Annotated in this window: 41 protein-coding genes and 1 tRNA gene (2 of these 42 running past the window's edge); 29 read left to right on the top strand and 13 right to left on the bottom strand. The window is 73.8% G+C overall.

The annotated features are described in order from the left end of the window. The 3 genes from Cch01nite_RS02085 to Cch01nite_RS02075 all read right to left on the bottom strand — a co-directional run. Nucleotides 1-1,901: the 5' portion of a right-handed parallel beta-helix repeat-containing protein gene (locus tag Cch01nite_RS02085; protein ID WP_203747874.1), read on the bottom strand. 238 nt of this gene lie to the left of the window's left edge; only the first 1,901 of its 2,139 coding nucleotides appear in the window; the start codon lies at nucleotides 1,899-1,901; the stop codon falls past the left edge of the window. 199 nt (nucleotides 1,902-2,100) lie between these two features. After that, complete coding sequence (locus Cch01nite_RS02080; RefSeq protein ID WP_239069781.1) at nucleotides 2,101-3,129, bottom strand: DUF6492 family protein; 1,029 nt, start codon at nucleotides 3,127-3,129, stop codon at nucleotides 2,101-2,103. A 78-nt stretch (nucleotides 3,130-3,207) separates the two neighbouring features. Then, nucleotides 3,208-4,821: a right-handed parallel beta-helix repeat-containing protein gene (locus tag Cch01nite_RS02075; RefSeq protein ID WP_203747868.1), complete on the bottom strand. Its 1,614-nt coding sequence runs from the start codon at nucleotides 4,819-4,821 to the stop codon at nucleotides 3,208-3,210. 384 nt (nucleotides 4,822-5,205) lie between these two features. On the opposite strand from Cch01nite_RS02075, the gene Cch01nite_RS02070 reads away from it, so the two are divergent. Both Cch01nite_RS02070 and Cch01nite_RS02065 read left to right on the top strand, forming a co-directional pair. Then, nucleotides 5,206-6,630 (top strand): sugar transferase, encoded by a 1,425-nt coding sequence (locus Cch01nite_RS02070; RefSeq protein WP_239069729.1) that lies wholly within the window; start codon nucleotides 5,206-5,208, stop codon nucleotides 6,628-6,630. Nucleotides 6,631-6,672: 42 nt separating this feature from the next. After that, nucleotides 6,673-8,772: an acyltransferase family protein gene (locus Cch01nite_RS02065; RefSeq protein ID WP_203747862.1), complete on the top strand. Its 2,100-nt coding sequence runs from the start codon at nucleotides 6,673-6,675 to the stop codon at nucleotides 8,770-8,772. 50 nt (nucleotides 8,773-8,822) lie between these two features. Here the strand turns inward: Cch01nite_RS02065 and Cch01nite_RS02060 are convergent, their stop codons facing one another. The 4 genes from Cch01nite_RS02060 to Cch01nite_RS02045 all read right to left on the bottom strand — a co-directional run bounded on the left by Cch01nite_RS02060 (nucleotide 8,823) and on the right by Cch01nite_RS02045 (nucleotide 13,562). Beyond that, on the bottom strand, nucleotides 8,823-10,340 hold the full coding sequence (locus Cch01nite_RS02060) for a lipopolysaccharide biosynthesis protein (RefSeq protein ID WP_203747859.1): 1,518 nt from the start codon (nucleotides 10,338-10,340) through the stop codon (nucleotides 8,823-8,825). Between the two features lie 4 nt (nucleotides 10,341-10,344). Then, on the bottom strand, nucleotides 10,345-11,418 hold the full coding sequence (locus tag Cch01nite_RS02055; protein WP_203747856.1) for a polysaccharide pyruvyl transferase family protein: 1,074 nt from the start codon (nucleotides 11,416-11,418) through the stop codon (nucleotides 10,345-10,347). 108 nt (nucleotides 11,419-11,526) lie between these two features. Next, nucleotides 11,527-12,657 (bottom strand): glycosyltransferase family 4 protein, encoded by a 1,131-nt coding sequence (locus Cch01nite_RS02050; protein ID WP_203747853.1) that lies wholly within the window; start codon nucleotides 12,655-12,657, stop codon nucleotides 11,527-11,529. Beyond that, nucleotides 12,654-13,562 (bottom strand): glycosyltransferase, encoded by a 909-nt coding sequence (locus Cch01nite_RS02045; RefSeq protein ID WP_203747850.1) that lies wholly within the window; start codon nucleotides 13,560-13,562, stop codon nucleotides 12,654-12,656. The genes Cch01nite_RS02050 and Cch01nite_RS02045 overlap by 4 nt, the downstream gene beginning before the upstream one ends. Nucleotides 13,563-13,732: 170 nt before the next feature. Here Cch01nite_RS02045 and Cch01nite_RS02040 point away from each other — a divergent pair, with 170 nt between their 5' ends. From Cch01nite_RS02040 to Cch01nite_RS02020, 5 genes are all read left to right on the top strand, one after another. Then, entirely contained in the window at nucleotides 13,733-14,761 is a 1,029-nt protein-coding gene (locus Cch01nite_RS02040; protein ID WP_203747847.1) for a glycosyltransferase family protein, read from the top strand. Between the two features lie 237 nt (nucleotides 14,762-14,998). Beyond that, on the top strand, nucleotides 14,999-16,192 hold the full coding sequence (locus Cch01nite_RS02035; RefSeq protein ID WP_239069728.1) for a DUF1972 domain-containing protein: 1,194 nt from the start codon (nucleotides 14,999-15,001) through the stop codon (nucleotides 16,190-16,192). Next, the gene (locus Cch01nite_RS02030) at nucleotides 16,189-16,965 is read left to right on the top strand and encodes a CDP-alcohol phosphatidyltransferase family protein (protein ID WP_203747844.1); all 777 of its coding nucleotides are present in this window, start codon (nucleotides 16,189-16,191) and stop codon (nucleotides 16,963-16,965) included. The genes Cch01nite_RS02035 and Cch01nite_RS02030 overlap by 4 nt, the downstream gene beginning before the upstream one ends. Then, nucleotides 16,962-17,915, top strand: coding sequence for a glycosyltransferase (locus tag Cch01nite_RS02025; protein WP_203747842.1), 954 nt, complete (start codon nucleotides 16,962-16,964; stop codon nucleotides 17,913-17,915). The genes Cch01nite_RS02030 and Cch01nite_RS02025 overlap by 4 nt, the downstream gene beginning before the upstream one ends. A 138-nt stretch (nucleotides 17,916-18,053) precedes the next feature. Next, on the top strand, nucleotides 18,054-18,494 hold the full coding sequence (locus Cch01nite_RS02020) for an FAD synthase family protein (protein WP_203747839.1): 441 nt from the start codon (nucleotides 18,054-18,056) through the stop codon (nucleotides 18,492-18,494). A 100-nt stretch (nucleotides 18,495-18,594) separates the two neighbouring features. On the opposite strand, the gene Cch01nite_RS02015 is transcribed toward Cch01nite_RS02020, so the two are convergent. After that, nucleotides 18,595-20,379: a tyrosine-protein kinase domain-containing protein gene (locus tag Cch01nite_RS02015; protein ID WP_203747835.1), complete on the bottom strand. Its 1,785-nt coding sequence runs from the start codon at nucleotides 20,377-20,379 to the stop codon at nucleotides 18,595-18,597. Nucleotides 20,380-20,619: 240 nt separating this feature from the next. On the opposite strand from Cch01nite_RS02015, the gene Cch01nite_RS02010 reads away from it, so the two are divergent. Beyond that, nucleotides 20,620-21,315: a hypothetical protein gene (locus Cch01nite_RS02010; protein ID WP_203747832.1), complete on the top strand. Its 696-nt coding sequence runs from the start codon at nucleotides 20,620-20,622 to the stop codon at nucleotides 21,313-21,315. A gap of 141 nt (nucleotides 21,316-21,456) precedes the next feature. Then, nucleotides 21,457-26,829: a PKD domain-containing protein gene (locus Cch01nite_RS02005; RefSeq protein WP_203747829.1), complete on the top strand. Its 5,373-nt coding sequence runs from the start codon at nucleotides 21,457-21,459 to the stop codon at nucleotides 26,827-26,829. A 299-nt stretch (nucleotides 26,830-27,128) separates the two neighbouring features. Here the strand turns inward: Cch01nite_RS02005 and Cch01nite_RS02000 are convergent, their stop codons facing one another. Beyond that, on the bottom strand, nucleotides 27,129-28,451 hold the full coding sequence (locus Cch01nite_RS02000; protein WP_203747826.1) for an O-antigen ligase family protein: 1,323 nt from the start codon (nucleotides 28,449-28,451) through the stop codon (nucleotides 27,129-27,131). A 181-nt stretch (nucleotides 28,452-28,632) separates the two neighbouring features. Between Cch01nite_RS02000 and Cch01nite_RS01995 the strand changes: the two genes are divergently transcribed. The 9 genes from Cch01nite_RS01995 (at nucleotide 28,633) to eno (ending at nucleotide 42,874) form a co-directional block, all read left to right on the top strand. After that, complete coding sequence (locus Cch01nite_RS01995; protein ID WP_203747824.1) at nucleotides 28,633-29,733, top strand: acyltransferase family protein; 1,101 nt, start codon at nucleotides 28,633-28,635, stop codon at nucleotides 29,731-29,733. Then, nucleotides 29,730-30,995 (top strand): acyltransferase family protein, encoded by a 1,266-nt coding sequence (locus Cch01nite_RS01990; RefSeq protein ID WP_203747821.1) that lies wholly within the window; start codon nucleotides 29,730-29,732, stop codon nucleotides 30,993-30,995. The genes Cch01nite_RS01995 and Cch01nite_RS01990 overlap by 4 nt, the downstream gene beginning before the upstream one ends. Nucleotides 30,996-31,079: 84 nt before the next feature. Then, nucleotides 31,080-34,775: a transcription-repair coupling factor gene (gene mfd / locus Cch01nite_RS01985; protein WP_203747819.1), complete on the top strand. Its 3,696-nt coding sequence runs from the start codon at nucleotides 31,080-31,082 to the stop codon at nucleotides 34,773-34,775. Between the two features lie 47 nt (nucleotides 34,776-34,822). After that, entirely contained in the window at nucleotides 34,823-35,485 is a 663-nt protein-coding gene (locus Cch01nite_RS01980) for a hypothetical protein (protein ID WP_203747817.1), read from the top strand. Nucleotides 35,486-35,495: 10 nt separating this feature from the next. Continuing rightward, nucleotides 35,496-36,161: a nucleoside triphosphate pyrophosphohydrolase gene (locus Cch01nite_RS01975; protein WP_203747815.1), complete on the top strand. Its 666-nt coding sequence runs from the start codon at nucleotides 35,496-35,498 to the stop codon at nucleotides 36,159-36,161. A 144-nt stretch (nucleotides 36,162-36,305) separates the two neighbouring features. After that, a complete protein-coding gene (locus Cch01nite_RS01970) occupies nucleotides 36,306-37,868 on the top strand; it encodes a Re/Si-specific NAD(P)(+) transhydrogenase subunit alpha (protein ID WP_203747813.1) in 1,563 nt (520 codons plus the stop codon). Further along, nucleotides 37,868-39,256, top strand: coding sequence for a Re/Si-specific NAD(P)(+) transhydrogenase subunit beta (gene pntB / locus Cch01nite_RS01965; RefSeq protein WP_203747810.1), 1,389 nt, complete (start codon nucleotides 37,868-37,870; stop codon nucleotides 39,254-39,256). Before Cch01nite_RS01970 ends, pntB begins: the two co-directional genes overlap by 1 nt. A gap of 176 nt (nucleotides 39,257-39,432) precedes the next feature. Continuing rightward, complete coding sequence (locus tag Cch01nite_RS01960) at nucleotides 39,433-41,430, top strand: endo-1,4-beta-xylanase (RefSeq protein WP_203747807.1); 1,998 nt, start codon at nucleotides 39,433-39,435, stop codon at nucleotides 41,428-41,430. Nucleotides 41,431-41,590: 160 nt separating this feature from the next. After that, nucleotides 41,591-42,874, top strand: coding sequence for a phosphopyruvate hydratase (gene eno, locus Cch01nite_RS01955; RefSeq protein ID WP_203747804.1), 1,284 nt, complete (start codon nucleotides 41,591-41,593; stop codon nucleotides 42,872-42,874). A gap of 116 nt (nucleotides 42,875-42,990) precedes the next feature. On the opposite strand, the gene Cch01nite_RS01950 is transcribed toward eno, so the two are convergent. Further along, nucleotides 42,991-44,799, bottom strand: a complete 1,809-nt coding sequence (locus Cch01nite_RS01950; protein WP_203747801.1) for a GAF domain-containing SpoIIE family protein phosphatase — start codon at nucleotides 44,797-44,799, stop codon at nucleotides 42,991-42,993. A gap of 209 nt (nucleotides 44,800-45,008) precedes the next feature. Between Cch01nite_RS01950 and Cch01nite_RS01945 the strand changes: the two genes are divergently transcribed. The 5 genes from Cch01nite_RS01945 (at nucleotide 45,009) to Cch01nite_RS01925 (ending at nucleotide 48,849) form a co-directional block, all read left to right on the top strand. Then, nucleotides 45,009-45,170 (top strand): hypothetical protein, encoded by a 162-nt coding sequence (locus Cch01nite_RS01945; protein ID WP_203747799.1) that lies wholly within the window; start codon nucleotides 45,009-45,011, stop codon nucleotides 45,168-45,170. Continuing rightward, nucleotides 45,170-46,339 carry a YeiH family protein gene (locus Cch01nite_RS01940; protein WP_203747796.1) on the top strand — a complete coding sequence of 390 codons (1,170 nt, stop codon included), beginning with the start codon at nucleotides 45,170-45,172 and terminating at the stop codon, nucleotides 46,337-46,339. Before Cch01nite_RS01945 ends, Cch01nite_RS01940 begins: the two co-directional genes overlap by 1 nt. 420 nt (nucleotides 46,340-46,759) lie before the next feature. Beyond that, nucleotides 46,760-47,233 (top strand): FtsB family cell division protein, encoded by a 474-nt coding sequence (locus Cch01nite_RS01935; RefSeq protein ID WP_239069727.1) that lies wholly within the window; start codon nucleotides 46,760-46,762, stop codon nucleotides 47,231-47,233. Between the two features lie 138 nt (nucleotides 47,234-47,371). Next, nucleotides 47,372-47,875, top strand: a complete 504-nt coding sequence (locus tag Cch01nite_RS01930; RefSeq protein ID WP_203747794.1) for a DUF501 domain-containing protein — start codon at nucleotides 47,372-47,374, stop codon at nucleotides 47,873-47,875. A 20-nt stretch (nucleotides 47,876-47,895) separates the two neighbouring features. Continuing rightward, nucleotides 47,896-48,849: a Ppx/GppA phosphatase family protein gene (locus Cch01nite_RS01925; RefSeq protein ID WP_275407156.1), complete on the top strand. Its 954-nt coding sequence runs from the start codon at nucleotides 47,896-47,898 to the stop codon at nucleotides 48,847-48,849. A 658-nt stretch (nucleotides 48,850-49,507) separates the two neighbouring features. On the opposite strand, the gene Cch01nite_RS01920 is transcribed toward Cch01nite_RS01925, so the two are convergent. Next, nucleotides 49,508-50,428 (bottom strand): DUF222 domain-containing protein, encoded by a 921-nt coding sequence (locus Cch01nite_RS01920; RefSeq protein ID WP_203747790.1) that lies wholly within the window; start codon nucleotides 50,426-50,428, stop codon nucleotides 49,508-49,510. A 188-nt stretch (nucleotides 50,429-50,616) separates the two neighbouring features. Here Cch01nite_RS01920 and Cch01nite_RS01915 point away from each other — a divergent pair, with 188 nt between their 5' ends. The 5 genes from Cch01nite_RS01915 to Cch01nite_RS01895 all read left to right on the top strand — a co-directional run bounded on the left by Cch01nite_RS01915 (nucleotide 50,617) and on the right by Cch01nite_RS01895 (nucleotide 55,733). After that, nucleotides 50,617-50,946 (top strand): PadR family transcriptional regulator, encoded by a 330-nt coding sequence (locus Cch01nite_RS01915; protein WP_203747788.1) that lies wholly within the window; start codon nucleotides 50,617-50,619, stop codon nucleotides 50,944-50,946. Then, nucleotides 50,943-52,124 carry an HAAS signaling domain-containing protein gene (locus Cch01nite_RS01910; protein ID WP_203747786.1) on the top strand — a complete coding sequence of 394 codons (1,182 nt, stop codon included), beginning with the start codon at nucleotides 50,943-50,945 and terminating at the stop codon, nucleotides 52,122-52,124. Before Cch01nite_RS01915 ends, Cch01nite_RS01910 begins: the two co-directional genes overlap by 4 nt. Nucleotides 52,125-52,373: 249 nt before the next feature. Next, entirely contained in the window at nucleotides 52,374-53,891 is a 1,518-nt protein-coding gene (locus Cch01nite_RS01905; protein ID WP_203747784.1) for a GH1 family beta-glucosidase, read from the top strand. A gap of 168 nt (nucleotides 53,892-54,059) precedes the next feature. Then, entirely contained in the window at nucleotides 54,060-55,553 is a 1,494-nt protein-coding gene (locus tag Cch01nite_RS01900; RefSeq protein ID WP_203747782.1) for an NAD(P)/FAD-dependent oxidoreductase, read from the top strand. Between the two features lie 106 nt (nucleotides 55,554-55,659). After that, nucleotides 55,660-55,733: transfer RNA gene (locus Cch01nite_RS01895), tRNA-Leu, on the top strand. Nucleotides 55,734-55,798: 65 nt separating this feature from the next. On the opposite strand, the gene Cch01nite_RS01890 is transcribed toward Cch01nite_RS01895, so the two are convergent. Further along, on the bottom strand, nucleotides 55,799-56,659 hold the full coding sequence (locus Cch01nite_RS01890) for a siderophore-interacting protein (RefSeq protein WP_203747780.1): 861 nt from the start codon (nucleotides 56,657-56,659) through the stop codon (nucleotides 55,799-55,801). A gap of 43 nt (nucleotides 56,660-56,702) precedes the next feature. After that, complete coding sequence (locus Cch01nite_RS01885) at nucleotides 56,703-57,176, bottom strand: MarR family winged helix-turn-helix transcriptional regulator (protein ID WP_239069726.1); 474 nt, start codon at nucleotides 57,174-57,176, stop codon at nucleotides 56,703-56,705. 85 nt (nucleotides 57,177-57,261) lie between these two features. Here Cch01nite_RS01885 and Cch01nite_RS01880 point away from each other — a divergent pair, with 85 nt between their 5' ends. Next, a protein-coding gene (locus Cch01nite_RS01880; protein WP_203747774.1) for an MFS transporter crosses the window boundary here: on the top strand, nucleotides 57,262-57,671 show its 5' end (the start). Its footprint extends 829 nt past the window's final position; only the first 410 of its 1,239 coding nucleotides appear in the window; it begins with the start codon at nucleotides 57,262-57,264; its stop codon lies beyond the right edge, outside the window.

Below are 57,671 nucleotides of genomic sequence, written 5' to 3'. Positions count from 1 at the left end.
GGGCCCAGACCGGGGGAGTACATCAGCGCGGCGTTGTAGGCGCCGTTGATGGTGTTCCCGACGACCTGGATGTTGCTGCCCTTCTGGATCTGGATGTTGTCGTCGTGCGTCCCGTCCTTCTGGTCGGGGGCGGTGTCGTAGTGCAGGTTGTCGTGCAGCCAGGACGACTCGACGCGCACATTGTCGCCGGTGATGCGCACCGAGTCGATGACGTCGTGGATGTTCGTCCGGCGCACCGTGAGGTTGAACCCGCGCACACCGTCGATCCAGTACGACGGCGCCGCGGCGAACACCTCGGAGTTCTCGATGGTCAGCGAGCCTGTCGGGGAGTCCTGGATCACGAGGCTGCGTCCCTGCGTGACGGCGTACCCGCGGATCACGGAGTTGCGGATCGTCACGTTGGCCGCGGACACCTGGACGAACCCGTGGACGTCGAGCGAGTCGACGACGGTGCCCGGCTCGGTGATGCGCAGGTCGCCCTCGTGCACGGTGAGCTTCGTGCCCGCGGGCACGCCCGTGTTCGTCGCGCCCGGCTTGGCGCTGGTGGTCGGCGTCGCGGTCGGAGTCGGGGTCGCCGTCGGCTTCGGCGTGGTGGTCGGCTTGGGCGTGGTGGTCGGCTTCGGGGTCGCCGTGGCGGTGGGGGTCGGCGTCGCTGTCGGGGTCGGCGCCGCGGTCTTCGTGGGCGTCGGGGTCGCCGACCCGGACCCGGTGGCTGCGGGGGCGACGACCCAGCCGAGGACCTCGGGCGCGATGCGGGTGCTGGCACCGGCGTTCACGAGGGTGACGGTCTTGCCGCCGGTGCCGCCGAGCGAGACGACGGCGTCGCCGTACGCCGCGGCGCCGGGCGACGCGGTGAGCAGCGACGTCGCGCGGCAGCCGGTGGACGCGGACGTGCCCGGGCACAGGGCGACGACGCTGGGGCGCCAGGCCCCGGTCGCGCGGACGCGCAGGTGCACCGCGGTGGCGCCGCTGGGCGGCGAGAGCGTGAGCGTGGTCGTGCCGGTCGGTCCGAGGACCTTGGCGGGCACGGCGACGGCGGTGGCGGACTCCTGCAGGCGTCCGCCCGTGGGGTTCGTCGACGCGCGCACGTAGAAGCCGTCGACGTCGACGTCGAGCGTCGCGGTGCCGCCGAGGTTGAACAGCTGGACCTGGTTGCCGGCGCTGCCGCCGAGGGGGACGACGACGGACGACTGGCGCGCCCGCTGCGCGTGCGGGTTGAGCGCGGTGGTGCCGGAGCAGCTCGGCGACGCCCCGGCGGCGCAGGCGGCGACGTTGGTGGACGTCGCTCCGGCGGCGGAGGTGAGGCGGAGCTCGACGGCGGTCGCACCGGCGGGCACGGACGGGAGCGTGACGACGGTCGTGCCGCGGTCGGTGAGCGTGGTGGCGGTCGCGACGCGGCGGGGCTCGGTCGGGACGTACAGCGAGTTCGCCGGCGACGAGGCCTTGCTCGTGTCGACGGTGTACCCGCGCAGGTCCGCGTAGACCTTCGCGGCCGCGGTGGAGACGAGGGTGACCCGGGGGTCGGCGGTGGTGACCGGGACGGACACGGTCAGGGTGCCGAGCTCGTCGGTGGACGTCTTCAGGGTGGTGCCGGTGCAGGAGCGGGCGGTCCCGGCGCACACGGACACCTCGGTAGGGGTGCCGCCGGCCGACGCGGTCACCTGCAGCGTCGCGGCGGTCGCCCCGACGGGCACGTCCGACAGCGTGACGGTGGTGGCGGCGCCGGCTGCCAGCGTCGTGCCCTTGAGGACGCGCACGGGGTCGGCCGGCCGGAAGGCGGTGACGGGGGCGGAGCTGGCGTTGGTGGCGACGAGCCCGGTGAGGACGACGGCGAGGCCGCTCGTGAGCGCGACGAGCGCGGACAGGTGACGTGGGCGGCGTACGGAGTGTCGTCCTCGCACGGGGCCTCCAGGGGAGAGGTAGCAGGTGTCACATCGGCTCCGGAGGGCGGTGGAGATGAGCCGAGGCGTGCCGCCACCCTAGGAGATTTCACCCGTACGGCCGAACATCGGATGATTCGGACCGTCCGTTATCACTTCGTGACACGCTCTGACCTGCAGGTGTGCGAGTTGAACGGTTGTCCCGGATGCTGAGACAGATTCAGCGGCCGAGCCGGCTCGCGAGCGACGTCCGGGTGCGGCGCACGAGGGTCAGCGCGCGTGGCGGGAGGTCGCGCACCTGCTGCCGTCGGCGCTGCCGGTCGTGGTCCTCGCGCAGCCGTCGCAGCAGGTCCGCGCCCTCGGCCCGGTCCGCGACGAGCCCCCGCTCGGCCCAGAACGCCCCGAGCACGTCCCGCGCCTCCGCGTCGAGCGCCGGGACGGCGTCCCGGTGCACGCCGAAGACCGGGGAGCCCGCCGCCGACGCGATGACCGCCCGCACACCGTCCGCGGTCGCGGCCCGCGGCCACACCACGGGGTTGACGTCGTCGGTCAGCTCGTAGAGCCGGTCGAGCGTGCCGTCGCGCCGCAGGAGCCACCCGGCGTACAGGAAGAACTCGGTGAGCTCCTGCGACACGAACTCGCGGGCGAACGACCGGCCGGACCGCGCCTCGACGTCCGCGACCATCTCCCGGACCACCGCGGTGTCCAGCGTGAACGGCGTGACGGTCGCCGCGAACCGGTCGACGTGCGCAGCGGGGTCGAGCCCCAGGTAGGTGAGGACGCGCTCGAGCGAGCCGCGCAGCGGGTGCTCGCGGTAGCTGTAGCCCCGCACGCGGATGCGGCCGTCGGGCGCCTCGAAGAACGACGCGGGCGGCGGTGCGACGAGGTGGTTCTTCGCGTCGAGCGTGACGTAGCGGGAAGTCTCCACGAGGCGGGCGACGGCCAGCTTGAGGACCTGCTGGCTCCGCCAGCCCGAGACCGTCGGGAGCGCGCACACGTCGTCGGGGCGCAGGATCCGCACCTGCGGCGCCCACGGACCGTAGGCGTCGAGCAGCGTCTGCGGGGTGCGCAGGCCGCGGCGGGTGTTGTCGAGGACGACGACCTCGCGCGCGGCGTCGGTGGGAAGGTGCACCGCGAACGACCGGGCCTGGAGGTGGAGCAGCGCGAGCTCCGCCTCGAACACGGGGGTCACGAACGTCAGCGGCTCCACAGGTGCCCTCTCGGCCGGTCGGGGGATGCGGCGGAGCATAGCGGGCACGCGACGAGGGCAGGGACGACGACGGGCCCGTCCCCGCACGAGGCGAGGACGGGCCCGGTCGAGGGCGGGTCAGCCCTTCTTGACGACGACGGCCTTGCCGTCGGTGTGCACGTTGTTCGTGTACGTGGTGACCGCCGTGGTGGTGGCGGGGGAGATCACGGCGCAGGTCTTGCGGCTGTCCGTGCCGAACGTGTTGTTCGTGAACTTCAGGCCCTGGATCGCGCCCTTGCCCGACTCGGCGATGTTGATCGTGCAGGCGCCGCCGCCGAAGTAGTTCTTGTCCATCGTGACGTTCGAGACGATGCCCGAGCCCTGCGTGAACATCATGGCCGCGTTGTAGGCGCCCTCGATGCGGTTGCCGACGATCGAGATGTTGTTGCCCTTGACGATCTGGATGTTGTCGTCGTGGGTGCCGTCGGAGTGCGACGGGTCGTTGTCGTAGTGCAGCGTGTCGTGCAGCCACGACGACTCGAGCGTCACGTTGTCGCCGTAGATGTGCATCGTGTCGATGACCGAGTGGATGTTGAGCCGCTTCGCGGTGATGTTGCTGCCGCGCAGGCCGTCGACGTACCAGTTGGGCGTCGCGTTGTAGAGCTCGGAGTCCTCGATGGTGAGCGAGCCGGTCGACTCGGACGTGACGAGGCCCTGGGCGGTGGTCGTCGAGACGCCGCGGACCACCGAGTTGCGGATGGTGACGTCCTTCGCCTTGACCTTGACGAACCCGCGGATGTCGAGGCCGTCGATGACGGTGCCCGGCTGCGTGATCGTGAGGTTGCCGTTGTAGACGGTCAGCTTGGTGCCGGCCGGGACGCCGGTGTTGGTGGCGTCGGGCGTGACGGTGCCGGGGGCCGGGATCTGGCGGTCGACCTCGCGCGGGGCGGTGGTGGGACCGGCCCACACGTCGGCGTAGCGGCCGACCGTCTCGCCGGACAGCTTGGGCGAGTACGTGGTGAACGCGATGCCGCCGGCGGTCTGCAGCGCCGCGGTGGTGTCGGTCGTGGCGACGGTCCAGTCGGCGGGCTGGGCGGTGCCGACGGGCCAGACCTTGGCGCGCAGGTCGGTGGTGCCGGTGCCGGTCGCCTGGAAGCGGACCTGGAGGTCGTTGCCGGGGGTCATCGACAGCGGGGTGGCGGACTGGGCGATGATCTTCGCGCCGGTGGCGTCGACCCGCACGATCGAGACGACGGTCTTGCCGTCGCCGGAGACCTTGAGCTTCACGCGGTAGCCGGACGTGTCGTCGATGGCGCGGCCGACGACGTACAGGTCGAACGTGCCGTTGGCCGGCTTCGACGCGATGCCGACGCGGGCCTGCACCTCGGTGTCGGTGCTCGGCGCCGCGGCGAGGCGCGCCGTGTAGTTGCCGCCCGCGGCGGGCATCGTCATGGTGCCGTAGCCGTTCGCGACGTTGAACGCGGCGGCGTTGCCGGCGGCGGTCCACGCGCCGCCCGTCGCGGTGGTGCCCCAGCCGCCGGCCGCCGTGCGGCCGAACGAGTCGACCACGTACGGCTGCAGGCCGGCGTCCGCGCTCGGCGACATCGCCGTCGCGGAGTCCGCGGCGCTCCAGGCGGAGGCCGACGTGGTGCCGATGGCGACGAGGCCGAGCGCGAGGGCGCCGGTGCCGGCTGCGGTGAGCATGCGACGGGCGGGGGAGCGGTGGCCGGGGTGACGGCGCGCTGAAGACACGGATGTTCCTCCTGGTTGGGGGGTGCTGGTCCGCGGCCGACCCATGAGCCCCCTCGGGGCCGGCGTGCCGGGCATTTGTTCGCCCGTGCTGCGATGTGTCCAGTATACGCATGCGTGTATACACGCATGCGTGGGTACAAAGTCCCCGGTTTCCGGCCGTTCCTCCCTCTGGGGGAGAACCAGGGTGAAATCGGGCAAGTAGGGACGGAACCGGACGAACAGCGCGCTAGCCTCCGAAGAACCGCCACAAACTTCACGTCCGCGTCGCTTGGGGGACACATGACGCTCACGGCAGACCGGGGAGGACTCGACCCGACGTTCGAGCGCGAACGTCGAGCCCGCTCCCGCGAGCCCCGCAGGTCCTGGGCCTCGCCGCAGCCGTTCGTGTCTCGGCCGACCCCCTACAACGGGCCCGGTCAGCGCGCCCACCGGTGGTCCGCCCGCTCGCGCCGGTACCGCGCGCTCATCACCGTCACGGACGCGCTCGCCGCCGGCCTCGTCGCCGCGGCGCTGCTGCTCCCGCGCCTGGGCGTCGACCCGGTCGCGTTCCGCTGGTCGCTGCTCGCCGCCGTCGCGTTCCCGCTGTGCGTCGCCGTGGCGCGCGGGTACGAGACCAAGCGCCTCGGGGTCGGCGTCGAGGAGTTCCAGTCGGTCGTCGCCGGCGGTGCCGCCGTGGCCGGCCTCGTCGTGATCCTCGCCTTCAGCTTCAACGCCGACCCGCCGCGCGTCACCGTGTTCATCGGCGTCCCGCTCGCCACCGCGCTCGCCTGCGGGCTGCGCTACGTCGTGCGCAAGCGCCTGCACCACCGCCGCGAGCACGGGCTCGACATGCAGCGCACGCTCGTCACCGGATCGGTGGCGAGCGCCTCACGTGCGTCGTACGACCTCTCGGCCGCCGCCTACGAGGGCTACGAGGTCGTCGGGCTGTGCCTGCCGTCCGCGGAGGACGAGGCACCGCTCACCGACCTGCCCGTCCTCGGCGGGATCGCCGACACCGCGCAGGTCGTCGCCGACTTCGCCGTCGACGTCGTCATCGTCACGGGCAGCGTCCTGAGCGGCGACGGGCTGCGCCGCCTCGGGTGGGCGCTCGACCGGGCCGGCGCCGAGATGGTCGTGATGCCGGACCTCGTGGAGGTCGCGAGCCCGCGCCTCACGCTGCGCCCCACCGGCTCGCTCCCGCTCCTCGAGGTCGAGATCGCGCCGCCGCGCCGCCGCATGGTCGCCAAGGCGGCCATGGACTACGCGATCGCGCCGCTCGTGGTCCTCGCCTTCCTCCCGGTGGTCGCGGTGCTCGCGCTCGCCGTGCGGCTGACGACACCCGGCCCCGCGTTCTACCGGAACACCCGCGTGGGCGTCGACGGCCGTACCTTCACCATGTGGAAGCTCCGGACGATGTACGTCGACGCGGACCAGCGCCGGGCGGCCCTCGCCGCGAGCAGCGACGGCAACGGGGTCCTGTTCAAGATGCGCGACGACCCCCGCGTCACCCCGCTCGGCAGGCTCCTGCGCCGGTACTCGCTCGACGAGCTGCCGCAGCTGTGGAACGTGCTGCGCGGCGACATGTCCCTGGTCGGCCCCCGGCCGCCGCTGACCAGCGAGGTCGACGTCTACGAGGACCGCGTCCACCGGCGCCTGCGCGTCAAGCCCGGCCTCACCGGCCTGTGGCAGGTCAGCGGCCGCTCCGACCTCGACTGGACGGAGTCGGTGCGCCTCGACCTGCGGTACGCCGACAACTGGTCGGTCGGGATGGACCTCATGATCCTGTGGAAGACGGCCCGCGCGATCGTCCGACCGAGCGGCGCGTACTGAGCCGTGACCGTCGAGGCGCCGTCGACACCCGCTACCCAGCCCGTGCCTGACCCGCCGGGCTCGTCGGGCGCGTCGGGAGCGTCGTCGTCGGCGCTGCGCACCCGCGCGGCCCGCGGAGCCGTCAAGCCCGAGATCCAGGCGCTGCGCGCCGTGGCCGTGCTGCTCGTCCTGGCCTACCACGTCGCCCCGAAGGGGCTGCCCGGCGGGTACGTGGGCGTCGACGTGTTCTTCGTGATCTCCGGGTTCCTCATCACCGCGCACATCGTCAAGCCGCTGCGGCGCGGCACGTTCACCGTCGGGGGCTTCTACGCCCGGCGCGCGGTGCGCCTGCTGCCCGCGTCGCTGCTGGTCCTCGCTGTGACGCTCGCGGGCACCTGGCTGTTCGTGCCGCGCAGCCTGTGGCCGCAGTTCGGGCGGCAGATCGCGGCGAGCGCGCTGTACGTCGAGAACTGGCTGCTCGCCGGGAACGCGACCGACTACTCCGCGCCCGCCGCCGACGTCAGCCCCGTGCAGCACTTCTGGTCGCTGTCCGCCGAGGAGCAGTTCTACCTCGCGTGGCCCGCGCTCCTCGTCGTCGGCAGCCTCGTCGCCGCCCGCTGGCACCGGTGGCGCCGGGCGTACCTCGCGGTGCTCGTCCCGCTCGCCCTCGCGTCCCTCACGTGGTCGGTCGTCGCGACCGCCGGCGAGCCCGCGTCGGCCTACTTCATCACCACGACCCGCGCCTGGGAGTTCGCCGCCGGTGGCATCCTGTGGCTCGTCGTCCACCGGGCCGCGACGCTGCCCGACCCGGCGCGGGCCGCCGCGAGCTGGGCAGGCGCCGGGCTCATCGCGCTCAGCGCGTTCGCGTTCTCGTCCCGGACGCCGTTCCCCGGGTGGGCCGCCGCCGTCCCCGTGCTCGGGGCCGTGCTGGTCCTCGCCGCGGGGCTGCCGCGGGCGCGCTGGTCACCGTCCGGGCTCATGGGCTGGGCGCCCGTGCAGGCCGTGGGTGACATGTCGTACTCGCTGTACCTGTGGCACTGGCCGCTGATCGTCCTGCTCCCGTACGTCGTGGGCGCGCAGCTCGGGCTCCAGGGGCGGGTCGTCGCCGTGCTCGTCGCCGTGCCGCTCGCGTACCTGACCCGGCGGTTCGTCGAGATCCCGGTGCTCGACGCGTACCGGCCCACGAGCGGCGCGTTCTGGCGGCGGAAATCGACCGTCGGCCTCGCCGTCGCGGCCGGCATGGTGCTCGTCGCGGTGCCGGCCTTCGCGATGAACACCACCGTCCGCCACGAGCAGGTCGCCGCGTGGGACGCCCTGGACTCGGTCGTCGCGAGCCCGCCGGAGTGCTTCGGCGCCGCAGCCGTCGACGACACCGCGTGCACCGACGGCCCCGCCGACGCCGTGTTCCCCGCACCGCTCATCGGCGACCAGGACGACTTCGGCCGCATCCATGCCGGCTGCCAGGTCGGCGGCGACACCGTGACCGCGACGCCGTGCACGTTCGGCGCCCCGGACGGCACCGTGAAGATCGCGCTCGTCGGCGACTCGCACGCCGCCCAGTGGCAGCCCGCGCTCGCGGCCGTCGCCGAGCAGCGCGGCTGGCAGCTCACCACCTACCTGCGCTCCGGGTGCCCCGTCACCGCCGCGCCGCCGCAGGACCGCAGCGCCGCGTGCCGGGCGTGGGAGAAGGACGTCATCGACACCGTCGCGGACGCGGACTTCGACTACGTCTTCACGTCCGCGCTCTCCGCGACCCGCTACGGCGGCGGCGACGGCGGTGTCGCCGGGTTCGTCGACGCCTGGACGCGGATGGCCGGGTCCGGGGCGCGCGTCGTGGCCCTGCGTGACAACCCCGACCCGACCCAGGCGGGCGTCGAGAGCACCCCGGCGTGCGTCGAGGACAGGTCGGCGGCGGCGTGCGGGACCCCGCAGGACGTGAGCCTGCTGCCCGACCCGCAGGTCACCGCCGTCGAGCGGACCCCGGGTGCGGCGCTCGTCGACCTCACCGGGTACTTCTGCCAGGACGGCACGTGCCCGGCGGTCATCGGCGACGTGCTCGTCTACCACCAGGACCAGCACGTGACGATGACGTACATGAAGACGCTCGCGCCCATGCTGTCCGCCGCGATCGACGAGGCCGTCGGGCCGGTCTCGGCGTCCTGACCCCGCACCCCTCACGACCGGGGCCCCGCGTGCGCGCGGCACCGGGCGGGTCAGGCGGCGGTCGGCACCGTCTTCGCGCCGCGGCCCGACCGTGCGAGCGCCACGACCTCGACGACCTCGCGGACGTCGCGCCGGATCACCGGCACGGCGAGCCACACCAGGCCGAAGAACGCGAGCGACGCCCCGACCGCCGTCAGGAGGGCCGTCCACCGGCCGTCGACGAGCGTCGACGCGTACCAGCCGACGCCCGCGCACGCCCCGAACGCGGCGATCGTGCGCAACGCGCCCGTCAGGAGCGCCCCGAGCGGCACCGGGGTGTGCCGGGAGAGCCACCACAGGGACAGCGGCCACGCGAGCATCGGTGCCACCGCGTACCCGGCGGCGACGCCGACGACGCCCCACGTGCTGCCCACGACCACGCAGGTGATCCGGATCGCGGCCGAGACGAGGGTGTAGCGCAGCAGCACGCCCGTCAGGCCGGTCGCGAGGTACACCCAGTAGCCGACGTAGGCGAGCGTCTGGAACATCCCCGCGGCGGCGAGGAACCGGATCAGCGGGATCACACCGGTCCACTGCGGGCCGAGCAGGATCTGGGTGAGCGGCTCCGCGGCGGCGATCACGAGGCTGAGCCCGGCGACGAGCGTGTACGCGAGCGCGAGCTGTCCGCGCCGCACGAACTCGCCGAACCGGACGGTGTCTCCGCGCAGGCGGCTCAGCACCGGCAGCGCCACGGTCGTGCTCGGCGCCCGCAGCTGCGTGAGGGGCTGCATGAGCAGCGAGAACGCCCGGTTGTACAGGCCGAGGCTGACCGAGCCGAACCGCACACCGATCGTCAGGGAGTCGACGTTGTTGCTGGCGTACCCGACGAGCTGGGTGCCGAGCAGGTTCCAGCCGAACTTCAGCAGGCCCCGCATCGGGACGTCCCGGCGCGGCAGTCCCGGCAGCCAGCGCCCCAGGACGACGGCACCCGCCAGCAGGACGGCGGCCGTGGTGAGCTGCTGCACCACCAGCGCCTCGTACCCGACGCCGTTCAGGGCGAGCAGGACGGCGGCGGCGAGCGCGACGGCCGGTCCGGCGATGTCGATCGCGGCGAGCTTCGCGAACTGCATGTGCCGCGTGAGGCCCGCCCGGTACTGCGTCGCGAGGCCGTTGAGCAGGAACGTGAACGACAGCACCCGGGCGATGCCCACGAGGTCCGGCTCGTCGTACAGGTCGGCGAGCAGGGGGGCCGCGAGGAACGTCGCGAGCGTGAGGACCGCGCCGATGGCCGTGTTGAGCCAGAACAGGTTGTCGCGCTGGTGCCGGCTGAGGGTCGTCGCCTGGATCGCCGCCGACGACAGGCCGAAGTCGCGGAACAGGTCCCCGATGCCAACGACCGTGAGCACCATCGCGAGCAGGCCGTAGTCGTGCGGCGACAGCAGGTGCGCGAGCACCACCACGCCGCCGATCTGGATCGTCATCCGCACGGCCTGCCCGCCGAGCGTCACCACCGCGCCGCGGGCGGTCCGGCGACCGAGGCCCGGGATCGGGGCGATGGCGTCGGGCGCCTCGGGTGCGGGGTCGGTCATCGCGTCATCCGAGCTTGCGCAGCGCGGCCTCGGCCGGCCCGAGGGCGGCCTCGGCACGCTCGCGGACCGCGCCGACGCCGTCGAGCAGCGCGTCGTCGGCAGCGAGCCGCAGCACCTCGTCGACGGGCGCGGCGGACGTGCGCAGGTCGATCGTCGCGCGCCACCCGAGGTCGTCGAGCAGCGGCTCGAACTTGCGCGAGTACGCGAGCGGGATCGCGGGCGTCCCGACCGACAGGGCGTTCAGGCACGCGTGCATGCGTGACCCGATGACGAGCCGGGCGGACGCGACGGCCTCGCGGACGTCGGCCAGGTCCGTCGGCACGAGCACGTCGACCCCGGCGTGCCGGCGGGCGATCTCGGTCACCACGGGCACGTCGTCGTCGGTCTTCGAGGAGGACAGGACGTGGGCGAGCAGCGTGACGTGCCGCCCCTCGGCGAGCAGACCCTCGATCAGCTGCTCGACCGTGGAGCGGTACCCGCCGGCGTCGACGTGCGGCCCGGGGTTCCACAGCAGGCCGGACACGTTGAGCAGCACGTCCCGGGTGCGCTCGACGACGGGCACGGGCAGGGCGAACACGACGTCGGTGGTGAGGACGTCCGCCTCCCGGCCGAGCGCGCGGGCACCCTCGGCGCTCACGTGGTCGCGGGCCATCACGGTCGTGGCGCGGCGCAGCGTGTGCTTCGCGAGCGCGCGTCCGCGGCGGCTGCCGAACGGGCCGATCGTCTGCGGCCCCAGCACCACGGGGACGCCGGCGCGGACGGCGAGGTCGGACAGCGCCGTCATCGCCGTGAGGCGCTGCAGCCCGTAGATGTCCGCGAAGCTGTCGCCCGAGCGCGTGTCCACCACGAGGTCGTACCCCGCGAGCCACGTCTTGAGGCCGTGCCGCCCCGTGACGTGCTCGCGCAGCAGGGGACGCCACCCGCCGATCGGCACCGGCGCGGCACCGCGGCCGAAGTTCTGCAGGTCCACCTCGGCGTCCGGGAAGGCGCGCCGCACGAGCGCCGCGCTGCCGTGCGCGAGCGCACGGACACCGAGGTTGGGGGACCGGTCGTCGGCCCACAGGACGAGTGCGCGCACCGAATCCCCTCTCCGGGTGCAGGCCGGGGCGGCCCGCGCCCTCGACCCGGACGAATCTACCCAAACAGCGCGAGACCCCCCGACGGCATCCGGGTGAACTTCGTCCCGTCAGCCCGTGACCTCGTCGAGCACCCGCAGCAACCGCTGCGCGTACCGGGCGGTCGAGAACCGGTCGTGCGCGTCGTCCTCGCCCGCGCGGGCCAGCGACGCCCGCAGCCCGTCGTCGCGCAGGAGCGTCGCGACGGCCTCGGCCAGGGCCCGCGGGTCGTCCGGGGGCACCAGCAGGCCCGTGTCGCCGTCCCGCACCACCTCGGCGAGCCCCTGCGTCCGCGACGCGACGACGGGCCGGCGCGCGAGCAGCGCCTCGACGGCGGTGTTGCCGAACGGCTCGACCCGGGACGGCACGAGCACCACGTCGCTCGCGGCGAGCAGGTCCCACGTCGGGTGGACGTAGCCGAGCAGGTCGACCCGGCCGGCGAGGTCGGGCCGACCGGCGCGCTCGCGGAGCTCGTCGACGAACCACTCGTACCCCTCGAACGGGGTCCCGGCGACGGACAGGTGCACGTCGAGACCCTCGGCGGCCAGCAGCGCGACGGCCTCCACCGCGACGTCGGTGCCCTTGCGCGGCGACAGCCGCCCGACGACGGCGAGCCGCCACGGGGTCCCGGCGACGTGCGACGCGTCGGCCGGCGGGGCCGGCGGCGCGGGCACGCCGTTGTGGACCACCTCGATGCGCGCCGCGAGCCGGGGCAGGGCGCCGACGAGCACGGCCGCGGCCGCGGCGCTGTTGGCGACGACCCGGCGGGCGAGCAGCAGGGGAGCAGCCAGGCCGGCGGCGACGAGCCGACCGCCGTCCTCCGCCTCGTGGACGTGCGCGAGGACCGGCACCCCGGCGAGCCGGCCGGCGAGCGCCCACACGGGGATGGTCACCGTGTTCACGTACAGGACGTCCGGCCGCACCCGGCGCAGCCAGCGTGTCGCCCGCACGGTCGCCGTCGCGGACCGCCACAGCAGCCCCGGCAGCCGCAGGGGGTGGAGCAGCGACTTGCGCAGCACCGGGAACGAGGCGACCAGCACGTGGGCGCCGCGCGCCCGGGCGAGCGGGAGCAGCGGGCCGTCGGAGGGCAGGACCAGGTCGACGGTGCCGCCGCGCTCGACGATCGCGGTGATCGACTCGAGCAGCTGGCGGTCCGAGCCGTACAGGTCCGGCGACGGGTGTGCGACGGCGACGTGCGTCATGCGGTGGCCCCCTGGTCCTCGCGGAGACGGTCGCGGCGGTCCCGGCGGGCGTACCACAGGCCCTCCGCGGTGCCGCGGGCGGCGGCCCAGACGGGCCCGGGGGAGCGCAGCAGCTGCCGCCGGCCCCCGCGCAGCACCACCTGACGGGCGTACCCCACGGACCGCAGCGCCCACGACCGCACCGCCGGCCGGTCGAGGTTGCGGGCCGCGAACACGAGCCGGCCGCGGCAGTTGTGCCGGTAGTAGAGGTCGGACTTGCGGCGCGTGCCCGCCTGCTCCTGCGTGCCCCCGACGTCGTGCACCGCCGTCAGCCCGTGCTCGACGACGAGGCGGCCGCCGGCCGCGCGCACCCGGACGGACAGGTCGATGTCCTCCCAGTACATGAAGTACGCGTCGCTGAACCCGCCCACGCGTCCCCAGAGCTCGTCGTGCAGCGCGAGGCACGCGCCCGTCAGCCACTGCGGCGTCGGACCCACGAGGTCGAGGCGGGTGCGGGTGCGGCCGGTGGCGGTGTCGAGCGCCCCGCCCGCGAACCACACGGAGCCGTCGGGCCGCAGGATGCGGGGGCCGACCAGCGCGAGCGGGTCCCGGCGCGCCGCGTCGAGCAGCCCGCGGGCCGTCGCGGGGTCGAGCTCGAGGTCCGGGTTCACGACGAGGAACGCGTCGCACCCCAGCTCCCGGGCGCGCGCGACGCCACGGTTCACCCCCGCGCCGAAGCCGTCGTTGGCGGCCGTCACGAGCTCCCAGCCGTGCGAGTCCGCCACGCGCCGGGCGGCGTCGCGCTCCTCGTCCGTCGAGAAGTTGTCCACCACGACCACGCACGCGTCGAGCCCGTGCGCGGTCGCCGCGAGGAACCTCTCGAGGAGGGCGTGCGACCGGTGGTTGACGACGACGAGCGCGTCCACCGTCCACCTCCCCCTCGTCGGGGGCGCCGCCCGCGCCCGCAGACGTGCAGGTCGCAGGCGCCCCCCTTGTCGTCCTGGTCGGGAACTGTAACCGCCGATCGCCCGACCGGGGGAGCGGTGGGCCGGGTGATGATCGGTACGATCCGGACGTCCCCACCCCAGGAGGTGCCGTGGTCGACCCCGCCCCGACCCGCCCGCACGGGCGACCGCGCGTGCTGCAGTCGTTCGCCGAGCCCGGCCCGACCACCAACCCGCACCTCGTGCTGCTGATGCGCGCGCTGCGCCGCAGCACCGTGGTCGAGACCTTCTCGTGGCGCCGCGCGCTGCTGTCCCGGTACGACGTGCTGCACGTGCACTGGCCCGAGGTCGTCGTCACCAAGACGACGCGGCTGCGCACCCTCGCCGCGGTCGTGGCGTTCGCGGCGACGCTCGTGCGCTGCCGGCTGCGTCGCACGGCCGTCGTCCGCACCGCCCACAACGTGGCGCCGCACGAGCACCTGCCCTGGGCCACGAGCGCCGTCCTGCGGCTGTGCGACCGGACGACGACGTGGTGGATCCGCCTCAACCCGACCACGCCGCTGCCCCCGGGTGCGCGGGCGACGACCGTCCCGCTCGGCGACTACGGCGACTGGTACGCGGCCCACCCCGAGCCGTCGCCCGTCCCCGGACGGCTCGTGCACGTCGGGATCGTGCGGCCCTACAAGGGCGTCCTCGAGCTCGTCGGCGCGTTCCGCGAGATCGACGACGACGCGGTGTCCCTGCGCATCGCGGGTCGTCCGGGGTCCCCCGCGACGGCTGCGGAGGTCGCCGAGGCCGCCGCGGGAGACCCGCGCGTGCAGGTCGCGCTGCGGCACCTCGACGACGCCGAGCTGGTCGCCGAGGTCGGCGCCGGGCAGCTCGTCGTGCTGCCCTACCGGAACATGCACAACTCGGGGGCCCTGCTGCTCGCGCTCACGCTGCGCCGGCCGGTCCTCGTGCCCGCCAACCCCGTCACCGACGCGCTCGCCGACGAGGTCGGGGCGTGGTGGGTCCAGCGGTACGACGGACCGGTCACGGGAGCGGTGCTGGCGTCCGCGCTGGCCGCGGTCGCGGACGGGCCGCCCGCGCCGCCCGACCTGTCCGGTCGGGACTGGGACGTGCTCGCGGAGCGCCACCTCGACGTCTACGCCGACGCCGTCCGGGCGGCCCACGGACGGTGAGGTCAGAGGTGCCTTGACCGGCACCTTGACCGGCACCTTGACCGGCACCTTGACCGGCACTGCGACCGGTCCGCGGCGGCCGCCGTGCCTCCTCCGTCCGGGTGCCCGACGCGCGTCCCAGCAGGTCCGAGGGGGTGAAGCGCGGGCGAAAAACGTCCCGATAGGTACCGTTCGTCCGATTGCTTGGGGCACACTCGACCCGTTCACCCCAGATGCTCGGGCCCGAGGAGTCACGCCTTGTCGCACGCGGTTCCCCTGCACGTCGCGCTGGTCGGGACCCGAGGGGTCCCCGCCCGGTACGGCGGCTTCGAGACCGCGGCCGAGGAGGTCGGGCGGCGGCTCGTCGAGCGCGGCCTGCGGGTCACCGTGTACTGCCGCACGGCCCGCGGCGAGCCGCGCGAGGACCGGTTCCTCGGCATGGAGCTCGTCCACCTGCCGGCGATGCGTCGCCGCTCGCTCGAGACCCTGTCGCACACCGGCCTGTCCGTCGGCCACCTGGTCGGTCACCGGGTCGACGCGGCGATCATGTTCAACGCCGCGAACTCGCCCTGGCTGCCGGGCCTGCGCGCCGCCCGCATCCCCGTCGCCACCCACGTGGACGGCCTCGAGTGGAAGCGCGCCAAGTGGGGGCCGTCGGGCCAGCGGTACTACCGCACGGCCGAGGCGCTCGCGGTGCGCTGGTCGGACGCGCTCATCGCCGACGCCGCCGGCATCCAGGACTACTACCGCGCCGAGTTCGGGGTGCCGACCGAGCTCATCAGCTACGGCGCCCCGCGGCTCGTGGACCTGCCGCCCACGCGGCTGACCGAGCTCGGCCTCGAGCCGCAGGGCTACCACCTCGTCGTCGCGCGCTTCGAGCCCGAGAACCACGTCGACCTCGTCGTCGAGGGGTACGTCGCGAGCGGCGCCCGCCTGCCCCTCGTCGTCGTCGGGTCGGCGCCGTACGCCGACGAGTACACGGCCCGCGTGCACGCCCTCGCCGACGACCGCGTCCGGCTGCTCGGTGGCGTGTGGGACCCCGAGCTGCTCGACACGCTGTACGCGCACGCCCGCACCTACCTGCACGGCCACTCCGTCGGCGGCACCAACCCGTCCCTCCTGCGCGCCATCGGCGCAGGCACGGCGACGGTCGCGTACGACGTCGGGTTCAACCGGGAGGTGCTCCGCGACGACGGCCGGTACTTCGGGTCGCCGGCGGACGTCGCCACCCAGGTCGAGGCGGCCGAGGCCGACCCCGACGACTGCCTGCGTCGTGGGAAGGCGCTCGCGGTGCGGGCGCTCGACTACGACTGGGACGTCGTCGCCGACCGGTACGAGGACCTGGCCCGCCGGCTGGCGTCCCGAGACCTGCGCCGCACCCGCGGCGGAGGCCGTCGCAGCGGTCGCGGGACCGCCGCCGTGAGCAGCCGGGTCCCGGCGGAGGTCGCATGAACCCCACCTACGGTCAGGCGCTCGCGCAGCTGCGCGGCGCGCAGAAGGCGGTCGCCCGGTCCGCCCCGGCGTACTCGCGGTTCGTGAACCGCCGCTGGGGCCGGTACCTCGCGGCCGGTGCGGCGTCGCGCGGGCTCTCGCCCGACGCGGTCACCGGCATCTCCGCGCTGTGCACCGCAGCCGGCATCGCCGTGCTCACCCTCGTGCCGATCTCGGTCGGGTCCGGGGTCGCCGTCGCGTTCCTGCTCGCCCTCGGCTACGCGTTCGACTCCGCCGACGGCCAGGTCGCCCGCCTGCAGGGGCGCAGCTCGACGGCCGGCGAGTGGCTGGACCACGTGGTCGACGCCGCGAAGTCGGTGCTCCTGCCGCTCGGGCTCGGGGTGGCGCTGTGGCGGTCCGACGAGGTCGACGACCGCTGGGTCGTGCTGCCGCTCGTCTCGACGGTGGTCACCAGCGTCCTGTTCTTCGCGATGATCCTCACCGAGCAGCTCCGGCGCGTGCACGGCGTGCGGTCGAAGGCCGACACCGACCCCGGGTCGCGGTCCTGGGTGCGGGCGCTGCTCGTCGTCCCGATGGACTACGGCGTCCTGTGCTGGTCGTTCGTGCTCCTCGGCGTGCTGCCCGTGTTCCTCGGCGTGTACGCCGTCATCACGGCGGCGTCCGGGCTGTTCCTGCTGCTCGCGGCCGCGAAGTGGTACCGCGAGCTCGCGGCGCTCGACGCCGTCCGCGCGGCCGGGACCGGGTCGTCGTCCCCCGAGCAGGTCCCGGCATGACGCGCGTCCCGCAGACCGCGGCACCGGCCGCCGCCACCCGCACGCTGCACGTCGTCGTCGCGATGCTCACGTACCGCCGGCCCGACGACCTCGCGGCCGCGGTGCCCGCGCTGCTCGCGCAGGCCGGGTCCGTGCCCGACGACGTGCGGCTGCTCGTCGTCGACAACGACCCCGACGCGTCGGCGCGCCACCTCGTCGAGGCGAGCGGCGCCGACTACCTGCACGAGCCCAGGCCGGGGATCGCGGCCGCGCGCAACGCCGCGATCACCGCGACCGCCGACGCCGACGTCCTCGTGTTCATCGACGACGACGAGCGCCCGGTCGACCGGTGGCTCGAGCTCCTGCTCGCGACGTACCGGGAGACGGGCGCACCGTGCGTCGTCGGACCCGTCGTCTCCGAGTTCGCCGCGCAGCCCGACGCGTGGGTGCGTGCGGGGCGGTTCTTCGACCGGCGGCGCCTGCCGACCGGCACACCCGTGACCGTCGCGGCGACGAACAACCTGCTGCTCGACGTCGCGACGCTGCGGGCGACCGGGGTGCTGTTCGACGAGGCGTTCGGCCTCAGCGGCGGCTCGGACACGCTGTTCAGCCGCACCCTCGTGGCCCGCGGCGTCCGCATGGTGTGGTGCGACGAGGCCGTGGTGGTGGACGTGGTCCCCGCCGACCGGTCCACCCGGACATGGGTGCTGCACCGCGCCCGCCGCAGCGGCAACTCCGCGAGCCGGTGCGCCGTGGCGCTCGCCGGGAGCTCGGCGGGTCGCACCCGGGCGCGGGTCCGCGCGGTGCTCGAAGGATCGGTCCGGGTCGGCGCCGGCGCGGCCCGGACGGCGGTCGGTGCGGTCCTGCGCTCGCCCGAGCACGACGCCCGCGGGCGCCGGACGCTCGCGCGGGGCACCGGGATGGTGTCGGGCGCGGTCGGCCACGTCGTCTACGACTACGCCCGGAGCTAGAGGGGTTGCTGTGAGTTCACCCGGACGACGCCTTTCGGCCATGTCGCATTTGTCTGTAACGTCCCCCTCAATCGACTTCGTCGGTGAGCCCTCGATGGCGCGGGTGTTCGTCACCATCTCGCAGAGGAAGGCTCGCGCATGATCACCGGCTACGCGCCCGGCGCCTACGACCTGTTCCACGTCGGGCACCTCAACCTCCTGCGGCACGCCGCCGCGCGGTGCGACCACCTGATCGCCGGTGTCGTCGACGACGACACCCTCGAGGTCACCAAGGGCATCCGCCCGGTCGTCCCGATCGCGGAGCGCCTCGAGATCGTCAGGTCCATCAAGCTCGTCGACGACGCGGTCGTCGAGGACGTCCCCAGCAAGCTGGAGATGTGGGAGCGGCTGCGCTTCGACGTCATCTTCAAGGGCGACGACTGGCGGGGGACCGACAAGGGCCGCCGCCTCGAGGCGATGTTCGCCGAGGTCGGGGTCGAGGTCGTCTACTTCCCGTACACGATGCACACGTCGAGCACCGCGCTGCGCCGCGCGCTGTCGCGGCTCGACGGGGCGGTCTACGCGAGCGCGGGCCAGTAGCCGGCGGCACGTGACGTCACGAGGGGCGGGACCGGTCGACGGTCCCGCCCCTCGTCGTCTGCGACCTGCCCGGCCGGACGCACCTGCCCGGCCGGCGTCGTCAGGCGATCTCCACCTCGGTGTGCTGGTGGGGCAGCGGTGCCTCGTCCGGTGCGGCGCCGGTGGCCGGCGTCCCGTTGACGCGGACGCGCGCCGCCCCCGCAGGCACGGGCTCGTCACGGCCGTCGGCCGGCGCGTCGCCGTCCGACGTGCGACCGCCGTCGGCGTGCGAGTGACGTCCCGTGGGCTCGTCCGGCCCCACCGGGAGCTCGATCGCGGGCGTGCCCGCCCCGTCCGACGAGGACGGCGCGTGGGCCGGTGCCGCGGCCGGTGCCGCAGGTGATGTCGCAGGTGATGTCGCAGCGGGTGCCGCAGGCGCGGCGACCTGCGCCGGCGCGACGTCCACGGCCGAGGCCGCGACCAGCGGCACCTCGGCCGTCTCGGTGGCGACGTCGGTGGGTCCGTTCCGGTCGGCCCGACGCGGGATGCGCGGCCGGCGCCGCGGCTCCATGTACCCGTAGGACGTGGCGCGCCGCTTCCGGGGCCCCCCGTTGAGCACGAGCCCCAGGCAGGGGGCGCCCAGCGTGTCGAGGGTCGTCAGGGCCTCCTGCAGGTGGTGGCGGTCCACCTTGCGGGCCCGCGCGACGACGATCGCGCCGTTGGTGCGACGGGCCAGCACCGCGGCGTCGCTCACGGCGAGGAGCGGCGAGGTGTCGACGATGACCATGTCGTACGTCGCCTTGGCCTCCTCGAGGAAGGCGGCGATCGCGGCCGAGTCGATGAGCTGCGTGGGGTTGGGCGGGACCCGGCCGGCCGTCACGACGTCGAGCCCCTCGATGCCCCACGGCTGGCGGACGTCGGCGAGCGTGGCCTTGCGCGCGAGGATCGTCGTGAGCCCCACCTCGCCCTCGAGCCCGCAGATGCGGGCGACGGCGGGGCGCCGCAGGTCGGCGTCGACGAGCAGCACACGCCGGCCGGTGTCGGCGAGCGCGAGCGCGAGGCTGACCGACGTCGTCGACTTGCCCTCGCGCGGCACCGTCGAGGTGACCACGAACGCGCGCACCGGGTCGGTCGAGTCGAGGAAGTCGAGGTTGGCCCGCACCCTCCTGTACGCCTCGGCGAGCGCGCCGCGGGGGTGCTCGATGATCGTGCGGGGGCCTTCGGTCGAGATCGACCGGTCGTGCGGGATGAGGCCGAGCAGCGGCCGCGCGGGCTCGCGCGGGAGGTCCGCGGTGCCGCGCACCTTGGTGTCGAGCCGGGCCCACGCCAGGGCGATGGCGAAGCCGATCGCGAGGCCGAGGGCGCCGCCGGTCGCGACGAGCAGCTTGGTGTTGGGGGAGAACGGCACACCTGCGGGGGTGGCCTCGCCGACCATGGTGATCTTCACGCTCGCGACGCCGTCCGCCGACGTCGGGGACAGCGACTCCACGGTCTCGGACAGCTGGTTCGCGACCGCGTTCGCGACGTCGGACGCCCGCTGGGCGGACCGGCTCGACGCGGAGATCTCGATGAGCATGGTGTCGAGGGGCGCCTCGGCGTGCACGACGGACGCGAGCTGCTTGGCCGAGACCGGCAGGTCGAGCTCGTCGATCACCGGCTCCAGCACCGCCGGGACGGTCGTGAGCTGCACGTACGACTCGACGAGGTTGCGCGTGTACGTGGACCCCTGCACGAGGTCGGCCACCGTGTCGCCGCGCGCGAGGGACACGAACACCTTCGCGGTCGAGCGGTACATCGGCGTGCTCGCCTGCGCCTGCTGGTACCCGATGCCGGCGCCCAGGACCGCCAGCACCACGATGACGTACCAGCGCTTGCGCAACGCGGCGAGGTACTCGCCGATCTCCATCCGACACTCCTTCGGTCTCGCCACGGGCGGTGCGGGCGCGGGTGGCATCCGCAGCTCCGGGACGACCTCCCCTCGGCCCTTCGGTCGTCGAACGCTACGGGGGGAATGCAGCAATTCTGGCACCAGTGCCGGAATTCACCCGATTGTCGCGAGGGTGAACAACGGTTCTGCACGGCTCGTCCACACCTACACTGACGCGGGCGCCGACCCGGGCGCCCCGGTGCGGACGGCGGTTGGTGCATGAGCGACGAGACGGTTCCCACCCCCGGCCGACCGGCCTGGGTCCTGTGGACCGGCGCCGGCGTGCTCGTCGTCGCGGTCGTGCTCGCGGTGGTGCTGCTCGTGCGCGGCTCGGGCGACGACGCCGCAGGTGCCGCGTCACCGAGCGCGTCCTCCTCGGCCGCGTCCGCGTCGCCGACGGCATCCACGGCCCCGTCGGCGTCCGCCGAGCCCGAGCCGTCCGCCACCGCCGAGCCGGGCGACGGGCAGGCGCAGCCCGGCGTGCCGGGGGCGACGCCCGGTCCCGACGGCCGCCCCACCGCAGCGCCGGTCGCGCTCGACGCGCCCGCGCAGCCGGCCGACGGCGTCACCACGCAGCTCGTCTCGATCGAGCCCGTCACCGGTGAGGCGACGCTGCCCGGCGAGGTCGGTGGCCCGTCGCTGCGGTTCACCGTGTCGGTCGTCAACCGGTCGGGTCCCGCGCTCGACCTGTCGGCTGCCGTCGTGAACGCCTACACGGGGGACGCCCTGGCGCCCGCGACCCCGCTGCTCAAGCCCGGCGGCCGGCCGTTCCCCGGTCAGGTGGCCGCGGGCGGCTCCGTCACGGGGGTCTTCGTGTTCAACGTCCCGGAGGCGGAGCGTGGGCACGTGCGCCTCGAGGTCGATCTCGGCCCTGACCTCACCGTCGTCCTGTTTGAGGGGTCCGTCCCCCAGTAGGGGGATTCACCCGATCTGGACGACAGTTCACCCGGGTGCTTATGACCCCATATGTCCGAACTCACCTAAAGTCGCTCCCGATCGTCTACGGCCCGCCGACCCCGGCGCGGGACCGCTGACGCGTTCGGAGGGAACTCGATCATGGTGGGACCGTCGAAGCTGTCTCGACTGGTAGGGCTGCTCGGCGCCGGTGCGCTCGCGATCACGGGCCTCCTGGTCGCCAGCCCCGCGCAGGCCGACACGGCACCGCCGAACCCGGCGGACCCGGTCACGGTGAGCGCCGACGCGCTGCCGACGGCGCAGATCAACGGCGTCGTGTGGAACCAGCAGGTCGTGGGCGACACCGTGTACGTCGGCGGTGAGTTCACGCGGGCCAGGCCACCGGGCGCGGCGGCGGGGACGAGCGAGGTCGTCCGGAACAACATGATGGCCTACAGCCTCAGCACGGGTGCGCTCAACACCTCGTTCGCGCCGAACTTCAACGCCGAGGTCCGGGACCTCGCGCTGACGCCGGACGGGACCAAGCTCGTCGCCGTCGGCGCGTTCACGACGGTCAACGGCGAGAACCGCTACCGCGTCGCCGCGTTCGACACCGCGACGGGTGCGCTCGTCAGTGCGTTCCGGCCGACCGTGAACTCGACGATCAGCGCCGTGGCGGTCACGAACTCGACCGTGTTCATCGGCGGCAACTTCACCTCGACGAACGGCCAGGCGCGCACCAAGGTCGCCGCGCTGCGGCTCGACAACGGCGCGACCCTGCCGATGTCCGCGGACCTCGTCGACGGGTCGGTGCAGGCGATCACGGTGGCGCCCGACGGCGCCTCGATCGTCATCGGCGGCTCGTTCACCTCGGTCGACGGCTCGTCCAACCCGGGCTACGGCCTCGCGCGGCTGGACTCGGCGACGGGCGACATGCTGCCCCTGCCGGTGAACACGCAGATCCGCAACGGCGGCGACGAGTCGGCGATCCTCAGCCTCGAGACCGACGGCGACACGTTCTACGGCACCGGCTACCACTTCGGTGGCGGCGGCAACGTCGAGGGCACGTTCGCGTCCGACTGGGCGACGGGAAGCCTCGTCTGGGTCGAGGACTGCCACGGCGACACGTACTCGTCGTACCCGATGGGCGACGTCATCTACTCCGCGAGCCACAAGCACTACTGCGGCAACTCGGGCGGGTTCCCGCAGACGAGCCCGTGGACGGTGTACCGCGGCACGGCGCTGACGAAGGCCGCGACGCGGGTCAACACGGCGGACATCTACGGCTACCCGGACCACGCCGGCCAGCCCTCCCCGACGATCCTCAACTGGTACCCGACGATCAACACCGGCACCTACACCGGCAAGTCGCAGGGCCCGTGGACCGTCACGTCGTCCGGCAAGTACGTGCTGTACGGCGGTGAGTTCACGCAGGTCAACAACACCGGCCAGCAGGGTCTGGTCCGCTTCACGACGATCGACCAGGCGCCCCTCAAGCAGGGACCGCGCCTCCAGGGCACCAACTGGCCCCTGACCGTCTCGTCGGTCGCGTCCGGTGAGGTCCGGATCGCGTGGAACACCAACTTCGACCGCGACAACGAGACGCTCACGTACTCGCTGTACCGCGCCAACACGACCTCGCCGCCGATCTTCACGCAGACGGTGTCGACGACGTTCTGGAACGTCCAGACGATGAGGTTCAAGGACACGGGCCTGACTCCCGGCAGTTCGCAGAGGTACCGGGTCTACGCGACCGACCCGAACGGGAACACCGTCGGCTCGGCCTGGGTCACCGTCACGGTCAGCGACGCGGTCCTGTCGCCGTACGCCGCGAAGGTCCTCGACGACAACGCGACGAACTACTGGCGCCTCGACGAGCCGAGCGGCTCCACGTCCGTCATGGACTGGGCCGGCAACAGCGACATGGTGTCGCAGGCCGGCGTGACGCGCGGCGTGGCCGGTGCGCTCGGCAGCACCGACGCGGACCTGGCGTCCTCGTTCAACGGCACCCAGACGGGTCTCGCGGCGACGCAGACCGCGATCACCGGTCCGCAGAGCTTCGCCCTCGAGGGCTGGTTCAAGACCACGACGACCGCCGGCGGCAAGATCTTCGGCTTCGGCAGCGCCAACACCGGCAACAGCGGCAGCTACGACCGGCACGTCTACATGGACACGGGCGGGCGCGTGCTGTTCGGCGTGTACCCGGGGTCGTCGAAGACGCTCTCCACGACCGCGAGGTACAACGACGGTGCGTGGCACTACGTCGTCGCCTCGCTCGGCGCGGACGGCATGAAGCTGTTCCTCGACGGCAAGCGGATCGCCCAGCGCTCCGACGTCACGTCGGCGCAGGCGTACTCCGGCTACTGGCGGATCGGCGGCGACAACTCGTGGAGCGGCGCGCCGTACTTCAACGGCTCGATCGACGACGTCGCGGTCTACAGCGCCCCGCTCACGACGACGCAGGTCGACGCGCACTGGGTCGCCGCGGGTCGCACCTCGACGGCTCCGCCGGCCCCGGCCGACACGTACGGCGCCGCCGTGTACAACGCCCAGCCCGACCTGTACTGGCGGCTCACGGAGCTGTCGGGCAGCACGGCGAACGACGCGAGCGTCCTCAACAACCCGGGCACGCTCACCGGAGGGTTCACCCGCCTGCAGGCCGGTGCGCTCGTCGGCCAGAGCTCGAACTTCGCGGTGCGGTTCAACGGCAGCAACGCCCTGCTCGCGAGCTCCGCGCAGTTCAACGACCCCGCGGTGTACTCCGAGGAGCTGTGGTTCAAGACGAACACCACGAACGGCGGCAAGCTCATCGGCTTCGGTGACGCGGCGACCGGTCTGAGCAGCAGCTACGACCGGCACGTGTACATGGAGACGGACGGTCGCCTCACGTTCGGCGTCTGGACGGGCCAGGCCAACACGATCACGACGACGGCCGCGTACAACAACAACGCGTGGCACCACCTCGTCGCGACGCAGGGTCCCGACGGCATGAAGCTCTACGTCGACGGGGTGCTGCGCGGCACCAACCCGCAGACCGACCAGCAGGCGTACGCCGGTTACTGGCGGGTCGGCGGCGACAACACGTGGGGTCCGCAGCCGTGGTTCGCGGGCACGATCGACGAGGTCTCGGTGTACTCGACCGTCCTCTCGCCGACCCAGGTCGCGCAGCACTTCGCGCTCGGCTCGGGCACGACGGCCCCGAACGTCCCGCCGACGGCGGCGTTCACGGCGACCCCGACGGACCTCTCGGTCCAGGTCGACGGCACCGGCTCGAACGACCCCGACGGGACGCTCGCGTCCTACGCGTGGAACTGGGGCGACTCGACGGCCGACGGCTCGGGCTCGACCGCGTCGCACACGTACGCCGCCGACGGCACCTACACGGTGACGCTCACGGTGACCGACAACCGTGGCGGCACCGCCTCCACGACGCGCACGGTGACGGTCGCCGCACCGCCGCCGAACCAGCCGCCGGTGGCCGCGTTCACCACCGCGGTGAACGTGCTCGCCGTGCAGGTCGACGGCACCGGGTCCGCGGACGGCGACGGGAACATCACGTCGTACGCCTGGAGCTGGGGCGACTCGACGCCGGGTGCGACCGGTCCGACCGCGTCGCACACGTACGCCGGTACCGGCACCTACACGGTGACGCTCACGGTCACCGACGACGATGGCGCGACCACCTCGACGTCGCACGACGTCTCGGTCACCGCCCCGCCGCCGAACCAGCCGCCGACCGCGGCGTTCACCTCGGCCGTGAACCTGCTCGGCGTGCAGGTCGACGCCACCGGGTCCATGGACGGCGACGGGAACATCACGTCGTACGCGTGGGGCTGGGGCGACTCGACCGCCGGCGGGACCGGCGCCACGGCGTCGCACACCTACGCCGCCGCGGGCACCTACACGGTGGCGCTCACGGTGACGGACGACGACGGCGCGACCGGCACGGTCACGCACGACGTCACGGTCACGGCCCCGCCGCCGGGCACCCCGTTCGTGCAGGACACGTTCACGCGGACCGTCGCGAACGGCTGGGGCTCGGCGACGACGGGTGGCGCGTGGACGACGGTCGGGACGGCGAGCCGGTTGTCGGTCGCGGGCGGTCGCGGTGTGCTGACCGACCCGGTCGGCGGCACGGTCGGCGCGTACCTGGGCTCGGTCGTGCAGACCAGCTCGGACGTGACGGCCACGCTCAGCACCGACCGGCTCTCGACGGGCACGTCGTACGCCACGCTGCAGGGCCGTCGGGTCGGCAACGACGCGTACGGCGCCCGTGTCCGCCTGGGTGCGGACGGCTCGATCCAGCTCCACGTGACCCGTGAGGTCGCGGGCACCGCGACCGCGGTGGCCGGTGGCGCGGTGACGGGCCTGACGTACGCCGCGAACGACCAGCTCCTGGTCCGGACGCAGGTCGAGGGCGTCTCGCCCACGACCGTGCGGGCCAAGGTCTGGAAGGCCGGCACGACCGAGCCGACGGACTGGCGCGTGACCATCACGGACACGGCGGCCAGCCTGCAGGCCGGTGGCGGCGTGGGCGTGACCGTCTACCACGGCGGCACCACGGGCAACCCCGCGGTCGCCTTCTCCTGGGACGACCTGACGGCGAAGGCCGTCGGGGCGGTGACCCCGCCGCCCAACGCGGCGCCGACCGCCGCGTTCACGGTCGGGGCTAGCGGCCTCACCGCGAACGTCGACGGCACGGGCTCGTCGGACGGCGACGGCTTCGTCGCCTCGTACGCCTGGGGCTGGGGCGACTCCACCGCGGCGGGGTCCGGCGCCACGGCGTCGCACACGTACGCCGCGGCGGGCACCTACACGGTGACGCTGACGGTGACGGACGACGACGGCGCCACGGCGTCGACGACGCAGTCCGTCACGGTGAGCGCCGCCCCGCCGGTCGACGACGCGTTCGTGCGGGACGACTTCGCCCGCACGGTCGCGAACGGCTGGGGCTCGGCGACGACCGGCGGTGCGTGGACGACCGTCGGGACGGCCAGCCGGCTGTCGGTCGCGGGCGGCCGCGGTGTGCTGACCAACCCGGTCGGCGGCACGGTCGGTGCGTACCTCGCGTCGGTGTCGCAGACGAACGCGGACGTGACCGCGACGCTGAGCACGGACCGGCTGTCCACGGGGACGTCGTTCGCGACGCTCCAGGGCCGTCGGGTCGGCAACGACGCGTACGGCGGCCGGGTCCGGCTCGGTGCGGACGGCTCGATCCAGGTGCACGCGACGCGTGAGGTCGCCGGGACCACGACCGCCCTCGGCGGCGGTGTGGTCACGGGCCTGACGTTCGCCGCGAACGACCAGCTCCTGGTGCGCACGCAGGTCCAGGGAGTCTCGCCGACCACGGTGCGGGTCAAGGTGTGGAAGGCCGGCACGACCGAGCCGACCGACTGGCGTGTGGTGGTCACCGACTCGTCGGCGACGCTGCAGGTCGGCGGCGGCGTGGGGGTCTCCGTCTACCACGGCGGCACCACCGGCAACCCGGCCGTCGCGTTCTCCTGGGACGACCTGGTGGCGCGACCCGTGCAGTAAGACGGGCACGGCACGACAGCGACCCAGGGAGCACGGGCCTGAGCACCGACTGTCAGGCGCACGGGCCTGAGCACGGACTGTCAGGCGCACGGGGTACGACGGGCGAGCTGCCCGGCGTGCCCCGTGCGTCGTTTCCGGGTCGGGGGTCCAGGACCGAGGTGCGGGCTCGTCGTCCTCGGGGCGGGGCGGGCGCGCAGGGCACTCGGGGGTCGGCACCCCGGGGTCGGCACCCGGCCGTCGGACCCGGGGGTGGAGCCGTGTCGTTGCGGGCGAGGACGCCCGATGCCCTGGGTCTTCGCTCAGGCGTCGTCGGCGGGCGCGGCGCGGCGCACGGCGAGGAGCCCGACCGCGAGCGCGAACAGCACGACGGAGCTCGTCAACGGGCTGAACAGCACGTTCCAGAGCGTCCGGATCGCCAGGTACGTCAGCAGGGCGCTCGCCGCATGTCGGCTGAAGGCGAGCGTGTAGCCGCGCAGCACGACCCACAGGGCGTACAGCGCGACGGCGAGCCCGGCGAACCCGAACTCGGCCCACAGGTCGGCGGCGGTGGAGTGCAGCTCGATCCCGCTGCCGAACATGTACCGCTCGACGTACCCGTTGTCGGGGTTGTAGCGCAACGACGCCATCCCGGACTTGGCCTCGAGCAGGTCCTGCGTGTTCGGCATGACGCCGACGCCGAACCCGTACGGGCGGTGCTCGACGAGCGCGACGGTGGCCCCGAACTCGGGGCGGGCGCCGGCGATGAGCGAACCCGAGAGCGCGATCTGCTCCTCGGTGCGCTCCTGGGCGTCCTTGCCGAGGTAGCCGTCGAGGATGGCGGCCTGCCCCAGGTAGTACAGCGCGACGCACAGCCCGCCGACGAGCACCACGGCGCGCACCCGGGAGACCGCCTTGGACCCGCGGCGCCGCCACGCGACCTGCTGGAGCGTGATGACGGCGGCGAGCAGCAGCATCGCGGCGGTGGACCGGCCCCCGTTGATCGCGGACATCCCGGCGAGCGCGAGGGCCGTGACGACCTGCAGCCACCCGCGCCGGGACATCCATGCGAGGCCCAGCAGCAGCACGGTGAGGGGGATCGCGAACCCGAACCGCCACGGGCTCTCGGCGAACCGGCCGCTGCGGTCGATGCCGAGCAGCATGCCGAAGCCGAACAGCGACGCGACGGCGGCGTCGGACATCCGGGTGCGTGCCCACACCACGACGCAGGCCCCGAGCACGGCGTTGAGCAGCACGATCACGCCGTTGACGGCCATCCGGGTGGTGGTGTGGTGGTCCTGCGACGCGAGCTCGGTGAGCCACACCCCGACGACGATCGCGACGCCGGTGAGCAGCAGCAGGGTGCGGACGTCGTGGAACAGCCGGGTGGACCGCCACCACACGGGCGCGAGCGCGACGGCCATGAGGGTGCCGAGGGTGAGCGCCTGGTAGAGCGGGCGCTCCATCCCGGTGGCGACGAGCGCGACGGCGGCGACGGCGGTGGTGGCCGTCACTCGCGTGCGCAGCAGCGGCCGACGCTCGGGGACGCGCTCCGACGGAGGTGGTGCGGCGGGATGCCGGGTCCCGGGCGTGGCGCGGCCGTGGTCGTCCGCGCCCTCCGGCACGGCCACGGTGGCCTCGCTCACGTCGCCCGGCCTCCTGCTCGTCGTCCGACCGTCCGTCGGTCTGCTCGTCGTCTGTCTGTCCGTCGTCGGTCTGCTCGTCGGCGGCAATCGTCGCACCAGGCGGCCCGCGGACGGTCCGGGGCGCACCTTTTTCGCCCGCTTAGCCCCTGTTCGGGATGTTCTGCCCGCCTAGACTCGGCGCATGACCAACCCGGCACCCGACACGTCGCCGCGCGGCGCCAAGGTCCGGGTGACGTGGGTCGACACCGGCCGCGGCATCGCCATCACGCTCGTCGCGCTGTTCCACGCGACCAACTGGCTGCTCGGTGCGGGTGCGCACGTCGAGGGCTGGGTCCAGGCGAACCTCGTGATGTCGTCCCTGCGCATGCCGCTGTTCTTCACGCTGGCGGGGCTGTTCGCGGGCAAGTGGGTCCGCGGCGCGTGGAGGCCGTTGTGGCGGCACAAGGTCTGCCTCTACCTGTGGGTGTTCCTCGTGTGGGGTGCCATCGGGTCGGTCACCTACTTCGCGGGCCTGCAGATGCGTGGCGCCGGCTCGCTGATGAGCAGCGTCATCCAGCCGTACGTGCTGTCACCGTTGATGCCGCGCCTGGAGCTGTGGTTCATCTGGGCCCTCGCGCTGTTCTTCGTCGTCGCCAAGCTCACGTCGCGGATCCCGCCGGGCATCCAGATCGCGGTCGCGATGGCCGGCGCCGCGGTCGCGCTGAGCGGCTGGGACACGGCGAGCCCCGGCTGGAACGGCGCCGTGAAGTACTACGGGTTCTTCCTCGTCGGCATGTACGGCCGTGAGCTCGTCCTGCGGCTCGGGTCGTCGGCGGGCCGGCCGGTGCTCGTGGCGGCGTTCGCCGTCTGGCTCGTGGTCGCCGTCGGGCTGTGGGCGCTCGGCTGGCGCGAGGTGCTCGGGCTGTACTTCGTCAACTGCCTGCTGGGCGTGCTGGGCGGCATCGCGCTGAGCCGAGCCCTCGCCGGCGTCCCGGTGCTGCGCTCGCTCGGCTCGCAGACGCTGCCGATCTACCTCGCCCACACGCCGATCATCATCACGTGCGCCGTCCTGCTCAGCAGCACCGGCGTGCTCACGTTCCCGCTGGTGGCGGTGCTCGGCCCGCCGGCCCTCGCCGCCGGGGCGATCGCTCTGGCCCTCGCGCTGCACCGCGGCGCGCAGCGGGTCGGTGCCGCGTGGCTCTACGCGCCGCCGGACTGGTTCGACGTCCGCGGGCGAGGGGGCGCGGCCGTGCGGGCGCGCGACGCGGTCCCCGTCGCGTCGTCGGCCGAGCCGCGACCGTGACGGCTCCGTCGCACCCGCCGGCACCGACGCACGCACCCGCCGAGGACCGCACGCCGGCGACGGCGCCGCGCCGGCACGCCGCCCGGCTGGAGTGGGTCGACGCGGCGCGCGGGTACAGCGTCGCGGCCGTCGTCGTCGCGCACGTGGTGCTGTGGCACGTCATGGACCCGGGCGTGCCCGTCGCGGGCGTCGGCGCGTCGTTCTGGGACCGCGTCTACGGGCTGATGGGCAGCGTGCGGATGCCGGTGCTCCTCGCGGTGTCGGGCCTCGTGATGGCGCGTCGGGTGCGGGCGGGCTTCGGCGAGGGTGGTCTGCTGCTGCGGTCGGTGCGCAACTACTACCTGTACGTCGTCTGGCTCGTTGTGTACGCGCTGTTCTACGCCGTGGTCGTCGAGCCGACGCTGCCGCACCGGGTCGACGGGTTCGGGGACGTGGTGCGCCAGCTCGTCGTCCCCGAGACGACCCTCTGGTACGTGTACGCGCTCGCCGTGTACATCGCGGTGCTGGGTGCGCTGCACCGGGTGCCGCCCTGGGCCGTGCTGACGGCGCTGTCCGTGCTGTCGGTCGTGATGCACGTGACGACGACGTCCGACCAGGTGTGGAGCAAGGTCCCGGAGCTGGCGGTGTACTTCGCGCTCGGCGTGTACGGCGCGGACCTGCTGCGGCGGCTCGCCGACCGGTCGTCGGTGCTCGTCGTCGCGGCGACGGCCGTGCTCGCGGCCGGGGTCACGCTGTGCGGGCGGTTCACCGGGGGGAACGAGGTCGCGGAGGCGGTCCTGTTCCTCGTGCGCGGTGCGGCGTTCCTGGCGCTGGCCGTCGCCGTCGTCGCGGTCGGCGTGCGGTGGTCGCCCGTGCGACGGCTCGGTGTCGCGCTGGGTCGCCGGACGCTGCCGATCTACGTCCTGCACCCGCTGTGGATCGCGCTCGTGCTGCTCGCCGCGGCCGGGTTCGCGCACGACGCGCTCCGCGACGTGCTCCGGTCGCCTGCCGGCGCGCTGCTGTACCCGCTGGTGCTGGCGTCCGCGGTGATCGGCCTGTGCCTGGGGACCGAGGCGGTGGTCCGGTGGGTGCGCCTGCGGGTGCCGCTGTTCGAGATGCCGCGCGCGTGGGTCGCCCGGCTCGACCGTCCCGCGGCAGGCGGCCCGGTGGAAGGCGGCCCGGTGGCAGGCGGCCCGGCGGCAGCCGGTCCAGCGTCTGCCGGTCCGGTGCCCGTGCCGCCTCGTGAGACGTCCGCTCGCCGCGGTGTCGGCGGCACCTCGTAAACTGGCAGCCACCCCGGGTCCTCGCTGACTCGGGGCGTTCGTGCTGCGCCCGCGCGCGGCGGCCGACCCTGCGAAGGACCCCCCATGGACCTGTCCGGCCTCATCCCGACGCTGCTCGCCGACCCCGCGGCGGCACAGGCGGTCGAGCTCGTCGCGGCACGCGGAGAGCTCGACGTCGTGAGTCCCGCCGGGGTGCGTCCGCCGCTGCTGGCGGCGCTCGCCGGGGCGTCGGCCGCGAAGGGGCGTCCGCTCGTGGTCGTCACCGCGACGGGCCGGGACGCCGACGAGCTCGCGGCCGCGCTGCGCTGCTACCTGCCCGACGACGACGTCGCGGTGCTGCCGTCCTGGGAGACGCTGCCGCACGAGCGGCTGTCGCCGCGGTCCGACACGGTCGCGCGGCGGCTGGCGGTGTTCCGCCGGCTCGCGCACCCGACCGCCGAGCGGGGGCCGGCGGGACCGGTCCGCGTGCTGGTCATGCCCGTCCGGGCGCTGCTGCAGCCGGTCGTGGACGGGCTGGGGGAGCTCGAGCCGGTGTCGGTGGACGTGGGGGACCGGGTCGACCTCACCGAGCTCACCGAGCGGCTCGTCGCGGCCGCGTACCAGCGGGTCGACATGGTCGAGAAGCGGGGCGAGTTCGCGGTGCGCGGCGGCATCGTCGACGTGTTCCCGCCGACCGAGGACCACCCGCTGCGCGTCGAGCTGTGGGGCGAGGACGTCGAGGAGATCCGCTGGTTCTCGATCGCGGACCAGCGCAGCCTCGAGGTCGCGAGCCACGGCGTCTGGGCGCCGCCGTGCCGGGAGATCCTGCTGACGGACGACGTGCGGGCGCGGGCCACCGAGCTCGTGCCGCAGCTGCCCGGTGCGGTCGACATGCTCGACAAGCTGGCCGCCGGGATCGCGGTCGAGGGCATGGAGTCGCTCGCACCGGTGCTCGTCGACCGCATGGTGCCCGTCCTCGACCTCGTGCCCGACGACGCGCTGCTGGTGCTGGCCGACCCGGAGCGGGTGCGGCGCCGGGCGCACGACCTCGTCGCGACGACCCAGGAGTTCCTCGAGGCGGCCTGGACGTCGGCGGCGGCCGGCGCGGCGACGCCGCTCGACCTGTCCGCGGCGTCGTTCGCGTCGTTCGCCGAGGTCCGGGCGCTGTCCGCGGTCCGCGGGCTCGGCTGGTGGACCCTGTCCGGGTTCACGCTGGACGCCGACGCGGCCGTGGCTGCCGGTGCGCCCGGCACGGACCCGGGTGAGCACAGCACGTCGCGGACCACGCAGGCCGAACGCACGCCGAGCGCTGCGGACGTCGCGGCCGACGCGGCCGACGACCTGCTCGCCGACGCGCACACGCTCGTGATCGCCGCACGCGACGTCGAGCGGTACCGCGGCGAGGTCGCCCGGGCCGTCGCCGACGTCCGCACGCTCCAGCAGGCGGGCTGGCGGCTGGTCCTGGCGACCGAGGGGCACGGTCCCGCGCAGCGCATGGTCGAGCAGCTCAAGGCGGCCGACGTGCCCGCCCGGCTGGTCGGCGGCGTCGAGGACGAGCCCGAGGGCGGCGTCGTGCTCGTCGTGCCCGCCCCCGTCGGCGCCGGGTTCGTCGCCGAGCCGCTGCATCTCGCCGTGTTCTCCGAGGCCGATCTCACGGGCCGGGCGGGCAGCAGCACGCGGGACATGCGGCGGATGCCGAGCCGCCGGCGCAACGTCGTCGACCCGCTGCAGCTGCGGCCCGGTGACTTCGTGGTGCACGAGCAGCACGGCGTGGGCCGGTTCGTGGAGCTCGTGCAGCGGACGATCGGCTCCGGCTCCACGGCGGCGACCCGCGAGTACCTGGTCATCGAGTACGCGAGCAGCAAGCGCGGCCAGCCGGGGGACCGGCTGTTCGTGCCGAGCGACCAGCTCGACCAGGTGACCAAGTACGTCGGCGGCGAGGCCCCCACGCTCAACAAGATGGGCGGCGGCGACTGGGCCAAGACCAAGGGTCGCGCGAAGAAGGCCGTCAAGGAGATCGCCGCCGAGCTCATCCGGCTGTACAGCGCCCGGATGGCGACGGCGGGGCACGCGTTCGGACCGGACACCCCGTGGCAGCGCGAGCTCGAGGACGCGTTCGCCTACGTCGAGACGCCGGACCAGGCGGCGACGATCGACGAGGTCAAGGCCGACATGGAGAAGCCGATCCCGATGGACCGGCTGGTCTGCGGCGACGTCGGCTACGGCAAGACGGAGATCGCGGTGCGGGCCGCGTTCAAGGCCGTGCAGGACGGCAAGCAGGTCGCGGTCCTCGTGCCGACCACGCTGCTCGTGCAGCAGCACCTCGACACGTTCTCCGAGCGGTACAGCGCGTTCCCGGTGACGGTGAAGGCCCTGTCCCGGTTCCAGACGCCGAAGGAGTCGAAGGAGGTCGTCGAGGGACTGGGCGACGGGTCCGTCGACATCGTCATCGGCACGCACCGGCTCATCACGGGCGAGGTCCGGTTCAAGGACCTCGGCCTCGTGGTGATCGACGAGGAGCAGCGGTTCGGCGTCGAGCACAAGGAGACGCTCAAGGCCCTGCGCACCAACGTGGACGTGCTCGCGATGAGCGCGACGCCGATCCCGCGCACGCTCGAGATGGCGGTCACGGGCATCCGCGAGATGTCGACGCTCGCGACCCCGCCCGAGGAGCGCCACCCCGTCCTCACGTTCGTCGGCGCGTACGACGAGAAGCAGATCTCCGCCGCCGTGCGCCGCGAGCTGCTGCGCGAGGGCCAGGTGTTCTACGTGCACAACAAGGTCGAGTCGATCGAGCGGGCCGCGTCCCGGATCACCGAGCTCGTGCCGGAGGCCCGCGTCGCGGTCGCCCACGGGAAGATGAACGAGCACCAGCTCGAGCGCGTGATCGTCGACTTCTGGGAGAAGAGGTTCGACGTGCTGGTCTGCACGACGATCGTCGAGACCGGCCTCGACATCTCGAACGCGAACACGCTCATCCTCGAGCGGGCCGACCTGCTCGGGCTCAGCCAGCTCCACCAGCTCCGCGGCCGGGTGGGCCGTGGCCGCGAGCGCGCGTACGCCTACTTCCTGTACCCGCCGGAGAAGCCGCTCACGGAGACGGCGCACGACCGGCTCCAGACGATCGCGGCGAACACCGACCTCGGCGCGGGCATGGCCGTCGCGATGAAGGACCTCGAGATCCGCGGCGCGGGCAACCTGCTCGGCGGCGAGCAGTCCGGGCACATCGAGGGCGTCGGCTTCGACCTCTACATCCGGATGGTCGGCGAGGCGGTCGCGAACTTCCGCGGCGACGTCGAGGAGGAGCTGCCCGACGTCACGATCGAGCTCCCCGTCGACGCGCACCTGCCGCACGACTACATCGCGCACGAGCGGCTGCGTCTGGAGGCGTACCGCAAGATCGCCGCCGCCGCGGACGCCGCCGCGCTGGGCGAGGCGCGCGCGGAGCTCGTCGACCGGTACGGCGCGGTGCCGCCCGCGGTGGACAACCTGTTCGAGGTCGCGGAGTTCCGCATCGCGGTGCGCAACGCGGGGCTGGCCGACGTCACCGCGCAGGGCAAGTTCGTGCGGTTCGCGCCCGTCGAGCTGCCCGAGTCGGCCCAGCTGCGGCTCAAGCGGCTGTACCCCGGCTCGGTGCTCAAGCCCGCGACCCGCACGGTCCTGGTCCCGTTCCCGACGACCGCGCGCATCGGCGGCAAGCCGCTGCACGGGCGCGACGTGCTCGTGTGGGCGCGGCAGTTCGTCGACGCGGTCGTCCGGGGGGACGTGGCCGCGGCGGCGACGGTCGGGACGTCCCGCTGACGTCGTCCCGGGCGGGACGGCCCGCGGACCCAGCGCAGGGCTCTACGATGACCGCGATCGACGAGCGACGACGCAGGAGGTCCCAGGTGGCGGTGCAGTGGCGTGCGGGTGCGGCCGGTCGGCGCCCCCGGGTGGTCGGGGTGCTCGTCGGGGGTGTGGTCGCTGCGACGCTCGCGGGCTCGCTCGCCGGGTGCTCGGACGGTGAGCCGGGTGCGGCCGCCGTGGTCGACGGGACGGTCATCCCGACGGCGGACGTCCGCACCGCGAAGAGCGAGCTCAACCCGTATCTCCAGGCCGTGACGTCGCTCAACGTGCTCACCGTGCTCGTCCAGGCGCCGACGGTCGTCGGGATCGCGGACGACGAGGGCGTCGGAGTCTCGGACGAGGACGCGCGGGCGCTGCTCGACTCGATCGTCGACCAGAGCGGCACGAAGACCCGGCCCACGTTCAGCGAGCCGTCCCTCACGGTCGCGAAGTACTCGATCGCGTACAACAACCTGCAGGCGCTGCCGAACGCGAAGGACGTCGCGACGCAGATCGACGAGGACCTGCGCGCGCTCGACGTCACCGTGAACCCGCGCTTCGGGGAGCTGGCGGACGGCAACCAGATCTCCGCGCCGTCGCGCAGGCCGTGGATCGTCGAGCCGAAGGCGACCGGCGGCTCCGACGACGGCTCGACCGGCCCGACGCCCACGCCGTCCCCGTCCTGAGCGCACGCGGATGAGCGAGCGGGCGGGTACGGACGGCGCGCAGGACCCGTTGCGACGGCTCGTCGACGTCATGGACCGCCTGCGCTCACCGGGCGGGTGCCCGTGGGACGCGCGGCAGACGCACCGCTCGCTCGTTCCGTACGCCCTGGAGGAGGCGCACGAGCTCGCGGAGGCGATCGAGACGGACGACCGGGCGGGCCTGCGCGAGGAGCTCGGCGACCTGCTCCTGCAGGTCGTCTTCCATGCCCGCATCGCGCAGGAGGACGCGGACGAGCCGTTCGACGTCGACGACGTCGCGGACGACCTCGTCGCGAAGCTCGTCCGCCGGCACCCGCACGTGTTCGGCGACGAGGCCCCCGGCCGGGCGGCCACGGCCGACCTCGAGGACCTGCATGTCGCGTGGGACCGGATCAAGCGCACCGAGAAGCAGCGCGAGTCGGCGCTCGACGGCGTGCCGCTGAGCCTCGGTGCCCTGGCGCGCACGCAGAAGGTGCTCTCCCGGGCGGCACGGGCCGGGGTCGCCGTCGGGGCCCCGGTGGGCGACGGGCTGGGCGAGCGGCTGTTCGCGCTCGTCGCCGAGGCGCAGGCCGGCGGGCTCGACGCCGAGGGCGAGCTGCGACGGGCGGCGCGTGCCTGGGAGGACGACGTCCGGGCGGCCGAACGGCCCCACGTATGACCAGGGCGGACGCGGCGGCGTCCGGTCTGGGACTTGTGTCACGGTAGGCCCGCTCCGCGGTCGCTAGCCTCGGCGCACTGCACCGCAGCACTGGACCAGCACTGCGCACAGCTCGACGAGACCGCCCAGCCAACGGAGGTACGTGTGACGACGATCGGGGTCCCCCGGGAGATCCGCGCCGGTGAGCGACTGGTGGCGGCGACGCCCAAGACGGTCGGCCAGCTGCGCGCGCTCGGCTACGACGTGGTGGTCGAGGCGGGTGCGGGTGCGGAGGCGACGTTCTCCGACGCGGCGTACGAGGCTGCGGGTGCCGTGGTCGGCGACGCGACGCAGGTGTGGGGGAGCGACGTCGTCACCGCCGTGGGTGCGCCGTGGGGGACGCAGGTCGACGCGATGCGGCCCGGTGCGGTGCTGGTGGCGATGCTGCAGCCGGCGACGCGCGCTGACCTCCTCGAGAAGCTCGCGGCGCGGCGGGTCACGGCGTTGTCGCTCGACGCGGTGCCGCGCATCTCCCGGGCGCAGAGCCTCGACGTGCTCTCGACGCTCTCGAACGTCGCCGGGTACCGGGCGGTCATCGAGGCGGCCGAGCAGTACGGCGGGATGTTCGCCGGTCAGGTCACCGCGGCGGGCAAGACGCCGCCCGCGAAGGTGTTCGTCATCGGCGCGGGCGTCGCGGGCCTCGCGGCGATCGGCGCCGCGGACAGCCTCGGCGCGCAGGTGCGGGCGTTCGACGTGCGGCCCGAGGTCGGCGAGCAGATCGAGTCGATGGGCGCGGCGTTCGTGCGGGCCGACCAGGCCCAGCAGCAGGTGAGCGCGGACGGGTACGCCTCGGCGCTGACGGACGAGCAGGAGCGGCTCACCGCGGAGGTGTACGCGCGGGAGACGGCCGACGCGGACGTCGTCATCACGACGGCGCTGGTCCGCGGCCAGGCGCCGAGGACGATCACGGCCGAGATGGTCGCGGGCATGCGGCCCGGCAGCGTGATCGTCGACCTCGCGGCGTCCGGCGGCGGCAACTGCGAGCTGACGGTGCCGGGCGAGCGGGTCGTCACGGACAACGGCGTCGTCATCGTCGGGTGGACGGACCTCGCGGGCCGGCTGCCCCAGCACACGTCGCAGCTGTTCGGCACCAACGTCGTGCACCTGATGCAGCTCCTCACGCCCGGCAAGGACGGCGCGCTGGTGCTCGACCTCGACGACCCGGTGCAGCGGGGCATGACGGTGACGAGCGCCGGTGAGCTCATGTGGCCGCCGCCGCCCGTCGCGGTCTCCGCGGCGATGCCGGGGCCGTCGGACAACGCCCCCACCGCCGAGGAGCTCGCGCGCGCCGAGCAGGTCGCGCACGAGGCGGCGGCCCGGCGACGGCAGCGCAGGACGGTCGGCTTCGGGCTCGCGGCCGTGCTCGTGACGCTCGCGATCTCGTTCGCCCCGCCGGCGTTCCTCGGCCACTTCACGGTGTTCGTGCTGGCCGTCGTCGTCGGGTTCTACGTGATCTCGAACGTCAGCCACTCGCTGCACACGCCCCTGATGGCCCAGACGAACGCCATCTCCGGGATCATCCTGGTCGGCGCGCTCCTGCAGATCGGGTCGTCCGACCCGCTCGTGACCGTCCTGGCCTGCATCGCCGCCGCCGTGGCGAGCATCAACATCTTCGGCGGCTTCCTCGTCGCGAACCGCATGATCCGCATGTTCCGGAAGGACGCCTGATGACCCTGACGTCCCTCGCGCAGGCGGTCTACGTCCTGGCTGCGCTGCTGTTCGTGCTCAGCCTGGCGGGACTGTCACGCCAGGAGAGCGCCCGCCGGGGGAACGCCCTCGGCATGGTCGGCATGGTCCTCGCCCTCGCCGCCACGATCGCGCTGTCGCTCGACGCGAGCGAGCGGCCCGCGTCGGCCACGGCGGCGCTCATCGGTGTCGTGCTGCTCGTCGGCGCGGTCGTCGGGACGTGGCAGGCCCGCCGCGTCGAGATGACGCAGATGCCGGAGCTCATCGCGATCCTGCACAGCTTCGTCGGCCTGGCCGCCGTGCTCGTCGGGTACAACTCGTTCCTCACGGAGTCGGCGCCCGACGCCGTGCACCTCGTCGAGGTGTTCCTCGGCGTGCTCATCGGCGCGGTGACGTTCACGGGGTCGGTCGTCGCGTTCCTCAAGCTGTCGGCGCGCATCCCGTCGGCGCCGCTCACGCTGCCCGGCCGGAACTGGATGAACCTCGGCGCGCTCGTCGCGTCGGCGGGGCTGATGTGGTGGTTCATCGCCGCGCACTCCGTGGTGCCGCTGATCCTCATGACGGTCGTCGCGCTGGCGCTCGGCTGGCACCTCGTCGCGTCCATCGGCGGCGGCGACATGCCCGTGGTCGTGTCGATGCTGAACTCGTACTCCGGGTGGGCCGCGGCCGCCGCGGGCTTCATGCTGAGCAACGACCTGCTCATCGTCACGGGCGCCCTGGTCGGCTCGTCCGGTGCGATCCTCAGCTACATCATGTGCCGGGCGATGAACCGGTCGTTCGTCAGCGTGATCCTCGGGGGCTTCGGCACGTCCGAGGGGACCGTCGTCGCGAGCGACCACGACTACGGCGAGCACCGTGAGGTCAGTGCCGTGGACGTCGCGGACATGCTGCGCGACGCCCGCAGGGTCATCGTGACCCCCGGCTACGGCATGGCCGTGGCGAAGGCCCAGTACCCGGTCGCGGAGCTCGTCGCGAAGCTGCGGGCGCGCGGCGTCGAGGTGCGGTTCGGTGTGCACCCCGTCGCGGGGCGGCTGCCCGGGCACATGAACGTGCTGCTCGCCGAGGCGAAGGTGCCGTACGACATCGTGCTGGAGATGGACGAGATCAACGACGACTTCGGCGACACCGACGTCGTGCTCGTGATCGGCGCGAACGACACCGTGAACCCCGCCGCGCTCGACGACCCGGGGTCGCCCATCGCGGGCATGCCGGTGCTCGAGGTGTGGCACGCGAAGCAGGTCATCGTGTTCAAGCGGTCGATGGCGACGGGGTACGCGGGCGTGCAGAACCCGCTGTTCTTCCGGGACAACACGTCGATGCTGTTCGGCGACGCCAAGGAGCAGACGGAGAAGATCGTCCACGCCGTCTGAGCGGTCCACCGTCGCCCGGGACGAGTCGCGCCCGGGACGGCGGGGCACCGGCGGGGCCTTGGGGGCGCCTCGCCGGGGTATCGAAACTCGAAACGCTTCACGCGTGGACCGTGGAGAGCGCCATCCGTAGCGTCGCGCGCGCCCCGCACCACCCCCGTCGCGAAGGAGCGACCCCCATGCCTCACGGTGCCCGCACGCCGCTGCGCGCGACGACGGCGATGCTCGCCGCCGTCGTCCTCGTCCTGGCCGGAGCCCTCGCCACGCTGCACGCCCAGCGTGCCGCGGCCGCGACGACCACGGTCCTGTCGGCGGACTTCGAGAACGGCCTCGACAGTTGGACGGGTCGCGGCGCCGCCGCCGTCGCCCTGCAGTCCACGGACAGCCCCCGCGGTGCGCAGAGCCTCGAGGTGACCGGCCGGACGGCGTCCTGGAACGGTGCGACGCGCGACGTCACGTCGCTGTTCACGCCCGGCACGTCCTACACGGTGTCCGTGTGGGTGCGGCTGCCCTCCGGGTCGTCCGGCAGCGCCGGCGTCCGGCTCTCCGCGCAGCGCGACACCGCCGGGACGTCGTCGTACGACACCATCGCCACCAGCACCACCGTGACCTCCGGCGCCTGGACGCAGCTCACCGCGTCGTACACGCCCGGCACGTTCACCACGGCGTCCCTGTACGTCGAGACCACCGGCTCGCTCACCGACCTGCTGGTCGACGACGTCCTCGTCACGAGCACCGCCCTGACGCCCGACCTCACCCTGCCGGCGATCAAGACCGCCTGGGCGAGCAGCTTCCCGGTGGGTGCCGCCGTCGAGGCCCCCGAGACCCTCGGCGCACGCTCCGACGTGCTGCTGCGGCACTTCGCCCAGATCACGCCCGGCAACGCCATGAAGCCCGACGCGACCCACCCGTCCGAGGCCACGTTCACGTTCACCGGCGCCGACCAGATCGTCGACTACGCCGTCGCGCACCACCTGCGCGTCTACGGCCACACGCTGCTGTGGCACCAGCAGACGCCCGCGTGGTTCTTCCAGCACGCCGACGGCTCCAGCCTCACGACGAGCACCGACGACCAGGCGCTGCTGCGCTCGCGGCTGCAGACCCACATCCAGACCCTCGCCGACCACTTCCGCACGACGTACGGCGAGTACGGCGCCGCCGGCAACCCGATCGTCGCGTTCGACGTGGTCAACGAGGTCGTCGACGAGAACCAGTCCGACGGCCTGCGCCGCAGCGAGTGGTACCGCGTGCTCGGCCCGTCGTACATCGCCGACGCGTTCCGCTACGCCCGCACCGCGTTCGGTCCGAACGTCAAGCTGTTCATCAACGACTACAACACCGAGTACGCGAACAAGCGGGCGCCTTACCTCGCGCTGGTGAAGTCGCTGCTCGCGCAGGGCGTCCCGGTCGACGGCGTCGGGCACCAGCTGCACGTCGAGATCGGCCGGTCGGTGAGCGACATCGACGCCACCCTCAGCGCCTTCGACGCGCTGCCGGTGCGCCAGGCCGTCACCGAGCTCGACGTCTCGACGTACAAGTCGTCGGGGGAGTCGTGGACCACGCCGCCCACGACCCGGCTCGTCGAGCAGGGGTACTACTACCGCGACGTCTTCGCGGTGCTCAAGAAGCACGCGTCGTCGCTCGAGTCCGTGACCCTGTGGGGTCTCGACGACAGCCGCACCTGGCTGCGCTCCGGTGCCGCGCCGCTGCTCTTCGACGGCACGCTCGCCGCCAAGCCGGCCTTCTGGGGCGTCGTCGACCCGTCACGCATCGAGGCGACGCCGACCCCGACGTCGACCACGCCGACCCCGACGCCGACCCCGACACCGACCCCCACGCCGACGTCCGGCGGCGCGTGCGTCGTCGACTACCAGGTCAGCAGCGCGTGGCCGGGTGGGTTCGTCGGGCAGGTGACCGTCGTCAACACCGGCACCGCGGCGGTCGACGGCTGGACCGTGCGCTGGACGTTCGGCGCCGGCGAACAGCTCTCCCAGGTCTGGAGCGCGACCGCGACGCAGCAGGGCACGCAGGTGACGGCCACGAACCTGTCCTGGAACGCCCGGCTCGCGGCGGCCGGCGGGTCGACGACGTTCGGGTTCATCGGCACGTCGACCGGCACCCCGGCGGCGGACCCCACGTCGGCGAGCCTCAACGGCACGAGCTGCGTCGTGCGCTGACGCACGGACCGCGTCGCGCGGCTGTGGGACGGCACCCGACGGTGCGGCCACCCATAGCCGCGCGGCGCCGTGCTGTCCAAGGTCCGACGTCCCACGACGGCCCGCCCGGGCCCCCACTAGGGTGAGGTCGTAAACCCACCCTGCTGTCGAAGGAGCACGCATGGCCAGCATCGAGGCCGTCGGCGCCCGCGAGATCCTTGACTCTCGCGGCAATCCCACTGTCGAGGTCGAGGTGGCACTCGACGACGGCACCATCGCGCGTGCAGCGGTTCCCTCGGGTGCCTCCACGGGCGCGTTCGAGGCGGTGGAGCGTCGCGACGGCGACAAGTCCCGCTACCTGGGCAAGGGCGTCGAGGAGGCCGTGAACGCGGTCATCGACGAGATCGCCCCCGAGCTCATCGGCTTCGAGGCCTCGGAGCAGCGTCTCGTGGACGCCGCCCTCATCGACCTCGACGGCACCCCCAACAAGGGCAAGCTCGGCGCCAACGCGATCCTCGGTGTCTCGCTCGCCGTCGCGAAGGCCGCGGCCGACTCGGCCGACCTTCCGCTGTTCCGCTACATCGGCGGCCCGAACGCGCACGTGCTGCCGGTCCCGATGATGAACATCCTCAACGGTGGGTCGCACGCCGACTCCAACGTCGACATCCAGGAGTTCATGGTCGCCCCTCTCGGCGCCACGACCTTCCGCGAGGCGCTGCGCACCGGCGCCGAGGTGTACCACTCGCTCAAGTCCGTGCTGAAGAGCAAGGGCCTCGCGACGGGTCTCGGCGACGAGGGCGGCTTCGCGCCGAACCTCGAGTCGAACCGCGCCGCGCTCGACCTCATCCTCGTCGCGATCGAGCAGGCCGGCTTCACGCCCGGCACCGACCTCGGGCTCGCGCTCGACGTCGCGTCGACCGAGTTCTTCAAGGACGGCGCGTACCAGTTCGAGGGCAAGGCGCAGTCGCCCGAGTTCATGATCTCGTACTACGAGCAGCTCATCCGCGACTACCCGCTGGTCTCCATCGAGGACCCGCTGTCCGAGGACGAGTGGGACTCGTGGTCGCAGCTCGTGTCCGAGGTCGGCGACCGCGTGCAGATCGTCGGCGACGACCTGTTCGTCACCAACCCGACGCGTCTGGCCCGGGGCATCGAGACCAAGGCCGCCAACTCGCTGCTGGTCAAGCTCAACCAGATCGGCACGCTCACCGAGACGCTCGACGCGGTGACGCTGGCCCAGCGCAACGGCTTCACGACGATGACCTCGCACCGCTCCGGCGAGACCGAGGACACCACCATCGCCGACCTGTCCGTCGCGACGAACGCCGGCCAGATCAAGACCGGTGCGCCCGCCCGCGGCGAGCGCATCAACAAGTACAACCAGCTGCTCCGCATCGAGGAGGAGCTGGACGACGCCGCCCGCTACGCCGGCCGCTCCGCCTTCCCGCGGTTCCGCCAGGCGTGAGGCCGTCCCGGCCGGTCGGCTGACGCCGAGCGGCCGGACCCCGCACCACCACGAGAGCGTGCGACCCGCCCGGGTCGCACGCTCTCGTGCGTCGTGCGTCAGGCGTCGTGCGTGCGTCAGCCCGCCCGCAGCCGCGCGGTGAGGACCGCGACGTCGTCGGTCCTCGTCCCAGGTCCGAGCGCCGCGATGATCCCGGCGGCCGAGACACCGTCTGACGCGTGCACCCTGCCGAGCGATGCCGTGAGCCGCGCGAGCCCGACGTCGAGCGACTCGCCGCGCCGCTCGATCAGCCCGTCGGTGTAGAGCACGAGCGTGTCGCCGGGGAGCAGCTGGGTCTCGCGATCGCAGCGCGCGGCGTCGGGCACGATGCCGAGCATGAGGTCGCTGCGGCCGGCCAGCAGCTCGGCGCGGCCGTCGGCGCGCACCACGGCCGGTGGCAGGTGGCCCGCGCTGGACCAGCGCAGCCGGCGCCCGACACCGCCCGGGCCGGACCCGGCCGGGTCGAGCCAGGCGAGCACGGCGGTCGCGGTGGCCGACAGCCCGATGCCGTCGATCGCCCGGTCGAGCTGGGTCAGGACGCTCGCGGGGGACCGGTCCTTCGCCCAGGCGAGGCCGCGCAGCACCGAGCGGAGCTGACCCATCCGGGCGGCGGCGAAGATGTCGTGCCCGGTGACGTCGCCGATGGTCAGGGCGAGCGAGCCGTCGGGCAGGCGGATCGCGTCGTACCAGTCCCCGCCGACCTCGTCGGCCCGAGCGGCGGTGGCGTAGTGCGCGTCGAGCGCGACGTCCCCGAGGGTGGGGAGCTCGGGCAGCATCGAGCGCTGCAGCACGTGCGCGGCGACCCGGCGGTCCTCGAGCACCGTGGACCGCGACAGGGCGAGCGCCGCGTAGCCGCCGAGCGCCCGCAGGGTGTCGCTCAGCTCGTCGTCGAGCTGCTGGGCGTCGTCCCACGTCAGGACGAGGACACCGAGGACGCGGTCCTCGACGACCAGCGGGACGAACGCCGACGCCCCGGCGGCCTGCGGTCCGGCGACGGCCGGCCCGCCGTGGGCGGCGCCGAGGGCGTCGCGGGAGGGGTAGAGGCCGGTGCGGCGGGTCGCCGCGGCGTGCCGGGCGGCCGCGTCGACGGCCGGTGCCACGGTCGCGGCGGGCCGAGCGGAGGCCTCCGGGCCGGCGTCGTCCACCGGGAGGGACGGCCCGGGACGGTCCTGCCACGGCACGAGCCGGGCTCCGTCACCCTGGACGAGGCTGACCCCCGTCGTCGCCGCCCCGAGCGCGCCCGCGGAGAACCGGCGGATCGTCGCGATCGTGTCCGGCACGCTGCTGACCTGGGCGAACGCCTCGGCGAGCTCGAGGAGGAGCTGGCTGTGCCGGTGCGCGCGCATCGCGCGGACGCGGAGCTCCCCGGCCCGCTGGGCGTGCTGGCGGAGCTGCACCTCGGTGCTGGCCGCCGACGCGGTGTCCTCCAGGTAGCGCAGGTCGTCGTCCGTCCAGGCGCGCGGTCGGTGGTCCACGGCGCACAGGGAGGCGACGACCTGACCGTCGATGTCGAAGATCGGGAATCCCGCGTACGCGATGGCGTCGAGCTTGCGGATCGCCGGGACGTCGCGCAGCCCCTCGACGGTGCGGGCGTCGGTGACGACGAGGGGCTCGGCGTCGGCCAGCACGTACTGGCAGAACGTCCACGACAGCGGGGTGCTGCGCAGCGACGCCCACGGCTCGACGAGCCCGGCGGCTCCGAGGTACGTCTCCTGGTCCCCGGCGGGGAACGCGACCAGTGCGACCGGCACGCCGAGGTGGGCGCGCACGAGGCGGGCGAAGCGTTCGAATGCCGGGTCCGGCTCCGGTGGCGTGACGGGCGGGAGGGCGTCGTCCCCCGGCGGCGGGCCGGCCGCAGCGGCGTGCGTGCTGGCTGCGCGGCTCACACGGTGAGTCTGTGTCCGGTTCCTCCCGATGTCCAGGTCGGCGCGCACCGACCGCGGGCGAACTTCCGGCCCACGCGTCCGGCGCCGGTCTGCTCGCGTCGCCGCGACCGGTTCCACCATGTGAGCGTTCCGGTGCGAACCCTGTCGTGCGCGCGCCCGGACGTGCAGCATGCCGGCCTCGCCCCAGCGGACGACGAAGGGATCGCGGCATGAGCGTGCAGAAGTCATCCCCGGCGGCCGAGCCCGCCGGGACCCCGGTGCGTCGGGCACAGCGGCTCCACCTGTCCGAGGACTGGCTCGCGACCGTCGTCGGGCTGGTCCTGCTCGTGCTGGTCCTGACGGGCGTCATCACCGGACCGGTGGTGCCCTGATGGCCGCGGACGCCGACGCGGGCGCGTCCGCAGCCGTCACGACCGACCGCGAGGGGACCCACGACGAGCCGCTCCCCGGCACGCCGACGGCCGACGCGGGCCTCGGGTGGGCGGTCGCGGGTCTCCTGCTGGTGGTCGCGCTCGCCGCGCTCACCCGCTTCCTCACGACGAACGTGCCGACCTGGACGGAGGGCACCGCGTTCGGCGACGTCGCCGAGTCGGTCGAGTTCCCCGTCTACGCCATCGCGCTCGGCCTGCTCGGCAACGCGGTGCTCGTCGCGACGCACCTCAAGGACAGGCTCGCGGCGGGCTTCCGCACCGAGCTCTTCATCAAGACGGGCGTCGTGCTGCTCGGTGCGTCGGTCAACCTCTCGCTGATCGTCACCGCGGCGGTCCCGGCGATCGTGCAGGCGCTGGCACTCGTCTCGAGCGTGTTCCTGTTCACCTGGTGGTGGGGCGGTCGGTTCGGGCTCGACGACAAGCTGCGAGCCCTGCTCGCCACCGCGGTGTCGATCTGCGGGGTGTCCGCGGCGATCTCGGCAGCCGGTGCTGTGCAGGCGAAGCGCGAGCAGCTCGCCTACGCGGCGACGCTCGTCATCGTGTTCGCGCTGCCGTCGATCTTCCTGCTGCCGTGGCTCGCGGACGTGCTCGACCTCACGCCGGCCGTCGCCGGTGCGTGGATCGGCGGCAACATCGACACCACGGCCGCCGTCGCGGCGGCGGGGACGATCGCGGGCGAGGACGCGCTCGCCATCGCCGCGATCGTGAAGTCGACGCAGAACGTGCTCATCGGCGTCGTCGCGGTCGCGCTCACCGCGTGGTTCGCGTTCCGCGTCGAACGCCGGCCCGACGCCGAGGCGCCCGGCGGCGGCGAGATCTGGCGGCGGTTCCCGAAGTTCGTGCTCGGATTCCTCGCCGCGTCGGTGATCGCGACGGTCTACACCTCGAACGTCGGTCCGGACGCGGCGAAGCCGGTCATCGCCGTCGCGAACGACCTGCGGACGCTGTTCTTCATCCTGGCGTTCGTCAGCATCGGGCTGGAGCTGCGGGTCCGGTCGCTGCGCACCGCGGGGTGGCGGCCCGTCGTCGTGTTCGGTGCGGCGGCGGTGTTCAACCTGGTCGTCGGGCTCGGCCTGTCCACCGTGCTGTTCCGCGGGTTCGAGGCCTGACGACGGGTCCCGCGGTCGGACCGGGGCCGGGTGCGGCCCCGCGCGATGCGCACACGCGCTCTCAGGATCGCGTTCCACCCGGCGCGCCCGGCCCACGTCCGCGCAGGTGGGCGCGGTCCGAGGCAGAATCGACGCATGTCCGCCCCCCGTCGTCCGGTGCAACCGGGTGCGTCCGGGCGGCGACCGGCACCGCCGAGGACCACCACCCCGCCGACCCCGTCGTCGGGTACCCCGCGTGCGGGGGCGGGCCGGCCCTCCGTCGCCCGCCCGTCGTCGCCGCGCTCCGGCGCGACGCCGCGCGTGGGTGCCGGTCCGACGGCGGCCCGCGGCCCGGCGGCCCGGTCCGGTGCGTCGCGGCCCTCGTCGCGGGCGGCGACGCCCGCTCGTGGCACGCCGCGCGCCGAGCGGGTCCAGGTGCGGATGCCGCGACTGTTCAGCGTCCGCGTGCTCGTGTTCTCGCTCGTCGTGCTGCTCGCGTTCATCCTCGTCTCGCCGACGCTGCACTCGTACCTGCAGCAACGGCAGGACCTCGAGGACCTGCGCCGCGAGGTGGCGGCGGCCCAGGCACGCAACGACGACCTGCGCGCGGACCTGTTGCGCTGGGACGACAGCGCCTACGTCATCGCGCAGGCTCGTGAGCGGCTGTCGTTCGTGATGCCCGGTGAGATGGCGTTCCGCGTGAAGGACCCGGAGACCGTCCCGGACACCCCCGCCACGACCTCCGGCCCGGCGGCCACCGTGCAGGGCGAGGACGTGACACGGCCCTGGTACGCGACCGTGTGGGACTCGGTGCAGATCGCGGGCAAGACGCCCGCCGGCACCGCCCCCGACGCCGCCACGACCCCTCCGGCGACGTCGCCCGAGACACCCGACCCGGGCCCGTCCGGCGGCTGACCGACGACCTGCCGGCCGACCGCCGCGGGCGGGGGACAATGGTCGCCGAACTTCACGCCGAACCTCACGCCGACCCTCGCGCCGACCCTGCCGTCGGCGGCCCGCAGCTCCGCCAGCCCCACGCGAACAGGACCCCGCATGGCCCCGACCCCCGACACGACCGTCACCGACGAGGACCTCGTCGTCCTGGCCGAGCAGCTCGGTCGTCCGCCGCGCGGCGTCGTCGGCATCGCGGCGCGATGCGTCTGCGGCCGGCCGCTCGTGGTCCGCACGGCCCCTCGGCTGGACGACGGGACGCCCTTCCCGACGACCTACTACCTGACGTGCCCACCGGCGGTGGCCGCGGTGAGCACCCTCGAGGCGTCGGGCGTCATGAAGGAGCTGACGGCACGGCTCGCGGACGACGAGGAGCTCGCGGCCGGTCATCGTCGGGCGCACGAGGCCTATCTGGCCGACAGGGAGGCGCTGGGGCACGTCGAGGAGATCGACGGGGTCTCCGCCGGCGGGATGCCGACGCGCGTGAAGTGCCTGCACGTGCTCGTCGGGCACGCGCTCGCGGCGGGACCCGGCGTCAACCCGGTCGGCGACGAGGCGCTCGCGATGATCGGCGACGAGTGGCGTCCCGACCGGTGCACGTGCTGAGCGGTGCGAGGATGACCGGCGTGACTCGTGTGGCAGCGATCGACTGCGGGACCAACTCCATCCGGCTCCTCGTGGCCGACGTCGACCGGGGGGCCGGCACTCTCGTCGACCTCGACCGTCGCATGGAGGTCGTGCGGCTCGGCCAGGGTGTCGACCGGACGGGACGGATCGCCCCGGAGGCGATGGCCCGGACCCTCGACGCGGCGCAGCGCTACGGCCGGATCTGCGACGACCTGGGCGTCGAGGCGGTGCGGTTCGTCGCGACGTCGGCCTCCCGTGACGCGGAGAACCGTGACGAGTTCGTCGTCGGCGTCCGGGACGCGCTGGGCGTCGAGCCCGAGGTCGTCGAGGGCACCGAGGAAGCCGCCCTCTCGTTCCGCGGAGCGACGGGTGTGCTCGCCGCTCGCCACCCGGGCCCGTACCTCGTGGTCGACCTCGGCGGCGGGTCGACGGAGCTCGTCCTGGGCACGTCCGCACCGGAGGCGGCGTACTCGATGGACGTCGGCTGCGTCCGGATCACCGAACGGCACCTGCTCGGTGACCCGCCGACGACTGCTGAGGTCGCGGCCGCCCGGCACGACGTCGCCGCCGCTCTCGACACGGCCGCCGCGGTCGTCCCGCTCGGCAAGGCCGTCACCCTCGTGGGTCTCGCGGGGTCGGTGACGACCGTGACGGCGCACGCGCTCGGGCTGCCGTCCTACCAGCCCGCCCGGATCGACGGCGCCGTGCTCCCGGTGGAGACCGTCCTCGCCGCGTGCGACGACCTGCTCGCCAGGTCCCACGAGCAGCGGGCGGAGCTCGGGTTCATGCACCCGGGGCGGATCGACGTGATCGGTGCGGGCGCGCTCGTGTGGCGCGAGGTGGTGAGCCGCGTGCGCGACGAGGTCGCCGCGGCCGGCGGGCGCCTGACCGACGTCGTGACGTCCGAGCACGACATCCTCGACGGCATCGCCTGGAGCGCCGCCGAACGCTGACCCGGCGGAGCGCCGAGCGCCGCCCCAGCCTCGGGCGTTCGCATCCGTGGTGGGTGCGCCGAACAGGCCCGATGGCGTGCCGCACTGACCCCGGTGGGGGACCGGTTCGGCGGGGTGCGGAGCCGGGGGTGGCACCCGCCGACGACGCCGTCCTCGCGCGCGGTGGCACGTGAGGTTCGCCTGCCGCGCCTCGGGCGGTCAGAACGGCGGGGTGTTCGGCGACGGGTGCGGGCACGTGAGCCGGTGGCGGCGCGTGAGCCGGTGGCGGCGCGTGGACCGGGTGCGGAGCGAGCAGCAGCGGTGACGCCACGAGACTCACGGCCGGCCGGACCGTCGTGATGCCGAGCGGGCTCGTCCACCAGGTGCTCCCGGTCGTCGGGTCCCGGCCCACGGACCAGTGGCCGTGGGTCTTCGCCCGGTGGTGGCGGCACAACGCGTGCAGGTTGCCGGTGGTCGTCTGCGGATGGGTCGCGCGCCGGGTCCGGTCGAACGGGACGACGTGGTCGAGGTCGCATCGTGCCGCCGGCTGACGGCACCCGAAGAACGTGCACGTGACGTCCCGGGCGATGACGGTGCGGGTCAGGTCCGCGCCCGGCCGGTAGGTCGTCGCGCCGGCCTCGACGGCGACGCCCGTCGCCGCGTCCGTCAGCACGCGGGTTCACGTCGCGTCCTGGGCGAGCTCGCGGGCCATCGCGGCCGGGATCGGCCCGAACGAGCCGAGCTCGGCGGGTGCGTCGTCGACCCCGAGAAGGGTCGTCGCGGCGACGGTGAGCTGGACGGCCGTGCGGCGCCCGTGACGCCGGGGGAGCGGGCCGACGCCCGGGACCTCCTGCGTGTCCAGGATCCGCAGGAAGACGTCCGCGAACGCGTCCGCACGGCGCTGGTCGACGCCGCGCTCGTCGCCGGCGGGCGCCGACGTGCCCGCCAGGGCGTCCACCACGGTGTAGACCGCCACGGCGGCGGGCGCGGGGAGGTACGCGCTGACCCACGCCATGGCGTCGTCGCCCCACTCCAGGCGGACGTGTCGGTCCTGCCTGGCGCGAGCCGCCCGGACCTCCACCTCGGCCGGGCAGGCCAGCAGGACCGTGCGGCGGACGTGCCGGCGGAGCTGAGGGGCCGTGAGGTCGGACGCATGGGCGACCGCGTCGAGGACGACCTCCCGGCGCGCGACGTCGCCCAGGCTCGCCGGGAGCTCGTCGAGCACGGCGGTCACCTTGCGTCCGTCGATCCGGCCCTCGAGGAGCGCGTCGTGCAGGGCGTGGTGCGTCCCGAGCGCGACGGCTTGGTGCACCGCCGCCTCGGCCGTGTGCCGCGTGGTGACCAGGGCGCAGGCGAGCTCGTCGGCGAGGTAGGTGCCGCTCGCCGTGCCGGCGGACCTCGCGACGAGCTCGCGGATCAGGTCGGCCTGCCGGGCGAGCGCACCCGACATGACCCGCTGCCAGGCGACGACCGCCTCGACGAGCGCGACGTCCGACGCGTCACCGACGTCGAGCGACTCCAGGCCGCCGGCCAGCAGCGCGACCGACCTCGGCGACTGCGCGTCGACAGCGGACAGCAGCGCATCTGCGGCAGCCCTCATCGCGCACCTCCGAACCGGTCGATTCGAACAAGTGTACGACTCACCACTGACAGGCGCGGCACCCGGTCCGGCGTGCTGGACGGTAGTGCGCAGTGTGCAGTACCGTGCGGATGCGGGGACCGGAGGGGGTCCCCGCACCAGACTCGCGGCGCCCCCGGGGCCCCGCGCGGCTCGACGAGGGAGGTCGCATGGACACCACCCAGCTGCTCAAGGGCGTGCTGGACCTGGCCGTGCTGGCCGTGGTCGCGGACGAGGACGGGTACGGGTACGACGTCGTCCGCCGGCTGCGCAGCGCGGGCATCGAGGAGGTCGGCGACGCGTCGGTCTACGGGACGTTGCGCCGGCTCTACTCGTCGGGCGCGCTGACGTCCTACGTGGTGCCGAGCGACGAGGGGCCGCACCGCAAGTACTACGGCATCAACGCGCAGGGCCGGGCGATGCTCGAGGCCCAGCGCAAGGACTGGCAGGAGTTCGCGGGCACGATGGCCCGGCTGCTCGGGACGGAGACCGTGCGATGAGCGTGCTCGCAGACACCGCCGGCCTGGACGTCGTCGGCTATGCGGCGGCGGTGCGGCGCAGCCTCGTCGGGCTCTCCCAGGACCAGGTCGACGACCTCACGGACGGCCTCGAGGCCGACCTGGCCGACGCCCTCGCCGACGAGCGGCACGTGGCGCACGGGCGCGAGCTCGTCGAGCAGTTCGGTGCGCCGGAGGCGTACGCGGCCGAGCTGCGAGCAGCGGCCGGCCTCCCCGCGGCCGGCGACGCCCGGGCCCGGCGTCCGCTCGACCCGGTGCGGCGATCACGCGAGGTCGGTACCCGGGTGCTCGGTCGTCTGCGCGCCCAGGCCTGGTGGCCGCCCGCCGAGGCGTTCCTGGTCTCGCTCCGGCCGGTGTGGTGGGTGTTCCGGGCGTGGCTCGTGCTCCAGCTCGCGACCGCGTGGGTGCTGGGCGACCGGCGCATGAGCTGGCTGCCGAACGCGTTCGCGGAGTGGGTGGTGCTCGGCGGGCTCGTCGTGCTGAGCGTGCAGTGGGGGCGCGGGGTCTGGTTCCAGTCGCGCAGCACGCGCTGGCTGCCGGTGCTCGCGAACGTCGTCGTCGTGCTCGCCCTCCTGCCCGTGCTCGCCACGATGAGCCACCGCTCCTCGCAGGTCGAGGACGTGTACCGCGCGTGGGCGGCGGGGGCGTTCAACGGCGGCGTGCAGACCGTCTACCAGGACAAGCCTGTCGACGGTGTGGTCGTGGACGGCATCCAGGTGAGCAACCTGTTCGTCTACGACGCGCAGGGCGACCCGCTCCAGGACGTGCAGATCTACGACGACCGCGGCCTGCCGGTCCGCACGACGTTCGACGACGGGTACGACCAGTTCTGGTTCCCGGGTTCGACCGAGCCGTGGTCGTTCGTGCCGGCGGCGGACGTGGGCGGCCAGGCCCGCTGGAACGTGTACCCGCTGCGTGGTGCTCCGACGTCGCAGTTCGAGTACGACGGCGGCTCGCCCGCGCTGCAGGTCGGGACGTCCGCCGGGACCCCGCCGTGGCCGTTCGCGAAGGCGCCGGCGCTCGTGGGGCGCGGGACCGTGCCGGCCGACCCGGCGGAGGGCACGGTGAGCGCGTCGGGCGACCAGACGGCGGGTGCCACCCCGACGCCGTCCGGCACGACGGGACCGACGGCGGGGCCGACGGCCGCTCCGACCCCCTGACGGCGACCAGGAGGTCGAGCGGCCGGGCACCGACGTCGTCACGCCCGGCGGCCGTCCGGCGCGACGGCCGGACGGCTGGACGGCGACCGACCATCGACCGGCGCCGCGCCGAACGCGCCGTCCAGCCTGCCGCGGTCGTCCCGGGGCCTTTCCCGACGTCCGCGCAGGTGGGAAGATGTGTCCCGAGCCTGGGAGCGCTCCCAAGCTGCACGACATCCGACGCCCGCCCGCTCGACGAGGAGCAGCGACATGCCCGACCACCCGCGCGCGACGCCCCGCGCCTGGGACGTCCCCATGGACCGTCGGGCGGCCCTCCGGCTCGGCGGGGGTCTGGTCGCCCTCGGCGCCCTGGCAGCCTGCACGCCGGCGGAGCGCACCGACACGGTGACGCCGACCGCGACCCCGACGGCGACCGCCTGGGCTCCGCCCGCGCAGCCCATGACCTTCCCGGCCGCGTTCGTCTTCGGTGCCGCGACCTCGGCGTTCCAGGTCGAGGGGTCGACGACCGCCGACGGCCGCGGCCCGTCGATCTGGGACACGTTCGCCGCGGTCCCGGGCCACATCGCGGGCGGTGCGACGGGCGACCCGGCCGCCGACCACTACCGGCGGTGGGAGCAGGACCTCGACCTCATGTCGGACCTCGGGCTGCGGTCGTACCGGTTCTCGGTGGCGTGGCCGCGGATCCAGCCGACCGGCTCGGGACCGGTGAACCAGCCGGGTGTCGACTTCTACCGCCGGCTCGTCGAGGGGCTGGGTGAGCGCGGGATCGCCCCGGCGATCACGCTGTACCACTGGGACCTGCCGCAGCCCTTGCAGGACGTGGGCGGGTGGGCGGTCCGCGACACCGCGGAGCGCTTCGTGGACTACGCGGGGATCATGTTCGACGCGCTCGGCGACGCCGACGCGACGTGGCTGACCATCAACGAGCCCAAGACGACGGCGTCGGTCGGCTACGGCACGCCCTACCACGCGCCCGGCGTCGCGGACGTCCAGCAGCAGGTCGCCGCCGTGCACCACCAGCTGCTGGGGCACGGGCTCGCGGTGCGCCGGTTCCGGGAGAGCGGTGCCCTAGGTGGGATCGGGATCGCGCTCAACCTGCTGCCCGTGTACCCGGCGGGCATGGGCGCGGAGGCGCCGACGACGAGGGCGGACGCCGTCGAGAACCGTCTGTACCTCGACCCGGTCCTCCTGGGCACGTACCCGGACGACGCCATCGGGGAGAAGGCCGGTCAGGTCCACGCCGACCCGGCCGCGTTCCAGGCGCTGGTCCAGGCCGGCGACCTCGACACGATCAGCGAGCCGCTCGACGTGCTGGCGGTCCAGTACTACGGCGTCGCCGGCATCGACCGGACGGGGAACGTCGTCACGATCGCGCCGCAGTCCGACGCCGAGTGGCAGCAGGTCCGACCGGAGGGCCTGTACGACGTCCTGACGCGGCTGACCCGCGACTACCCCGACGCGCCGCCGCTGGTCGTCACGGAGAACGGCATCCCCGACCCCACGGCCGCGGGCACGACGCAGGACGACGAGCGCACCGAGTTCCTCCGGGCCCATTTCCAGCAGGCCGCGCGGGCGATCCAGGACGGCGTCGACCTGCGGGCCTACTACGTGTGGTCGCTGCTCGACAACTTCGAGTGGGCGGAGGGGCTGACGCAGCGGTGGGGACTCGTGCACGTCGACTTCGACACCCAGGAGCGGACCCCGAAGGCGAGCGCCCTCTGGTACCGCGACGTGATCGCCGCCGGGGCCGTCCCGCCGGCCGGATGACGACGACGGACGATGCCGACCGGACGGCGGACGGATGACGCCGACCGGGTGACGTCGCCCGGATGTCGGCCCGGCGCCGGACGGCGCACAGCGGGCACCCAGGCGGTGTGCGCAGCGTCACCGTCCGGCGATGAGGCGGTGAAACTCGGGCGGCGATACCGTAAATACATGCCTCAGACCGTCCCCGCCCCTGCCGACGCGTCCCCGTCCGGCACTGCGGCGCCCCGCCAGACCAAGCCCCGCAAGGTCCCGCGCGTCGTCGTCCTCGGCGGCGGGACGGTCGGCCTGTACACGGCCCGCCGGCTGCGCAAGCGCCTCGGCAAGCGCGAGGCGGCCATCGTCGTCGTCGACCCGCGTCCGTACATGACGTACGCGCCCTTCCTCCCCGAGACGGCCGCCGGGTCCATCGACGCCCGCAACGTCGTCGCCCCGCACCGTCGCGCGCTCAAGGGCGTCGACGTGCTGCAGGGCAAGGTGTCGCAGATCCACCACGCCGAGCGCACCGTCGAGATCACGCCCGAGGAGGGCGAGCCGTACTGGATCACGTACGACCACCTGGTCGTCGGGCTCGGCTCGGTCGCCCGCACGCTGCCCATCCCGGGCCTGGCGGAGAACGGCATCGGCTTCAAGAACGTCGAAGAGGCCATCGCGCTGCGCAACCACGTGCTCAACCGGATCGACCTCGCGTCGAGCACCTGGGACCCGGAGCTGCGCAAGCGCATGCTGACGTTCGTGTTCGTCGGCGGCGGGTTCGCCGGGATCGAGGCGCTCGCCGAGGTCGAGGACATGGCCCGCGTCACCGTGAAGTACTACAAGGCCATCGAGCAGGACGAGCTGCGGTTCGTCCTCGTCGAGGGCTCGCCGCGCATCCTTCCCGAGGTCAGCGAGGAGCTCGGCGGCTACACGCTCGAGCAGCTGCGCAAGCGCAACATCGAGATCCACCTGTCGACGTTCCTCAGCTCGTGCGTCGACGGCCACGTGGTCCTGTCGAACAAGACGGAGTTCGACGCCGAGACCATCGTCTGGACCGCGGGCGTCAAGGCGAACCCGGTGCTCCAGAACTCGGACCTGCCGCTCGACCAGATCGGCCGCGTCACGACCAACGCGAAGCTCCAGGTCGTCGACGCGGACGGCGTCGTCGTCGCGGACGCCTACGCGGCCGGTGACTGCGCCGCCGTGCCGGACCTGTACAACCCCGGCAAGTTCTGCCCGCCGAACGCCCAGCACGCGCTGCGCGAGGGCAACCACCTCGGCGACAACCTCGCCCGGGTGCTCCGCTCGGCCGAGCCGACGGAGTACAAGCACAAGAACATCGGCGCCGTCGCGTCGCTCGGCATGTACAAGGGCGTCGCCCAGATGTTCGGCCGGATCAAGGTCCGCGGCTTCCTCGCGTGGGTGCTGCACCGCTCGTACCACGTGGCAGCCATGCCGACGTTCAACCGCAAGATCCGCATCGCGGCCGGCTGGACGGGCTCGATCCTGCTGCGCCGTGAGGTCGTCGCGCTCGGTGCGCTGCACGACCCGCGCGCCGAGTTCCGCGAGGCGTCGGTCCCGCCGAAGCCGCGAGTCGTCGAGCCCGGTGAGAAGGACGCGGCCGTGCCCGCGATCAAGGCGGAGCCGGCGTCGCCCGCCAAGAGCCGTCAGGCGAAGAGCGCGAGCTGACCGGCTGCACCCTCTGGCTCGAGCCCTCGACCTTCCCGGGTCGGGGGCTCGCGTCGTCTCCGGGCGTCCGCGGCGCGCGGGCTGGCAGGATGAGGCCGCCGGTGGAGCCCCCGTAGCCCAATCGGCAGAGGCAGCCGGCTTAAACCCGGCCCAGTCCCGGTTCGAGTCCGGGCGGGGGCACGTGCTCGACGGGCGTCGCGCGACGGATCGTCCTGTGTGGCTCGCGGCTCGGCCGTCGGCGGGCGCTAGACGAGACCCGCGGCGAGCTCGGACTCCTCGATGCCGGCGAGCCACGTCCGCTTGGTCGCGCGCCAGCCTTCGTCGTCGGCGCCGAGCCGCCAGTAGCCGGACACGGACAGGTCGTCCCGGGCGAGCCCGCGGTCGGCGCGCAGGTGGCGGCGGAGCTCGCGGACGGCGCCCGCCTCGCCGTGCACGAACGCGCTGACGGGGCCCGGCAGCGGAGGCAGGGCGGTGACGCGCTCGACGAGGGCGGTGCCGGGGACGCCGTCGCCGGTGTGCACCCAGTGCACCTGCACGTCGGTCGGGACGTCGAGCGGGAGCTCGTCCTCGGGGCCGTGGACCTCGACGACGACGTGCCCGACGGCGTCGGCAGCGAGGCGTTCGACCGCGACGGCGATCGCCGGGAGCGCGCTGAGGTCGCCGACGAGCAGGTGGGAGGCGGCGGACGGGTCGGGGGACCAGGCTCCGCCCGGGCCGACGAGCAGCACCTCGTCGCCGGGGGTGGCGCGGTCGGCCCACGGTCCGGCGAGGCCGGCGTCGCCGTGCACGACGAGGTCGAGCGTGAGCCGCCCGTCGGCGAACCCGCGGACGGTGTACGACCGCTGGCGCGGCTGCTCGTCGGGCGGGAGGGTCGCGCGGACGGCGTCGACGTCGAGCCGGCCGTCGTCGCGCAGGGGCCGGTGGGTGCCCGCCGCCGGGGGAAGGAACACGAGCTTGACGTAGGAGTCGGCGTGCGGCGACGGCACGAACCCGGCGAGCCCGGGGCCGCCGACGACGACCCGGACGAGCGACGCGGTGAGGCGTTCGACGTCCAGGACCTCCCCGACGAACGGGGCGGGGCGGGGGCGGACGGGCGCGTCGGTCACCGGGTCACGGTAACCGCGGCGCCGGGGTGGTCGTGGCGGGCGGTCAGTGCGTGGGCCCGTGCGCGACGCTGGTCGAGGGCCGTCCGACCTTGGCGTCCATGTCCTCGTTGAGCCGGATGAGCAGGTCGGCGAGCAGCCGGCGGTCGTCGGGCGACCACTCGGCCAGCAGGTCGTCGTACACCTCGGCGCGGGCCTGCCGGGTGTGGGCGAGCGCCGCGGCGCCGGCCTCCGTCATCGTCACCACGGCCCGCCGCCCGTCGCGGTCGTCGCGTTCGCGGGTCACGTGCCCGGCGGCCTCCATCGCGAGCACCTGGCGCGTGACGGTGGAGGCGTCGAGGCGCAGGTGGTCGGCGATCTCGTTGATGCCGCAGGGGCCGTGCGCGGCGAGCTGGCGCAGCGCGAGGTAGGCGGAGCGTTCGAGCGTGCCGTCGAGGCGTGGTGTGCGGCGGCGGTTGCGGTCGGCGAGGCGCAGCAGGAGGGCGATCTGCAGCTCGACGGACTCGATCGGGTCGTCCAAGGGGTCACCTCCGTGTGAGCGTCGGGAATCTAGGTGTAGCATACAGGTAAATTACCTGCCCCCTACAGATACCAAGGGTCCACCTGTGGCTTCCACGCGCAACGAACCGAACACGACCGCGATCTTCGCGACCACCCTCACCGCCTTCTTCGCGATCGCGGGCATCGCGATCGTCGATCCCATCCTGCCCGCAATCGGCTCCGACCTCGGCGCGACGACCTGGCAGATCGAGCTCCTGTTCACCGCCTACATCGCCGTCATGGCGATCGGGATGATCCCGGCCGTCATGCTCACGGGCAAGTTCGGCTACAAGAAGATCCTCGCCACGGGCGTGAGCGTCGTGGCCGTCGCCGCCATCGCCGCCTCCCTCACGGGCACCATCGGCCAGCTCGCCGCGCTGCGCGGCCTGTGGGGCCTGGGCAACGCCATGTTCTTCGCGACCGCGATGGTGCTGCTCGTGTCGCTCGCCAACGACCGGGCCTGGGCCGTCGAGCT

This window comes from Cellulomonas chitinilytica (assembly GCF_016862675.1).
Taxonomy (GTDB): Bacteria; Actinomycetota; Actinomycetes; order Actinomycetales; family Cellulomonadaceae; genus Cellulomonas; species Cellulomonas chitinilytica.
Note: the sequence above shows the minus strand (reverse complement) of the source record. Positions and strands in the feature narration are given on the sequence as shown.

Excerpts from the sequence above, each read along its gene's own strand:
- Cch01nite_RS01900 (WP_203747782.1), top strand. The coding sequence starts at position 54,060 with ATGCCTCAGACCGTCCCCGCCCCTGCCGACGCGTCCCCGTCCGGCACT.
- pntB (WP_203747810.1), top strand. The coding sequence starts at position 37,868 with ATGACCCTGACGTCCCTCGCGCAGGCGGTCTACGTCCTGGCTGCGCTG.
- Cch01nite_RS02025 (WP_203747842.1), top strand. The coding sequence starts at position 16,962 with ATGACGCGCGTCCCGCAGACCGCGGCACCGGCCGCCGCCACCCGCACG.
- Cch01nite_RS02015 (WP_203747835.1), bottom strand. The coding sequence starts at position 20,379 with ATGGAGATCGGCGAGTACCTCGCCGCGTTGCGCAAGCGCTGGTACGTC.
- Cch01nite_RS01935 (WP_239069727.1), top strand. The coding sequence starts at position 46,760 with ATGCCGCGACTGTTCAGCGTCCGCGTGCTCGTGTTCTCGCTCGTCGTG.
- Cch01nite_RS01940 (WP_203747796.1), top strand. The coding sequence starts at position 45,170 with ATGGCCGCGGACGCCGACGCGGGCGCGTCCGCAGCCGTCACGACCGAC.
- Cch01nite_RS01960 (WP_203747807.1), top strand. The coding sequence starts at position 39,433 with ATGCCTCACGGTGCCCGCACGCCGCTGCGCGCGACGACGGCGATGCTC.
- Cch01nite_RS01980 (WP_203747817.1), top strand. The coding sequence starts at position 34,823 with ATGACCGCGATCGACGAGCGACGACGCAGGAGGTCCCAGGTGGCGGTG.
- Cch01nite_RS01975 (WP_203747815.1), top strand. The coding sequence starts at position 35,496 with ATGAGCGAGCGGGCGGGTACGGACGGCGCGCAGGACCCGTTGCGACGG.
- Cch01nite_RS02020 (WP_203747839.1), top strand. The coding sequence starts at position 18,054 with ATGATCACCGGCTACGCGCCCGGCGCCTACGACCTGTTCCACGTCGGG.
- Cch01nite_RS02030 (WP_203747844.1), top strand. The coding sequence starts at position 16,189 with ATGAACCCCACCTACGGTCAGGCGCTCGCGCAGCTGCGCGGCGCGCAG.
- Cch01nite_RS02050 (WP_203747853.1), bottom strand. The coding sequence starts at position 12,657 with ATGACGCACGTCGCCGTCGCACACCCGTCGCCGGACCTGTACGGCTCG.
- Cch01nite_RS01915 (WP_203747788.1), top strand. The coding sequence starts at position 50,617 with ATGGACACCACCCAGCTGCTCAAGGGCGTGCTGGACCTGGCCGTGCTG.
- Cch01nite_RS01905 (WP_203747784.1), top strand. The coding sequence starts at position 52,374 with ATGCCCGACCACCCGCGCGCGACGCCCCGCGCCTGGGACGTCCCCATG.
- mfd (WP_203747819.1), top strand. The coding sequence starts at position 31,080 with ATGGACCTGTCCGGCCTCATCCCGACGCTGCTCGCCGACCCCGCGGCG.
- Cch01nite_RS02080 (WP_239069781.1), bottom strand. The coding sequence starts at position 3,129 with ATGCTCCGCCGCATCCCCCGACCGGCCGAGAGGGCACCTGTGGAGCCG.
- Cch01nite_RS02005 (WP_203747829.1), top strand. The coding sequence starts at position 21,457 with ATGGTGGGACCGTCGAAGCTGTCTCGACTGGTAGGGCTGCTCGGCGCC.
- Cch01nite_RS02010 (WP_203747832.1), top strand. The coding sequence starts at position 20,620 with ATGAGCGACGAGACGGTTCCCACCCCCGGCCGACCGGCCTGGGTCCTG.
- Cch01nite_RS01920 (WP_203747790.1), bottom strand. The coding sequence starts at position 50,428 with ATGAGGGCTGCCGCAGATGCGCTGCTGTCCGCTGTCGACGCGCAGTCG.
- Cch01nite_RS01910 (WP_203747786.1), top strand. The coding sequence starts at position 50,943 with ATGAGCGTGCTCGCAGACACCGCCGGCCTGGACGTCGTCGGCTATGCG.
- Cch01nite_RS02060 (WP_203747859.1), bottom strand. The coding sequence starts at position 10,340 with ATGACCGACCCCGCACCCGAGGCGCCCGACGCCATCGCCCCGATCCCG.
- eno (WP_203747804.1), top strand. The coding sequence starts at position 41,591 with ATGGCCAGCATCGAGGCCGTCGGCGCCCGCGAGATCCTTGACTCTCGC.
- Cch01nite_RS01945 (WP_203747799.1), top strand. The coding sequence starts at position 45,009 with ATGAGCGTGCAGAAGTCATCCCCGGCGGCCGAGCCCGCCGGGACCCCG.
- Cch01nite_RS01930 (WP_203747794.1), top strand. The coding sequence starts at position 47,372 with ATGGCCCCGACCCCCGACACGACCGTCACCGACGAGGACCTCGTCGTC.
- Cch01nite_RS01995 (WP_203747824.1), top strand. The coding sequence starts at position 28,633 with ATGACCAACCCGGCACCCGACACGTCGCCGCGCGGCGCCAAGGTCCGG.